The 57671-nt window shown below is 62.3% G+C and carries 46 protein-coding genes, 2 pseudogenes and 1 riboswitch (1 of these 49 running past the window's edge); of the genes and pseudogenes, 27 read left to right on the forward strand and 21 right to left on the reverse strand.

Annotated elements, in window-relative coordinates:
* Positions 1-254: 254 nt before the first annotated feature.
* From RNA01_RS17740 to RNA01_RS17750, 3 genes are read left to right on the forward strand one after another with little or no spacing between them, the layout of a single operon-like run.
* Positions 255-1667, forward strand: coding sequence for an NAD(P)/FAD-dependent oxidoreductase (locus RNA01_RS17740; protein ID WP_147181551.1), 1413 nt, complete (start codon positions 255-257; stop codon positions 1665-1667).
* Positions 1664-2893, forward strand: a complete 1230-nt coding sequence (locus tag RNA01_RS17745) for an NAD(P)/FAD-dependent oxidoreductase (protein ID WP_147181552.1) — start codon at positions 1664-1666, stop codon at positions 2891-2893. The genes RNA01_RS17740 and RNA01_RS17745 overlap by 4 nt, the downstream gene beginning before the upstream one ends.
* Positions 2893-4293, forward strand: coding sequence for an FGGY family carbohydrate kinase (locus tag RNA01_RS17750; RefSeq protein ID WP_147181553.1), 1401 nt, complete (start codon positions 2893-2895; stop codon positions 4291-4293). Before RNA01_RS17745 ends, RNA01_RS17750 begins: the two co-directional genes overlap by 1 nt.
* Before the next feature lie 194 nt (positions 4294-4487).
* On the opposite strand, the pseudogene RNA01_RS17760 reads toward RNA01_RS17750, so the two are convergent.
* From RNA01_RS17760 to RNA01_RS17820, 14 genes and pseudogenes are all read right to left on the reverse strand, one after another.
* Positions 4488-4744, reverse strand: a pseudogene (locus tag RNA01_RS17760) (IS110 family transposase); the annotation flags it as partial.
* Positions 4741-4953 (reverse strand): annotated as a pseudogene (locus RNA01_RS24130) (IS630 family transposase); the annotation flags it as partial. The pseudogenes RNA01_RS17760 and RNA01_RS24130, both read right to left, overlap by 4 nt.
* 94 nt (positions 4954-5047) lie before the next feature.
* Entirely contained in the window at positions 5048-5959 is a 912-nt protein-coding gene (gene arcC, locus RNA01_RS17765) for a carbamate kinase (RefSeq protein ID WP_147181554.1), read from the reverse strand.
* A 1-nt stretch (position 5960) separates the two neighbouring features.
* Positions 5961-6962: an ornithine carbamoyltransferase gene (locus tag RNA01_RS17770; RefSeq protein ID WP_147181555.1), complete on the reverse strand. Its 1002-nt coding sequence runs from the start codon at positions 6960-6962 to the stop codon at positions 5961-5963.
* A gap of 18 nt (positions 6963-6980) precedes the next feature.
* Positions 6981-8213 (reverse strand): arginine deiminase, encoded by a 1233-nt coding sequence (locus RNA01_RS17775; RefSeq protein ID WP_147181556.1) that lies wholly within the window; start codon positions 8211-8213, stop codon positions 6981-6983.
* Positions 8214-8237: 24 nt separating this feature from the next.
* A complete protein-coding gene (arcD, locus tag RNA01_RS17780) occupies positions 8238-9707 on the reverse strand; it encodes an arginine-ornithine antiporter (protein WP_147181557.1) in 1470 nt (489 codons plus the stop codon).
* A 518-nt stretch (positions 9708-10225) separates the two neighbouring features.
* A complete protein-coding gene (gene ocd / locus RNA01_RS17785; RefSeq protein ID WP_147181558.1) occupies positions 10226-11275 on the reverse strand; it encodes an ornithine cyclodeaminase in 1050 nt (349 codons plus the stop codon).
* Between the two features lie 345 nt (positions 11276-11620).
* The gene (gene atzF / locus RNA01_RS17790; RefSeq protein WP_147181612.1) at positions 11621-13432 is read right to left on the reverse strand and encodes an allophanate hydrolase; all 1812 of its coding nucleotides are present in this window, start codon (positions 13430-13432) and stop codon (positions 11621-11623) included.
* Entirely contained in the window at positions 13432-16968 is a 3537-nt protein-coding gene (gene uca, locus RNA01_RS17795; RefSeq protein WP_147181559.1) for an urea carboxylase, read from the reverse strand. Before uca ends, atzF begins: the two co-directional genes overlap by 1 nt.
* Position 16969: 1 nt before the next feature.
* Positions 16970-17620 (reverse strand): urea amidolyase associated protein UAAP2, encoded by a 651-nt coding sequence (locus RNA01_RS17800; protein ID WP_147181560.1) that lies wholly within the window; start codon positions 17618-17620, stop codon positions 16970-16972.
* A gap of 16 nt (positions 17621-17636) precedes the next feature.
* Positions 17637-18455 (reverse strand): urea amidolyase associated protein UAAP1, encoded by an 819-nt coding sequence (locus tag RNA01_RS17805; RefSeq protein ID WP_147181561.1) that lies wholly within the window; start codon positions 18453-18455, stop codon positions 17637-17639.
* 9 nt (positions 18456-18464) lie between these two features.
* Positions 18465-19280, reverse strand: coding sequence for an ABC transporter ATP-binding protein (locus RNA01_RS17810; RefSeq protein ID WP_147181562.1), 816 nt, complete (start codon positions 19278-19280; stop codon positions 18465-18467).
* Positions 19277-20095 (reverse strand): ABC transporter permease, encoded by an 819-nt coding sequence (locus RNA01_RS17815; protein ID WP_147181563.1) that lies wholly within the window; start codon positions 20093-20095, stop codon positions 19277-19279. Before RNA01_RS17815 ends, RNA01_RS17810 begins: the two co-directional genes overlap by 4 nt.
* A gap of 67 nt (positions 20096-20162) precedes the next feature.
* A complete protein-coding gene (locus tag RNA01_RS17820) occupies positions 20163-21236 on the reverse strand; it encodes a putative urea ABC transporter substrate-binding protein (protein WP_147181564.1) in 1074 nt (357 codons plus the stop codon).
* Positions 21237-21312: 76 nt separating this feature from the next.
* A riboswitch (guanidine-I (ykkC/yxkD leader) is annotated at positions 21313-21422 on the reverse strand.
* 468 nt (positions 21423-21890) lie between these two features.
* On the opposite strand from RNA01_RS17820, the gene RNA01_RS17825 reads away from it, so the two are divergent.
* The 5 genes from RNA01_RS17825 (at position 21891) to RNA01_RS17845 (ending at position 30543) form a co-directional block, all read left to right on the forward strand.
* The gene (locus RNA01_RS17825; protein ID WP_147181565.1) at positions 21891-23189 is read left to right on the forward strand and encodes a c-type cytochrome; all 1299 of its coding nucleotides are present in this window, start codon (positions 21891-21893) and stop codon (positions 23187-23189) included.
* A 13-nt stretch (positions 23190-23202) separates the two neighbouring features.
* A complete protein-coding gene (locus tag RNA01_RS17830; RefSeq protein WP_147181566.1) occupies positions 23203-23676 on the forward strand; it encodes a (2Fe-2S)-binding protein in 474 nt (157 codons plus the stop codon).
* Positions 23669-25987, forward strand: coding sequence for a xanthine dehydrogenase family protein molybdopterin-binding subunit (locus tag RNA01_RS17835; protein WP_147181567.1), 2319 nt, complete (start codon positions 23669-23671; stop codon positions 25985-25987). Before RNA01_RS17830 ends, RNA01_RS17835 begins: the two co-directional genes overlap by 8 nt.
* 498 nt (positions 25988-26485) lie before the next feature.
* Complete coding sequence (locus RNA01_RS17840) at positions 26486-26983, forward strand: (2Fe-2S)-binding protein (RefSeq protein ID WP_147181568.1); 498 nt, start codon at positions 26486-26488, stop codon at positions 26981-26983.
* The gene (locus RNA01_RS17845; RefSeq protein ID WP_147181569.1) at positions 26980-30543 is read left to right on the forward strand and encodes a molybdopterin cofactor-binding domain-containing protein; all 3564 of its coding nucleotides are present in this window, start codon (positions 26980-26982) and stop codon (positions 30541-30543) included. Before RNA01_RS17840 ends, RNA01_RS17845 begins: the two co-directional genes overlap by 4 nt.
* Before the next feature lie 9 nt (positions 30544-30552).
* On the opposite strand, the gene RNA01_RS17850 is transcribed toward RNA01_RS17845, so the two are convergent.
* Positions 30553-31401 (reverse strand): ferredoxin--NADP reductase, encoded by an 849-nt coding sequence (locus tag RNA01_RS17850; RefSeq protein WP_147181570.1) that lies wholly within the window; start codon positions 31399-31401, stop codon positions 30553-30555.
* Between the two features lie 70 nt (positions 31402-31471).
* Positions 31472-32938: a hypothetical protein gene (locus tag RNA01_RS17855; RefSeq protein ID WP_147181571.1), complete on the reverse strand. Its 1467-nt coding sequence runs from the start codon at positions 32936-32938 to the stop codon at positions 31472-31474.
* Between the two features lie 308 nt (positions 32939-33246).
* On the opposite strand from RNA01_RS17855, the gene RNA01_RS17860 reads away from it, so the two are divergent.
* The 5 genes from RNA01_RS17860 (at position 33247) to RNA01_RS17880 (ending at position 37958) form a co-directional block, all read left to right on the forward strand.
* On the forward strand, positions 33247-34554 hold the full coding sequence (locus RNA01_RS17860; protein ID WP_147181572.1) for an ABC transporter substrate-binding protein: 1308 nt from the start codon (positions 33247-33249) through the stop codon (positions 34552-34554).
* A gap of 129 nt (positions 34555-34683) precedes the next feature.
* Positions 34684-35565, forward strand: coding sequence for a branched-chain amino acid ABC transporter permease (locus RNA01_RS17865; protein ID WP_147181573.1), 882 nt, complete (start codon positions 34684-34686; stop codon positions 35563-35565).
* Complete coding sequence (locus RNA01_RS17870; protein ID WP_147181574.1) at positions 35562-36524, forward strand: branched-chain amino acid ABC transporter permease; 963 nt, start codon at positions 35562-35564, stop codon at positions 36522-36524. Before RNA01_RS17865 ends, RNA01_RS17870 begins: the two co-directional genes overlap by 4 nt.
* Positions 36512-37258, forward strand: coding sequence for an ABC transporter ATP-binding protein (locus RNA01_RS17875; RefSeq protein ID WP_147181575.1), 747 nt, complete (start codon positions 36512-36514; stop codon positions 37256-37258). The genes RNA01_RS17870 and RNA01_RS17875 overlap by 13 nt, the downstream gene beginning before the upstream one ends.
* A 1-nt stretch (position 37259) precedes the next feature.
* Positions 37260-37958: an ABC transporter ATP-binding protein gene (locus RNA01_RS17880; RefSeq protein ID WP_147181576.1), complete on the forward strand. Its 699-nt coding sequence runs from the start codon at positions 37260-37262 to the stop codon at positions 37956-37958.
* Between the two features lie 12 nt (positions 37959-37970).
* On the opposite strand, the gene RNA01_RS17885 is transcribed toward RNA01_RS17880, so the two are convergent.
* Positions 37971-38435: a MarR family winged helix-turn-helix transcriptional regulator gene (locus tag RNA01_RS17885; protein WP_147181577.1), complete on the reverse strand. Its 465-nt coding sequence runs from the start codon at positions 38433-38435 to the stop codon at positions 37971-37973.
* Positions 38436-38737: 302 nt separating this feature from the next.
* Between RNA01_RS17885 and RNA01_RS17890 the strand changes: the two genes are divergently transcribed.
* The 14 genes from RNA01_RS17890 to paaZ all read left to right on the forward strand — a co-directional run bounded on the left by RNA01_RS17890 (position 38738) and on the right by paaZ (position 54559).
* Positions 38738-40231: a 6-hydroxynicotinate reductase gene (locus RNA01_RS17890; protein ID WP_147181578.1), complete on the forward strand. Its 1494-nt coding sequence runs from the start codon at positions 38738-38740 to the stop codon at positions 40229-40231.
* A gap of 23 nt (positions 40232-40254) precedes the next feature.
* The gene (locus RNA01_RS17895) at positions 40255-41184 is read left to right on the forward strand and encodes a UPF0280 family protein (RefSeq protein ID WP_147181579.1); all 930 of its coding nucleotides are present in this window, start codon (positions 40255-40257) and stop codon (positions 41182-41184) included.
* Entirely contained in the window at positions 41177-41758 is a 582-nt protein-coding gene (locus RNA01_RS17900; RefSeq protein ID WP_147181580.1) for an amino acid synthesis family protein, read from the forward strand. Before RNA01_RS17895 ends, RNA01_RS17900 begins: the two co-directional genes overlap by 8 nt.
* Positions 41755-42339, forward strand: a complete 585-nt coding sequence (locus RNA01_RS17905; RefSeq protein WP_147181581.1) for an amino acid synthesis family protein — start codon at positions 41755-41757, stop codon at positions 42337-42339. The genes RNA01_RS17900 and RNA01_RS17905 overlap by 4 nt, the downstream gene beginning before the upstream one ends.
* A 61-nt stretch (positions 42340-42400) precedes the next feature.
* Positions 42401-44494, forward strand: a complete 2094-nt coding sequence (locus RNA01_RS17910) for a hydantoinase/oxoprolinase family protein (RefSeq protein ID WP_371864076.1) — start codon at positions 42401-42403, stop codon at positions 44492-44494.
* Complete coding sequence (locus RNA01_RS17915) at positions 44491-46203, forward strand: hydantoinase B/oxoprolinase family protein (protein WP_147181583.1); 1713 nt, start codon at positions 44491-44493, stop codon at positions 46201-46203. Before RNA01_RS17910 ends, RNA01_RS17915 begins: the two co-directional genes overlap by 4 nt.
* Before the next feature lie 201 nt (positions 46204-46404).
* Positions 46405-47280, forward strand: a complete 876-nt coding sequence (locus tag RNA01_RS17920; RefSeq protein ID WP_147181584.1) for a PaaX family transcriptional regulator C-terminal domain-containing protein — start codon at positions 46405-46407, stop codon at positions 47278-47280.
* Positions 47281-47452: 172 nt separating this feature from the next.
* Entirely contained in the window at positions 47453-48658 is a 1206-nt protein-coding gene (pcaF, locus tag RNA01_RS17925; protein WP_147181585.1) for a 3-oxoadipyl-CoA thiolase, read from the forward strand.
* Between the two features lie 17 nt (positions 48659-48675).
* Positions 48676-49674, forward strand: a complete 999-nt coding sequence (paaA, locus tag RNA01_RS17930; protein WP_147181586.1) for a 1,2-phenylacetyl-CoA epoxidase subunit PaaA — start codon at positions 48676-48678, stop codon at positions 49672-49674.
* A 63-nt stretch (positions 49675-49737) separates the two neighbouring features.
* A complete protein-coding gene (paaB, locus tag RNA01_RS17935) occupies positions 49738-50022 on the forward strand; it encodes a 1,2-phenylacetyl-CoA epoxidase subunit PaaB (protein ID WP_028737551.1) in 285 nt (94 codons plus the stop codon).
* Complete coding sequence (gene paaC, locus RNA01_RS17940) at positions 50022-50798, forward strand: 1,2-phenylacetyl-CoA epoxidase subunit PaaC (RefSeq protein WP_147181587.1); 777 nt, start codon at positions 50022-50024, stop codon at positions 50796-50798. The genes paaB and paaC overlap by 1 nt, the downstream gene beginning before the upstream one ends.
* Before the next feature lie 10 nt (positions 50799-50808).
* The gene (gene paaD, locus RNA01_RS17945) at positions 50809-51330 is read left to right on the forward strand and encodes a 1,2-phenylacetyl-CoA epoxidase subunit PaaD (RefSeq protein WP_147181588.1); all 522 of its coding nucleotides are present in this window, start codon (positions 50809-50811) and stop codon (positions 51328-51330) included.
* Between the two features lie 20 nt (positions 51331-51350).
* Entirely contained in the window at positions 51351-52427 is a 1077-nt protein-coding gene (gene paaE, locus RNA01_RS17950; RefSeq protein WP_147181589.1) for a 1,2-phenylacetyl-CoA epoxidase subunit PaaE, read from the forward strand.
* Between the two features lie 71 nt (positions 52428-52498).
* The gene (gene paaZ / locus RNA01_RS17955) at positions 52499-54559 is read left to right on the forward strand and encodes a phenylacetic acid degradation bifunctional protein PaaZ (RefSeq protein ID WP_147181590.1); all 2061 of its coding nucleotides are present in this window, start codon (positions 52499-52501) and stop codon (positions 54557-54559) included.
* A 97-nt stretch (positions 54560-54656) separates the two neighbouring features.
* Here the strand turns inward: paaZ and RNA01_RS17960 are convergent, their stop codons facing one another.
* The 4 genes from RNA01_RS17960 to paaG form a co-directional block, all read right to left on the reverse strand.
* Positions 54657-55256: a TetR/AcrR family transcriptional regulator gene (locus RNA01_RS17960; protein ID WP_147181591.1), complete on the reverse strand. Its 600-nt coding sequence runs from the start codon at positions 55254-55256 to the stop codon at positions 54657-54659.
* Between the two features lie 97 nt (positions 55257-55353).
* The gene (gene paaK / locus RNA01_RS17965; RefSeq protein ID WP_147181592.1) at positions 55354-56664 is read right to left on the reverse strand and encodes a phenylacetate--CoA ligase PaaK; all 1311 of its coding nucleotides are present in this window, start codon (positions 56662-56664) and stop codon (positions 55354-55356) included.
* A 26-nt stretch (positions 56665-56690) separates the two neighbouring features.
* Positions 56691-57122 carry a hydroxyphenylacetyl-CoA thioesterase PaaI gene (paaI, locus tag RNA01_RS17970; RefSeq protein WP_147181613.1) on the reverse strand — a complete coding sequence of 144 codons (432 nt, stop codon included), beginning with the start codon at positions 57120-57122 and terminating at the stop codon, positions 56691-56693.
* A 2-nt stretch (positions 57123-57124) separates the two neighbouring features.
* Positions 57125-57671: the 3' portion of a 2-(1,2-epoxy-1,2-dihydrophenyl)acetyl-CoA isomerase PaaG gene (gene paaG, locus RNA01_RS17975; RefSeq protein ID WP_147181593.1), read on the reverse strand. It continues 248 nt past the right edge of the window; 547 of the gene's 795 nt are visible here — the last part of the coding sequence; the start codon falls outside the window, past its right edge; its stop codon occupies positions 57125-57127.

Genomic DNA, 57671 nt, shown 5'->3' on the forward strand with positions numbered 1-57671 from the left:
GTTAAGGATGCCGAAGGCTTCTGGGATGAGATCGGCTCTTCCAGCCCGCGCGCCGGCAAGGTGGTCGAAGCCTTCAAGAAATACGCCGTAACGATGGAAAAGGCCGGCTATCCCTACCGCTGAGCGGTCGGTACGCCTCTCGCCACGACTTTCCGTGGCAAGACGAAAACTGGCGGCGCGGATCTTTCGCGCCGCCGCCTGATACGAATTTCCCGGCATCCAGGCCGGAAGACACCGCATGAAAGGGAGCGGGCATGCTCCACGCCAACGCGCCACCGAAACCGCAGGAAATTTTCGACGTCGCCATCATCGGCGCGGGCGTGGTGGGCTGCGCGACGGCACGCCGCTTTGCGCTTGCAGGCGCCCGCGTCGTCCTGATCGAGAAGGGGGCCGACATCCTGTCGGGCGCCTCAAAGGCCAACAGCGCCATTCTGCATACCGGCTTCGACGCGCCGCCGGACAGCCTCGAGCTGGAACTGGTCAAGGCCGGACGGCAGGAATATCTGGAGATCCGCGAAAGCCTGAGCCTCAGGATCGTCGAGACCGGTGCGCTGGTCTGCGCCTGGAACGCATTGGAGGCCGACAAGCTTGAAGCCATCGAGGAAACCGGTCGCGCCAACGGCATTTCCGAGCTGAAGCTTTTGACGGGAAGTGCTGCCCGCGCCACCATGCCCGGCCTTTCGGAAAACCTCGTCTCGGCCATCGAGGTGTCGGGCGAGCATGTGATCGATCCGTGGACCGCGCCGCTTGCCTATCTCACGCAGGCGGCCGCGCTGGGCGCAAAATTCCTCCGGAGTACCGAACTGCTGAAGGGCACGTTCGATGGCGAATGGACGCTTGAAACATCTTCAGGCGAGGTACGCGCCCGCGCCGTCGTCAACACCGCAGGTCTCTACGGCGATGTGGTGGACGAAAAGCTGGGCTTCGCGCCGGAATTCACCATTCATCCACGCAAGGGCCAGTTCGTCGTGCTGGACAAGGCCGCCTTCCGACATGTGCCGCGTATCGTGCTGCCGGTGCCGACCGAAATCACCAAGGGCATCGTCGTCTGCCCCACCGCCTTCGGCAATGTCATCATCGGCCCGACGGCGGAAGAGCAGGACGACCGGGTCCGCGCCACCGTCGAGGCCGACACGCTGAAGGCACTACTGGCCCGCGGCGCGGAAATCGTGCCGGCACTGGCAGGCATTCCCGTGACCGCGCTTTATGCAGGACTGAGACCCGCGACCGAGAAGAAAGCCTACCGGGTTGCCTGCCGTCCTGAAGCCCGGGCGATTACGCTCGGCGGTATCCGTTCCACCGGCCTTTCCGCCGCGCTCGGCCTCGCCCGCCATGCGGTCGAGCTTCACGCCACCTTCGGCGAACCGCTGATGCCGCCCGCATCACTGCCTTCCATCGTCATGCCGAACCTCACCGAAACCGAGGAGCGTGACTGGCAGCGACCGGATCACGGCGAAATCCTCTGCCATTGTGAACTGGTGACGCGGCGGGAAGTGGAGGCTACCTTCACAAGCCCCGTTCCGCCGGGAGATTTCGGGGGCTTGAGACGGCGCACCCGCGCCGGGATGGGCCGCTGCCAGGGCTTCTACTGCAATGCGCATCTTGCCGCCCTGACCGCCGGAAAGCTGGCGGCGCCGCTTGCCGTCGATGAAGGAGAGGCGAAATGAGCGCATTCGACGCGGATGTCATCATCGTCGGCGGCGGCCCTTCCGGCGTTGCCGCGGCACTGGAACTGAAAAAACGCGGCGTCGGCCAAGTCATGCTGCTCGATCGGGAAGACAGGCTCGGCGGCGCGACCCGCCATTGCAGCCATTCGCCCTTCGGCATGCGCGAGTTCGGCCGGGTCTATTTCGGCGCCGCCTACGGCAGACGTCTGCAAGGCGAGGCAGAGGCGGCCGGCGTCGATATCCGCCCGCAGCACTCCGCCGTTTCGCTCGGCGAGGATGCAAGCCTTACCGTCACCTCGCCGCTCGGGGTCGAAGTGCTGAAGGCGAGGCGGGTGATGCTGGCGACCGGCGCGCGCGAAATGCCGCGCTCCGCCCGGCTCGTCTCCGGCGACAGGCCCGCCACCGGCATCGTCACCACCGGCGCGCTGCAGGCCTATGTCACCTTTCACCATCTGATGCCGTTCAGGCGGCCGCTGATCGTAGGCTCGGAACTCGTCTCCTTCTCTGCCGTGCTGACCTGTCTGACCCATGGCGCGCGGCCGGTGGCGATGATCGAATCGGAAGGCCGGGCTCTGGCGCGCAAGCCTTTCACTCTGTTTCCCGCGCTCGCCGGCATTCCCTTTCACGCCGGCGCCGAGATCGTCGACATCAAGGGAAGCGGGCGCGTCGAGGCCGCGACCGTCCGGCTGACGGATGGCACCACCCGCTCCTTTTCCTGTGATGGCATTCTCTTCACCGGACGCTTCACGCCTGAAGCAGCGCTTCTCCTGCAATCCCCGCTGGGTGTTGCGTCGGGAAGCAGTGGCGCCGCCATCGACCAGACGGGGCGCATGGCGAACCCGCTCTATTTCGCCAGCGGCAATGTGCTGCGCGCCATAGAGACCGGCGGATGGGCCTTCCGGGAAGGGCGGGCGGTCGGTGCGGCACTCGCCTCCGACCTCGCCCACGATCCCGCCAAGGTCGAGCCCGTGCCCGTCACCTTCGATGCACCGCTGAAACTCGTGGTTCCGAGCCTCGTGAGACGGGGGGGAAATACTCCCGCCTTCCACGATTTCCAGCTTCGTTTCCTTCACTCTGCCAGCGGCCGGCTTTCGCTGGAACTCGACGGCCACGAGGTCTGGAGCAGAACAGGCCATTGGCTGCCGGAACGCCGCATTCTGGTTCCTGTTTCCACCGGCGCGACAGAGGCCGGGAGCGTCCATTTCCGTTTCAGAGAGCAAGGCTGATGCGTGTCGCTGCCATCGATCAGGGTACGACGTCCACCCGCTGCCTCGTTATCGAAGACGGTGGACGCTTCCATGTCGCGGCAAGCCGCCGGCATGGACAGCATCATCCGGCCTCGGGCTGGGTGGAACATGACCCGGAGGAACTGCTCGCCAATATTTCAGCCGTCCTTGCCGCCGCAGGCCCAGTCGATGCAATAGCCATCGCCAATCAGGGCGAGAGCTGTCTTGCCTGGGATGCCGAAACGGGTAAGGCTCTTTCTCCCGTAATCGTCTGGCAGGATGCGCGCACCGCCGATGCGCTTGCCGCCCTCGGCCCGGAAGCCGAGGCAAGGTCGAGGGCCGTCTCAGGCCTGCCGCTCGATCCCTATTTTTCCGCGAGCAAGCTCGCCTGGCTGTTGCAGAACATACCCGCCGTTGCCTCGGCTCATGCCGCAGGACGGCTGAGGCTCGGGACCACCGATGCCTTCTTTCTCGACAGGCTCGCCGGCAGCTTTCGCACGGATCTCGCCACCGCCTCGCGTACCGGCTTGCTCGACCTTTCCGCAGGAAGCTGGAGCGCGGAGATGTGCGCGTTGCATGGCGTGCCGATCGAGTGCCTGCCGGAAATCGCCGCCGTCGATGCGGGCTTCGGCGCGATCGCCGGCGTGCCCGTGCGTGTCTCGATCGTCGACCAGCAGGCGGCGCTTTACGGTCATGGCTGCCGCAAGCCCGGCGATTGCAAGGTCACCTTCGGCACCGGCGCCTTTCTGCTCGCCGTCACCGGCGAGTTGCTCCCCGGCACCGGTGGTCTGCTGCCTACCGTCGGCTGGCAGAAAAAAGGCGAAGCTCCCGTCTATGCTATCGAGGGCGGGGTCTATGACGCAGGATCGGCGCTGGAATGGGCGAAACGCATCGGCCTTTATGACGATGTGGTCGAACTCGACGGTTTCGAGGGACCCACAGCACTTTCCCGCGGCATCGTCTTCGTGCCGGCCCTTTCGGGACTTGCGGCCCCGTGGTGGGACCGTCAGGCCGCGCCGGTTTTTATCGGCATGGATCACGCGACGAACCGCCGTGATCTCGTCCGCGCCATTCTGGAAGGCATTGCCATGCTGACCGTCGGCCTGATCGGGGCGGCGGGTGACGCGGTTGCGGCAACGGCTCCGATCTCCATCGATGGCGGCCTGTCGCAGAGCGCATCCTTCGCGCAATTTCTTGCCTCTGCCAGCGGGCGCACCATCATCGTGCCGGCTATGCACGAGCTGACCGCGCTCGGCCTTGCCGAACTCGCCGGCATCAACGGCTCGACCACCCGCGTGGACGCCCGCCGCTTCCAGCCCGACGGCTCCGTGTCCGAAGCCGACCGGCAGCGTTTCGCCGAGGCCGTGCAGAGGGCAAGGCAGTGGCGAGGCACTGAATAGAGCTGGTTCGTGAAATTTGAACAGCGTGGATAAGTGGAATTTCTGCCTGACTTTGGCATAGATGCCGGAAGCACGAGAGACCATGACGAGACGGACCGCGCCGGAACCACGGTCCGGCTTTCAAGGCGAACGTGGCGCTTGCCGACCAGGGGGTGCGTGGAGAAGGGGGGCATCTCGAGAAACGCCAGAAATCAGTCCGTGCGCGAGCAGCGATGGAATCGGTCGGCTTCCGGGAAGTAAAGTGGCAGGTAGCGGGTCAGGATGCGATGCCATAGCTCGGTCTTTGCCCGCGTATGGCATCGTGGGTCCTGGGCAATTCCTGTATGTCGTTTGTGCCGGCGACCATCGGGTCCTGGAAGATCTGAACCGCGCCGATCTGCAGCAAAATAGCCTAGGCATCCTTCGGGGCGTTCTTGTCCCAACTGTTGTGAAGTGCCTCACGTGCTAGAGCAGCCGGGCGATGTATCGGTAGTGGACATCAAGGCGTGAACCGCCGCGCCGACCCTGTTTCGCCGGCGTCACCGACCTCCCGCGCACTGGCAGTCCAGGCGATGGTTGTCGAAATGCCAATCCCAAATCAGGGCGCCGTTGATCGCGCCTACCATCACATGACGCTGCCAGGACACGGCTACGGAGACCATCGCCAAACGCCCGGGTCATATTGCTTCCGACCAAATCGCCAGTCGGAGCGATGGAATCAGAATTCGTTCAGAAAAGGAATCCTCAGCCCGATTCCGATTTCAACGGACTCGCTCTAGGTCGACGTGGCTATTCGCGTGCCTGCCTGACCTTCGAGAATGGCCAACGCATCCTCGAGCCGGCCTATGCCTGTGAAGCCACCGTTCATGGCGAAGTCAATTCCGGCGCTGACTTTCGGGCCCATGGAGCCGGCCGGAGCATCCAGCGCCTTGGCTTCAGCGGGGGTCAGATGGGTGATCCGCGCTGCCTTTTCCGTGCCGAAGTCGTGATAGACCGCATCGACATCGGTCAGCAGCAAGAGCGCATCGGCATTCAACTGCCGGGCGAGCAGGGCGCTTGCCGCATCCTTGTCGATGACCGCCTCGATCCCGACAAGACTACCATCGTCGCGCTGCACGACCGGAATACCGCCGCCGCCGGTGCAGATAACGATCACCCCCTGATCCAGCAGCAGCTTCAGCACGCGCAGATCCGGAATCTCGACGGGCTTGGGAGAGGCGACGACGCGGCGCCATTTGGCGCCATCGGCGGCAATCGCCCAACCTGCGGCTCTGGCCCGTGTTTCCGCCTCTTCCTTTTCATAGACGGGGCCGACGAATTTCGTCGGCTTGCCGAAGGCCGGATCGCGGTGATCGACGATGACCTGCGTCAACAGCGTTGCCACCGACCGGTTGTGGTCGAGGGCATTCTCCAACTCCTGTTCGATCATGTAGCCGATCATGCCCTCGGTTTCGGCGCCGAGCACATCGAGCGGATAGGCCTCGTCCGGTTTGTAGGACGCGCCTTGCAAAGCCAGAAGCCCGACCTGCGGCCCGTTGCCGTGGGTAACCACCAGCCGGTGTCCGGCCCGGACGATGGCCGCCAAGGCCTCGGCCGCCCGTTTCACATTGGCGCGCTGCGCCTCCGCCGTCAGCGGTTCACCGCGTTTCAACAGGGCATTGCCACCCAGAGCGGCGACCACCAGCATGTCAGGCTCCCAGCGTGGCGACAAGCACCGCCTTGATCGTGTGCAGCCGGTTCTCGGCCTGATCGAAGACGATCGAGGCGGGGCTCTCGAACACTTCTTCGGTGACTTCCATGGCACTGATGCCGAATTGCGCCTCGATGTCGGCACCGACGGAGGTTTCGGTATTGTGGAAAGCCGGCAGGCAATGCATGAACCGCGTACGCGGATTGCCGGTCTTGGCCATCAGCGCCGCATTGACCTGATAGGGCATCAGCAGCTTGATCCGCTCGGCCCATTTCTCCTTCGGTTCGCCCATGGAGACCCAGACATCGGTATAGACGAAATCCACGCCTTTCACCGCGGCATCGATGTCCTCGGTAATCATGATCCGCGCGCCTGTTTCCGTGGCAATGGCCCGGGCCTCATCCTGGATTTCCGTTGATGGCCAACAAGCCTTGGGCGCGCAAAGCCGCACATCCATGCCCATCTTGACGCCGCCGATCAGCAGGCTGTCGCCCATGTTATTGGCTGCGTCACCAATGAAGACGTAGGACACCAGGTGCAGCGGCTTTTCGACATGCTCCTGCATGGTCAGGAAGTCCGCCAAGATCTGGGTTGGGTGGAATTCCTTGGTCAATCCATTATAGACCGGGACACCGGAATATTTGGCCAGTTCCTCGACGATCTCCTGACCAAATCCGCGATATTCGATCGCATCATAAATTCGCCCCAGAACCCGGGCGGTGTCCTTGACCGATTCCTTGTGGCCGATGTGGCTGCCGGTTGGCCCCAGATAGGTGACACGAGCGCCCTGGTCGTAGGCGGCGACCTCGAAACCGACGCGGGTCCGGGTCGAATCCTTCTCGAAAATCAGGGCGATATCCTTGCCCTGAAGCGTGGGGACTTCGGTGCCGGCATATTTCGCGGTCTTGAGGTCGCCCGCGAGCTTCACGAGGAAACTGATCTCTCGCGGAGTATAATCGCGCAGCGTTAGAAGGCTGCGGTTTTTCAGATTGAAAGCCATTGTCTCGATCCCTTGAAATCAGATTGCATCGCGGATGGTCGGGCAGCTCATGCAGTGTCCACCACCGCGGCCACGGCCAAGTTCTGCGCCGGGAATCGCGAGAACCTCAATGCCGACGGCTTTGAGGGCCGCATTGGTATCGTCGTTGCGGTCATAGCCGACCACTACGCCGGGACGCAAAGCCAGCACATTGTTGCCGTCGTTCCACTGTTCGCGGGCTCGCTCCTCTTCGGTATTGCCGCCGGTTGGCACGATTTGCAGTTTCTTATAGCCAAGTACTTCGGCAACGATCTCGAAGATCGGGCGCGGGTCATGGCGGAAAGATAGCGGTGCCTTACCGTCGCCAGGGCGAATATCGTAGCAGACCAACTCGTCGGCAACTTCCTTGAAGGTCGTCACCACATCGCCGCCGCACAGCGTGAACACCGTGTCGAGATGCATGGCGGCACGTGATTTCGGGATACGGAAGGCGAGAACGCGATCAACCACACCCTTGGCAAACAGGGCTTCCGCCAATTGTCCGACGCCTTGCGGTGACGACCGCTCGCCCATGCCGACCAGAACCGTGCGATTGCCGACCGGCATGATGTCGCCGCCCTCCAGCGTCGCCAGCCCATGTTCCTTCGTCGGGTCGCCCCAATGGATGTCAACCTTTCCGGCAAACTTGGGGTGAAACTTGTAGATCGCCGTGTTGAGCAGTGTTTCCGGACGGCGCGCAGGCCAGTACATCGGGTTCACCGTCACCCCGCCATAGATCCAGGCGGAGTTGTCACGGGTGAACAGTGCATTCGGCAGTGGCGGCAATATGAAGCCGTGATGACCGAGATAGCTGCCGAACAGGCCGGTCGGCGTGAACGGAAGATCGTCTTCCGCCAATCCGCCCAACAGGTATTCCGCGAGCTTTGTGCCTGGCAGTTCTTCCATCCAGGCACGCAATTCGTCCATCATGCCAACGCCGACCTGATCGGCGTTGACTCTATGATCAAGCACGAAGGCGCGGCCTTCTTTAGTGTCCAGCGTTTCCGCCAGAAGCACATTGACGTCGAGCACCTCGACGCCTTCGCCGCGCATGGTGGCGGAAAACACATCATGATCCTTCTGGGCCTGCTTGACCCAGAAAACGTCGTCAAACAGCAGTTCCTGGCAGTTGGCAGGCGTGAGGCGTCTGTGGGCAAGACCGGGGCGGCAGACAATGACCTGCCGCAGTTTTCCGGTTTCGGAGTGGACGCCAAGTTTCGCATTCGCGTTCATTTGATCGCTCCAATGTTTGAGGGCTCAAAGGGCGCTGATAGCACCGGTCCACATCAGGTACCCGGCAATAACCGCCGCGATTACGATGCCGACGCCGATCAGGGATTCAATGCCCGAGAAGGCTTTCTCGCCGCGTGCTGACCGGGCAAACCAGTAGACTGGAACGCCGACTGCATAGAGAATCGCGCACATCAGCAGGTAGTTGGGGCCAGCCGCATAGATGAGCCATGCGCCATAGACGGTCGCCAGTGCACCGGTGAACATGTCGCGGCCACGACGCTCACCTTCCCTGTAGCCTTCTCCGCTGAGGGCCAGCTTGAAGGCATAGGCGCCGGAGAGCACATAGGGAACCAGAATGGCGGTCGATGCGATGTAGAACAAAGCGAGATAGGTCGAGTTGGCATAAAGTGTGACGATCAGGAAAATCTGTACGAAGATATTGGTGATCCACAGCGAGCCGGCTGGCGACCCATTCTTGTTCTCGGTTGCAAACACAGCCGGCAACATGCCTTCTTTCGCTGCGCGATAAGGGATTTCGGCCGCAAACACGGTCCAGCTCAGAAATGCACCGGCAACCGAGATGACAAGCCCGATACGCACGACGACCGAGCCCCAAGGGCCGACGGCCTGCTCAAGCACATTGGCCATGGAGGCCGCAGCCGGCAGGGCAGCCAGTTCCGGCTGGCTCATGATGCCGAAGGAAAGAAGCGACACACACAGGTAGGCGGCGAGGGCAATGATAAAGCCGATGATCGTGGCACGGCCGATATCCGCGCGTTTTGCGGCGCGGCCCGAGACGACACTTGCGCCTTCAATACCGATAAAGACCCAAAGCGTTACCAGCATGGTGCTTTTGACCTGCGCCATGACGCTGCCCAGATCCGGCGTTTGCGCGCCCCAGAAGTCGAAGCTGAATTTCGGTAGATTGAACGCGACCGTCACCAGCAGGATGAAGAGCAGGATCGGCAGCAGCTTGGCGGTCGTGGTGACGACGTTAATGATCGCGGCCTCCCTGACGCCCATCAGGACAAGCGCATGGGTAGCCCAAAGAACAATTGATGCCCCGATGATCGCCTGGGTCGTATTTCCCTCGGCACCGAAGGCAGGATAGAAATAGCTGAGGGCACCGAAGATCAGCACGACATAAGAGACGTTGCCGATCCAGGCGCTGAGCCAATAGCCCCAGGCACTGTTGAAGCCGACGAAATCGCCAAAGCCAGCGCGAGCATAAGCATACGGACCGGCATCGAGTTTCGGCTTGCGAGTCGAAAGGCCTTGATAGACGAAGGCCAGCGCCAGCATGCCAATGCCGGTGATCAGCCAGCCGATGAGGACGGCCCCCGGAGATGCGCCCTTGGCCATATTCTGCGGCAGGCTGAAAACGCCGCCGCCGATCATCGAACCAACGACCAGAGCGACAAGTGGCACCACACCTAGCTTGCTGGATAGTTTTGCCTCGGATGCGGGTTTCGCATCAATATCCGTAGCACTCATGTTTTCACTCCCTGGGTTGAAAATAAATTTTACAGCACCCGTCCGGGCAACCCGTTTTGCGTGCCTCTTCTAGAGTCATGTTACCTTTACGCGTACAATGCTACTCGACGTGTCGCCGGGATGTTTTGACACATGTCAAACTCGCCAAAAAGTCCTTGGGTGAAACGTAGGCTCTCACCAGATGCCGATTTCCAGAGATACAGCCCGGCGGTCTGGAGCGGCGAGAAGAAGTCTTCGCCATCAACCTGCTGGTCATGACCAGGCCGCGCCTCTATGTTCGGGACGATCATCTGGCGGCGTGGAAATGGGACACTGCGGCGGTTCCGTCTATTGGCCCAATCCCGACTATGCCAAGCGGGCGCAATACATCGCCCAGTCGATCGACGAAAAGCGATCCTGAAAACAAAGGGCGGTACTTATCTTCTACCGGGGGAATTCGGCTTTCCAGGGTGGGATCCATCATGACCACGGCCAGAGAGCCTGAGTGGAATATCCAGACCAGACCGCCTTGCCCCGCTTTACTTCGCCCGCTGAAGCATGCCGAACAGGTCGCGCGGATCGTCGGGGTCCGCGATGATGTCCAGTTCCTGATAGAGCCCGGTCGCGTCGAGCTTGCTGCGGACATATCGAAGCGCGGAAAAGTCCTCAATGGCGAAGCCAACGCTGTCGAACAGGGTGATCTGGCTGTTGTCGCGGCGGCCTTCGGCCTGCCCGGTCAGGACCTGCCAGAACTCCGTTACGGGGTAGTCGGGATCCATCTGCTGGATCTCGCCTTCGATACGGGTCTGCGGCGGATATTCGACGAAGGTGTCGGCGCGCTTGAGAATATCCCGGTGCAGTTCGGTCTTACCTGGGCAGTCGCCGCCGATGGCGTTGATATGGACGCCGGCGCCGATCATGTTGTCGGTCAGGATCGTGGCAAGCTGCTTGTCTGCGGTGCAGGTGGTGATGATCTGGGCGCCTTCGGTCGCGGCTTGGGACGAGGTGCAACTGGTGACCGTCAGTCCTTTTCCGGCAAGGTTCCGCGCGGCTTTGGCGGTCGCCAGCGGATCGATGTCAAAGAGCCGGACATGGTCGATGCCGCAGACGGCCTTCATGGCGAGCGCCTGGAACTCGGCTTGGGCGCCGTTGCCGATCATCGCCATGGTTCGGGCGCCCTTCGGCGCCAGCCTGCGGGCAACCATGGCCGAAGTGGCGGCGGTTCGAAGCGCCGTCAAAAGCGTCATTTCCGTCAGCAGCACTGGATAACCGGTCGAGACTTCCGCCAGAAGGCCGAGGGCGGTGACGGTCTGCAAACCTTGCGCCATGTTCTTTGGATGGCCGTTCACATATTTGAAGCTGTAGATTTCGCCGTCCGAAGTCGGCATCAGTTCGATCACCCCTTCGCGTGAATGGGAGGCGACCCGCGGTGTCTTGTCGAACCGCTCCCAGCGGAGGAAGTCGGCCTCGATGAAGTCGGCCAGTTCCGCCAACATGGTTTCGATGCCGATGTGATGAACTAGGCGCATCATGTTTTCGACGCTGACGAAAGGGACGAGCGCTTTTTCTGACGGCAAGCTTGATGACATCGTGAACTTCTCCTGCGCGAACTGCATTCCAAGAGGCTATCGATCGATGTTGTTGGCCGAAAGCGCAATTATGTGCTATTTTTGCTATGGTATTGATCAATTTGGTCAAGTGTAATGTGCACATTTTATATCGGCACGATCGGCAGTGATCGTTGTAGAATACGCAACAGACGAACGGGGCCGACGGATGGGTATCAATGGTTCGGCTTCACCGTTCGGATCAGGCTGCGGTTGGTGGTATTATCTCCTTCCAAATCCTGTATGAAACGGCCTGCTGTCGCCCGTCGCGTTCGAGCGACAGCAGAAACCGTAAGCCGAAGGCCTTTATGAATACCGCGGCCGTTGTCAGGCGTTTGCCGTCTTCTCCTTCATATAAGCCCGCCAGCCGCCGAGTTCGGTGATCTCGCGGGCGCCGGTAATCGCGTGGCCCTCGCAGAGAAAGCCCGAGACCTGGCTGCCATCGTCAAGCGTGACCTTGCCGATGCCAAGGGGGGCCGGAATGTTCTGCACGAAGCGCCCGAATGCTGCCGGTGTCACCTTCCAGACTTCAACTTCAAGGCCCTTGCCGGCGAAACCTGGTTCGCGGATGAGGCCCGGCTTGGGCGGCGTGGTGTCGGGCAGGACGTAGAGGCGGTAATCCGGCGCGGTTCGGCAGGTCTTGACGAGCTTGCCGCCCGGCCCGGTGAGTTCATGATTGAGCGGCATGCCGGTCAAGTGCGCGCCGACAACCACGATCGGCACAAAACCGTCGTCCAAGGCCTGCACACGGCTTGCTCCAGGAATGGCCGCCGTCTTGTCCTTGCCCATGCCTGCGGCGAGCGTGCGGTGCATGGCATCGGCGAAGGGAGCAAGCGCATCGTCGGAAAAGGCGGGACCGAACAGCGTGATGCCGGCGGGCAGATGCCCCTTGCCGTCGAAGCCGGCGGGTACGGCGATCGCCGCATAGCCGAACAGATTGGCGAAATTGGTATAGCGGCCGAAGTGACCGTTCCTGGCGATGGGATCGGCCAGCATCTCTTCTACGGTATAGGTGGTCGGCGAGGTCGGCAGCATCAGCACGTCGACCGTTTCCCAGGTGGCCAATGTGATCTGCCGCAGGGCTTCCAGCTTGTAGCGACCTTCAAAGGCGTCGACGGCGTTGTAGGTGCGGGCGCCTTCGATAATGGTCCTGACTGTCGGATCGAAGTCCTCCGCATTGGTGGCGATAAAATCCTTCACCGCCGCCAGCCGCTCGGCCACCCAGGGGCCGTTATAGAGCAGTTCGGCGGCCTGGCGGAATGGCGCGTAGTCGAACGGCACGATGGTCGCGCCGAGCGACTTCGCCCGCTCGATCGCGGCATCGTAGAGGACTTCCACGTCCTTGTTGCCATGGAATTCGCGCTCTGCGTCGTCCAGCACGCCGATCCTGAGCCCGGAGGCTGGGAGGGCGACCGGTTCTGCCTTGCGCGAAAAGGGGTCGGCCGCGTCATATCCGTCCATTACCTTGCGGATCGACAATCCGTCACCAACAGTTGCGGCAAAAACCGTGACCACATCGACGCTACGGCAGGCCGGCACGACGCCGGTATTCGGCACCAGCCCCGGCGTCGGCTTGATGCCGACCAGATTGTTGAAGGCCGCAGGCACCCGGCCCGAGCCGGCCGTATCGGTGCCAAGCGCGAAGCTTGCCAGACCGGAGGCAACGGCCACGGCCGAGCCGGAACTCGAGCCGCCGGAGACATAAGCCGGATCGAAGACCGAGCGCGACGCGCCATAGGGAGAGCGGGTGCCGTTGAGGCCGGTGGCGAACTGATCGAGGTTGGTCTTGCCGATGACGATGGCGCCTGCCGCCTTCAGCCGGGCAATGACCGTTGCGTCCTCCTTCGGTTCATAGGCATAGGCCGGACAGCCGGCGGTGGTCGGTAACCCGGCGACATCGATATTGTCTTTCGCCGCGAAGGGCACACCCCAGAGCGGCAGGCTGTTGGGCTCGGATGCGCGCTGCATCAGGGCGATCGCGGCGGCGCGCAGGTCGTCGTCCGGGGTGGGTGTGATGAAAATCGCCGGATCGCTGGACGCCTTGCGCCGGGCGATGATCTCCTCGACGAGTGCGAGCGGTGTCAATCCGTCGGCATAGGCCACCTTCAGCGAGGCGAGATCGAGCATGAGGGGAAGCATCATAGGTCCTCCAGTATGGCGATGACATCGCCTGCTTTGACTGTGCGCCCAGGGCCTGCGCGCAAATCTCGCACACGCCCGGCGGCATGGGTGGTCACGGTGATTTCCATTTTCATGGATTCGATGATGGCGAGTGTTTCGCCTGCGGCAAGCGTCTGGCCGGGTTCGACCAGCAGTTTCCAGATATTGCCGGGAACAGCGCTTTCGATGCCGAAGCAGCCGGCCGGAACATCCCCAGCAAGATCGGCGACACCGGCATCCGTTCCGACGAAGCTGTCCAGTCCCTCGTCCTTCCAGCGTTGCCGCTCCGCCTCGAAGGCGGATTGCTGATTGGCCTTGAAGGCGCCGATCAGAGCCGCATTGGCGGTGATCTCTGCTTCATAGTCGGCGTAGGAGAATTCTGTTTCCTCGATGGTGACCGGATAGCCGCCATGCGGGAAAGCGGCGCGGGCCTCGGTAAGCTCGTCATGGCTGACGGGGAAGAAGCGCACCTGGTCGAAGAAATTGAGCAGCCACGGCTTTCCTTCGGCAAACGCATCGGTCTTGCGCCAGGTGTTCCACACCTGGATCGTTCGACCGAACAGCTGATAGCCGCCGGGGCCTTCCATTCCGTAGATGCACATATAGGCGCCGCCGATACCGACGGCGTTTTCCGGTGTCCAGGTGCGGGCCGGGTTGTACTTGGTGGTCACCAGCCGGTGGCGCGGGTCGAGCGGGGTTGCGACCGGTGCTCCCAGATAGACGTCGCCCAGCCCCATCACCAGATAGGACGCGTTGAAGATTGTGTCCTTCACCGCCTGCTCGTCCGGCAATCCGTTGATTCGGCGAATGAACTCAATATTGGACGGGCACCAGGGGGCATTAGGCCGCACCAGTTCCTGATACTTGCGCATCGCCAGTTCCGCCTCCGGGTCATTCCAGGAGAGCGGTAGATGGACGGTGCGGCTCGGCACCTTAACGGCCTGGGCCGGCGGCAAGCTGCGCTCTATCTCCGCCAGAAGACCGAGAAGCCGCATGCGGGTGAGGGCCGCACCGTCATAGTGGATCTGTAAGGAGCGTATACCGGGGGTGAGGTCGATCAGTCCTGGAACGCGGGCTTCCTGCACTGCCTGCATCAGCAGATGGACACGCAGGCGCAGCCCGATGTCGAGCGCCATCGGCCCATATTCGACGAGCAGGTTATCATCGCCCTGGCGGCGATAGACCACCGGCACCGGCCCCGTATCGCTGCTGCCGATGATCGCCGATCCGGCGATCTCCGCGATATGTTTCACCACTGGTCCGGCGACGGGGTCGCCGGCGCGCTTGAGCGGATGGAAGCGGATCGTGTCTCCCGGCTTGAACTGGCCCATCTTCCACTGCTCGTCACGGGCGATCACGGCCGGGCAGACGAAGCCGCCGAGGCTTGGGCCATCGGGACCGAGAATGATCGGCATGTCGCCGGTAAAGTCGATCGCGCCGATGGCATAGGCGTTGTCGTGCAGGTTGGAGGGATGAAGGCCCGCCTCGCCGCCGTCGGTTCGGGCCCATTTCGGCGCCGGGCCGATCAGCCGCACGCCGGTTCGGGCGCTGTTGAAATGCACCTCATAGCGCGTGGAGAACAGCGTCTCGATGTCGTCCTCAAGGAAGAAGTCGGGGGCGCCGTGTGGGCCGTAGACGACGCCGACCTCCCAGATCCGGGTGAGCGGCGCCGGTTCCGTTGCCGGCTTGGCGACCGGTTGGGCCGTGCGGGCAAGACGGAGCACGTGGCCGGCGCGTAGCGTGCCGGTGGCATTGCCGCCGAACTGGCCAAGGCCGAATGTGGCACGCGAACCGAGCACCACGGGCGCGGCAAGGCCGCCGGCGACGGCGAGGTAGGCGCGTTGTCCCGGCCCGGAAATGGCACCGATCGTCAGCGTCTGGCCGGCGCTGATCGCTATTGCCGTGTCGTGGGGCACCGGCTCGTCGTCAAGCCGCATCGGCATGACGGCGCCAGCCAGCGCCACGCGGCTGTCGGCGAAGAATTTCAGCACCGGGCCGGACACGGTCAGTTCCAGCGCCGCCGTTTCGTCGGCATTGCCGACCAGCCGGTTGGCGTGGCGGAAGGAACGCTCGTCCATCGGCCCGCTCGGCGGCACCCCGACATGCCAGAGCCCGATGCGACCGGGCAGTTCCTGCAAACTGGACTGGGCGCCGGGCGCGATCACCTCGATGACGTCTGGAATGAAGGAAAATTCGCGCAGAGCGGTCGTCGCTACGCCGCCGCTGGCCAGAAGCTCGGACGCGGCAATCGCTTTCAGATATTCTAGATTGGTCTCGATGCCGGAAAGCGATGTGGCCGAGAGGGCCGATTGCAGCGCCGCGATCGCTGCCGGCCGATCCTTGCCCGTCACGATCACCTTGGCCAGCATGGGATCATAATAGGGCGTGACTTCGGTGCCGGTTTCGATCCAGCCGTCGATCCTTGCACCGGCGGGAAAAACGACTTCCGTCAGCAGGCCGGCGCTCGGGCGGAAATCGGCATGTGGCATTTCCGCATAGACGCGCGCCTCGATCGCCGCGCCCTTCGGCTTGAGATCGGCGGCTCTCGTAAGCACATCCTCGCCGGCCGCCTGGCGTATCATCCATTCGACGAGATCGATGCCGAAGACAGCTTCCGTCACGGGGTGCTCTACCTGGAGCCGGGTATTGACCTCAAGGAAATAGAATTCCTCGCGAGCCGGATCGTAGATGAACTCGACGGTGCCGGCGGAGGCATAGCCGACCGATTGCCCGAGCGAGACGGCGGCCGCATGCAGGCGGGCGCGGACCGCATCAGACAGGCCGGGAGCCGGGGTTTCCTCGATGACTTTCTGGTTGCGCCGTTGCAGTGAGCAGTCCCGCTCGCCAAGCGCGATCACGCGACCCTCGCCATCGCCGAAGATCTGCACCTCGACATGGCGGGCCTTGGCGACGAAACGTTCGAGATAGACGCGGGCGTCGCCGAAGCTCGCGCGCGCCGTCCGTTGCACGCTTTCGAAGGCGGCCTTCAGGCTTTCTGCATCCTGGCAAAGCTGCATGCCGATGCCACCGCCGCCAGCAGTGCTCTTCAGCATCACCGGATAGCCGATGATCTGCGCTGCCGTGAGCGCTTCGTCGGCATTCCCCAACAGATCGCTGCCGGGCAAGAGCGGTACGCCGCTTGCTTTGGCGAGTTCGCGGGCACGATGCTTTAACCCGAAGGCCGACAGGTGTTCCGGGCGCGGGCCGATGAAGGTGATGCCTTCGGCGGCCAGTTGTTCGGCAAAAGCAATGTTTTCCGACAGGAAGCCGTAACCCGGATGGACCGCCTCGGCGCCGGTCTCCTTGCAGGCGGCGATGACGGCCTCGACATTCAGATAGCTTTCGGCCGCCGGCGCCGGGCCGACGCGCACGGCTTCATCGGCCATCAGGACGGCCTTCGAGAAGCGGTCGGCATCAGAATAGACGGCGACCGAGGCGATCCCCATCCGGTTCAACGTCTTTATGACCCGGACGGCGATCTCGCCCCGGTTTGCGATGAGAACTTTCTTGAACATGTCAGTTCTCGCTGTCCCAGACGAGAACCCGGATGGGGGTCGGGTCGAAGCCATTGCAGGGATTGTTGACCTGCGGGCAGTTGGAGATGACGCAGAGCACATCCATTTCGGCCACCAGCTCGACATAGTCGCCGGGGGCGGAAATACCGTCGACGATGGTCATCTCGCCGTTCGGTTTGATTGGCACATTCATGAAGAAATTGATGTTGGGGACGATGTCGCGCTTGCCCATGCCGTATTTCGACACTTCCAGCGCGAAGTTGTCGCGGCAGGCATGCAGGTACTTCGTGCCGTGACCGAACCGCACGGTATTGCTCTCGCAGGAGCAGGCGCCGGCGGACGTATCGTGCCGGCCGCAGCTGTCGGCGGTCATGGTCAGTATGACCCGACCTTCGTTGGAGATGATCTTTGTGCCGGTGCCGATATAGGCGGCACCCTGCGAGCGCATCGTATCCTGGCTGGAATAGCGCTCGGCGTAGTCGTCGGCGCGGTAGAACAGCGTGTCGATGGCCTGCTGGCCGTAGCTGTCCTCGATCCGCACGGTCTGGCCCTTGCGGATGATGCCGGACCAGGGCTTTTCTGCCGGAATGCGGTGGTCCTGCACGGCGTTTTCCGGGTTTCGGCTGGTCGAGGTCTGGATAAAGGTGTTCATGGTTCCGTTCCCCCTGTCAGGCCGTTGCAAAAGCGTTGTTTTCAAAACCGCGAACGGCTTCCGCCGTCGCCGTGCGGCAAAGGTCGCCGGCTTCCGGCACGACGGCCGCGAGCCGCGTCACGGTCACTGGCTTCGGGGCGCAGACGGGGTTCGGATCAAGTGGGTGCGGGCAGTTTGAAAAACCGACGGTCATCTCCATCTCGGCCCGCAGGTCGATATAGTCGCCGTCGTTCATGAGCTCTGGGCGCCACTCGAAGCGGCCCTCGCTATCAACGCGAACTGGGGCAAAGAGGCTGAGCGCTGCAGGAATATCGCGTCGGTCGAGCCCCAGCTTGGTCGCGAGCAGAATGAGGTTGTCGCGGGTGTTGCGGGTGATCGCATCGGGATATTTCGCCGCGTTCGACTGGGTGTTCGAGCCGCCCATCAGGCAGTCATGGGCGGCTGAACTGTCTTCCGTGATCGAGAACATCACGCGCCCCATGTCCGAGAAGATGACGCGGCCCTTTCCGAGGCCGGTCGTCCATTGGAGCTTGACCGTATCCGGCAGGTTCAGCCGTTCGCTCGGCTCGGAGGCCTTCCAGGCAACCATCGCCAGGCTGGAAAAGCCGGCATCCAGGCTGATGCGCAGTGTCTCAAAGGGCTTGACACGGGTCGACCAGTACCAGCCGCCCGGAATGATCTCGCGGTGGATGATGCTGGCGGCATCGGCAACAGGCGCCGGTAGCGGGCTCTTGCCCGGCAGGGCCGTCGGGGCGAATTCCAGGCCCTTTTTCTGGTGTTCCTCATAACGCGCCCGGTTGGCGGCGATCTCCTCGGCGGAGCGGCGGATATGCATGGCAGTCTCCTATGGACAATTGACCGGGTCGTCCCGGTGTTTACCCGAAGAAGCGACCGGGCCGTCCCGGTCTGGGCGAATGAGCGAGGCCTCGCCGGCACGGCGTGGCGGCCAGATGGTGATGTCCTTGCTGATGATGGCGCCGTAGCGCTCCTTTTCCTCCGGTCGGTCGCGTGGCCGCTCGAAGGCGATGACGCGGGTGGCAAGCGTGAAGGCTTCGCGCATGTCATGGGTCACCATGACCACGGTCATCGGGGCCTCGTGCCACAGGCGTTTCATCAACACATGGATTTCAGCACGGATGCCGGGATCGAGTGCGCCGAAGGGTTCGTCGAGCAGCAGCACCTTGGGCCGCATGATCAGCGCCTGGGCAAGCGCCAGCCGCTGCTGCATGCCACCCGACAGCTGGGCGGGATATTTGTCCTCGCTGCCGGCAAGCCCGACTTCGGCGATCAGCGTCCTGGCTTCATCGACCGCCTGACGGCGAGCGGCACCGAAGAGCTTTGCAGTCAGGCGGGAGCCCTGCATCTCCTTGCCGAGCAGGACATTGCCAAGCACGGTCAGATGCGGGAATACCGAATAGCGCTGGAAGACGACACCGCGATCCGGACCCGGTTCGTGAGGCAGCGGCTCGCCATCGAGCAGGATGCTTCCGCGTGTTGGCCGCTCCTGGCCCAGCAGCATGCGTAGAAAAGTGGTCTTGCCGCAGCCGGAAGGGCCGACAAGGGCGACAAAGGCGCGCGGTTCTATATCGAGCGATATGTTCTCCAGGACGATCTGGTCGCCATATTCCTTCCAGACGTTGTCGATCTTGATCGCGCTCATGCCTGTTTCTCCAGTTCTGACCAGGGAAACAGCGATATTCTCAGGCGATCGAGCAGCAGGTCGGTGACGACGGCCAGCAGGGTGATCCAGAGGACGTAGGGAAAGATGACATCCATCGCGAGGTATCGGCGCACCAGGAAGATGCGGTAGCCGAGACCGGAATCGGAGGAAATCGCTTCCGCGGCGATCAGAAACAGCCATGCGGGGCCGAGCTGCAATCTGATGCTGGTGATGAGGCGCGGCAGGATTTGCGGCAGGACAACCCGCAGAGCAATCTGCCAGGAATTGCCGGATAGCGTTTCGGCCTTGATGATCTGCTCTCGCGGCAGCTCCAACACCTTCAGCGCCAGGTCACGCACCATGATCGGCGCCACGCCGATGACGATCAGCGTGATCTTCGAGGTTTCGCCGAGGCCCATGACGATGAAGAGGATAGGCAGGAGCGCAAGCGGCGGCACCATGGAGACGGCGGCGACGAAGGGTGAGAGCAGGGCGCGCAGATAGGGCAGCATGCCGATCGTCATGCCGATGAACAGGGCAATCAATGTCGATATGCCAAGCCCTGAAAACAGCCTCACCAAGCTTACAGCCGTATCGGACCACAGGATGTAGTCGCCTGTGCGGGCGTCGGGAATGAAGGCCACACGGTTGATGGCATCGGCAAAGCCGGCAAGGCTTGGCAGAAGCTTGTCATTGGCGTTTTCCGCCAGTCGGGTGGCCGATCCTGCGGCATAGGCGATGACCACCGCCCCGAAGGGGGCAAGGGTCAGTGCCAGGCGCGCGCCACTGCTTGGCCGCGAATTGATCCAGCGCATAGCAAAGTCTCCGCTCTGAAGAGGTGTGGGGCGGCCGGAACCATTGACGGCTCCGGCCGGCTTGCTCTCAGAGCGTGCCCTTGGCGGCTGCATCCATGAAGGTGTTGGTGAAGCGGAACTTCACATTGCCCTTGTCGCCGAGCACCGAACCATCGGGCATTTCGATGCCGATCACGTCGGCCGAGGCGGCGCCATTGCCGAGCAGGCCCTTGTCGAACAGGAAGGTCCTGACCAGATCCATGGTCTTCGGCAGATCTGCCGATGCGGTAAAGGCCACGGCATCAGCCGCCTTGTCGAACAGTTTGGTGGCGGCCATCTGGCTTTCGAAGCCGGCAAGATCGGTGCCGGAGGCAGCGCCCATGGCTTCCCGTGCGGCCTTGCCTTCAGCTGTGTCGGCAGTCATCAGTGCGGCGGTCTCGTACCAGATGCCGGCGAGCGCCTTGCCGAAATCCGGATTGTCCTTCAGCACATCGGAATTGGCGGCCATCAGGTCGATGATCTCACCGGGGACCTGCGCGCTGTCGAAGACCTTCCTGGCCGAGGGATCCTCCATGATGCTGGCGACCAACGGGTTCCAGGTGACCACGGCCGTGACGTCGGCCGACGTATACGCGCCGACCAGATCGGCGTCTGACGTGTTGACCACGGTGACGTCGCGCTCGGTCATGCCGACGCTTTCCAGCGCACGGGCGAGCAGGTAGTGCGAAACCGAGTATTCGACCAGATTGACCTTCTGGCCTTTGATGTCGGCAAGCTTATCCCTGTCCTTCAGGATAACGGCATCATTGCCGTTGGAAAAATCGCCGACGATGACGGCTGTCGTGTCGACCCCGCCGGCCGCCGGAATCGAAAGCCCGTCCATATTGGTCAGCGTCACCGCGTCGAAGGCACCCGCGGTATATTGATTCATGGATTCGACGTAATCGTTGAACTGGGTGACTTCGATGGTGAGGCCGTATTTGTCGGCCCATTTCTTGACGATGCCGTGATCGGCGGCATAGCCCCAAGGCATCCAGCCGACATAGATCGACCAAGCCACCTTGAAATCGGTCTTCGGCGCGGCGGAGGCTGGTGCGGCAATGCCAAAGGCTAGCGATGCTGTCAAAGCGGTGATCGAAAGAAGTCTCGAAAAAGTCTGCATTGAAATTCCCCTTTTTGCGTAGTTTGAAAAAGGGATCAGCACAGACCAAAACGTTGCCAATCCCTTGGCTAACGAGGTCTCCCGGGTTTTTATCCCGCCGTGCACCCGGTGGGATGTCTCCCGCACCGGTGGCAGCTCTCGGACCAGACATGCCTATCAGGCATCGGAACCCTAGCCGCCAACTCGGAACATGAGACGCAATCAGCATGCCAATTTTCAAGTGTTTGATTTCGTTGTGATATGTATCTTTAGCTGTTGCTGAATAATTGGGCAGTGCAGACCCGTGGAGTGATTTTCGCTTAAAATTTATGCGGCCGTATTCTTCCCCCTTGTGTCTGCGGGGCGCTGCGAACGCGATAGCGACACGCCGTTTTTCAATGTCAGTACGAAAATGGATTCTCTCGCCGGGCAGCCTCTCTCCGAGATTGTGGACGTCTCTCTCAGAGGGTGGCTTGTTGCTTTCAGACATTTCGGGACGGTCGTTGCAGAGCCAGCTTCCCGGCAATGCCGTTGCTGTTTGTATTTGTTCACCATACGGCGACGCAGTGGCGCCATATGGGTAGCTTGACCTGGCGGTTTGGCGCTCTATTTAGCAACGTTCGATATTGGCGAAAAGCTGTAGTCGATTCTCAAATTCCAAGGATTGCTAGCCTAATGCTCAAATCCGTCTTCATCGCAATCATTACGATTGCCGTTGTCGCTCTGGCCGGGTTTGGTATCTATGCCTACCATTCTCCGCTGCCCGCAATGACCGCCGAAGAACGACCGACATTCGACGCCGCGACGATCGAGAAGGGCCGTGTGCTGGCTTCGGCGGGATACTGTTCCACCTGTCATACCGCAGAGGGCGGCCAGCCCTATGCGGGCAATTACAAGATCGAGACCGCGTTCGGCGCGATCTACGCGTCCAACATCACGCCAGACCCCGATACCGGTATCGGCACCTGGTCTCCGGAGGCCTTCCGCCGTGCTATGCATGAGGGTGTCGACCGCGAGGGTGCGCATCTCTTCCCGGCCTTCCCCTTTGACCACTTTGCCAAGATGACGGACGAGGACGTTGATGCGATTTACGCCTATGTGATGAGCAGTGTTCCGCCGGTGAAGGAGGAGACGAAGGAAAACACCATTCCATTCCCGCTCAACCTGCGGATCCTGCAGGCCGGGTGGAAGCTGCTCTTCGTTGATTTCGGTCGCTACGAGCCGGATCCGGCAAAATCGGCGGAATGGAATCGCGGTGCCTACCTTGTCGAGGGCATTTCGCATTGCGGTGCCTGCCACACCCCGCGCAACGCCGTGGGTGCCGAGATGACGAACGCGAAATTCGCCGGCGCCGAGATCGACCGTTGGATCGCCCCGGCGCTCACTGCCGCCAACCCCTCTGCCTTGCCGTGGACCGCATCCGAATTCACGCAGTATCTCGAGACCGGTTCAGGCACTTATCACGGCGTTGCCGCCGGTCCGATGGGTCCGGTCGTTCATGCCGGCTTGCGGGAACTTCCGAAGAGTGATCTGGAAGCAATCGGCGCCTATCTCGGTGACGTGGTTGGAGCGCCCGCCGCTGATCCGGCCAAGAACCCGATCGTTCAGGCAAGCCTTGAAGCCGGACGTCCCGACCAGACCTATCGCAAGGATCTTGGCGAGCGGCTCTACGCAACCGCCTGCGCCTCCTGTCACTATAACGCAACGAGCGTTGTCGCGGGGCGTCCTGACCTGGCGATCAATTCGGCGACGCGACTGGACCAGCCGACAAACCTCATCCACGTGATCCTGGACGGCGTGAATGCCGCCAGTGGTACAAAGGGTGTGGTTATGCCGGCTTTTCGCACGGCGCTCTCAGACGAAGAAGTCGCTGCCATCGCCGGCTATCTGCGCGACAAGCGCACTGACCTTGCCCCGTGGTCCGACCTTGTCGGCAAGGTTGCTGAAATCCGTGCCGAGGCTGCCACGAAATGACAAGGACATGACCATGATCGAGTTCACCATCAACGGACGCGCCGTCAAAGTCGACGTGGAGCCTGATACCCCGCTGCTCTGGGTCGTTCGTGACGAGGCCGGCCTAACCGGCACCAAATTCGGCTGCGGTATCGGCATGTGCGGCGCCTGTACCGTCCATGTCGGCGGGCGCGCCACTCGTTCCTGCATCACCCCGGTTCAGGATGTGGCGGGTGCCGAAATCACCACAATCGAGGGGCTTGATGCAGAAGGGAACCATCCCGTCCAGCAGGCCTGGCGCCATCTGCGGGTGCCGCAATGCGGGTACTGCCAGTCCGGGCAGATCATGCAGGCAGCGGCCTTCCTGCAGGACATACCCAATCCGACGGACGACGACATCGATGCCGTGATGACGGGCAACCTCTGTCGCTGCATGACCTATAACCGCATCCGCGAAGCCGTGCGCGAAGCCGCCGCCGCGATGAGAGGGGAGGCCACCAATGGCTGATACCGTGCGTTTTTCATCCCGCAAGAGCGATGGCCCCGACCTCAGCCGTCGCGGCTTCCTGATCTCCATGTGTGCCGCCGGTGCGGTGTTCGGCTTCCCGCAGAAGGGCTTTTCCGCAATGAACCCGGCCGTGGCCGGTGGTTCGCCGATCGAGGCGGTGGGCGCACGCTACGAGCCCGCGATCTGGTACTGGATCGACACGCAAGGCAAGGTCAACGTCAACATCATCCGCGCCGAAATGGGGCAACATGTCGGTACGGCGATCGCGCGCATCCTGGCCGATGAACTCGGCGCGAACTGGGACGATGTGCATATCGAGCATGTCGATACTGCCGCCAAGTGGGGCCTCATGGTCACCGGTGGTAGCTGGTCGGTCTGGCAAAGCTGGCCGGTCTATCGCCAGGCCGGAGCCGCGGGACGCATCGCGCTTGCCGAGAAGGCCGCTGAACTCTGGGGCATTGACGTCTCCGAAATCACAGTCACCAGCGGCACGGTTTCGGCAGGCGACCGTACTGCGACCTTTGGTGAACTGGTCGCCGCGGGCATCACCCGCAGCTTTACCGAGGATGAACTGAAGGCACTTCCGCTCAAGCCCCATTCCGAACTGACGTTGGTCGGCAAGGACGTGACTGCCCTCGACATCGCCGGCAAGACCACTGGTCAGGCGATTTTCGGCATCGACGCCAAGGCGGATGGTATGGTTTTCGCTGTGCCTGTTCTGCCGCCGACCCGCTACGGTTCGGAGATCACCAGTATCGACGACAGCGCGGCGCGAACCGTCAAGGGTTACCAAAAGACGCTGAAGCTCGACGATCCATCCGGAACGGTGCCAGGCTGGGCGATGGTGATCGCCGACAGCCACTGGGCTGCGTCCAAGGCCGCCGAGCGGGTCAAAGTCGAATGGAAGGCCGGTGACGCGACCAAGGTGAGTGAAGCCGACATTCAGGATCACGCCCGCAAGCTGATCGCTGACGAAAGCAAGGGTGCCGTGCTTGACACGGGCGATACCGATGTCGATCCGGTCTTCGCCAAGGCGGCGGATACGGTCGAGGCTGAATATACGACGGCGACCGTCCTGCATTTCCAGCTTGAGCCGCTGAACGCGCTTGCCTTCCTCAATGCGGACGGTGTCTGGGAGATCCACACTGGTAACCAGTGGCAGTCGCTTGCCCTTCCATGGTTGCAGAAGGCTCTGGGCGTTGATGAAAATGGCGTCATCATGCGCAGCTATCTCCTCGGTGGCGGTTTCGGTCGCAGATTGAATGGCGATTATGCCGTGCCGGTTGCGCTCGCCTCCAAGGCGTTGGGTGGCAAGCCCGTCAAGATGGTGATGTCGCGTCCCCAGGACGCGTTGTTCGACAGCCCGCGTTCGCCCTCGGTGCAGAAACTGCGCATGGCGTTTGACGAGAACAAGAGCGTCATCGCCATGGATTCGGCGATTGCCGCCGGCTGGCCGACCAAGGTGATGATCCCGGTGTTCATGCCAAAGGGCGTGAACGGCGAGGCCTACGATCCTTTCGCGGCCGATGGTATTGATCACTGGTATTCGGTTGGGGCCCAGCGGGTGCGGGCGATTTCCAATGATCTCGCCGAAAGCACCTTCCGCCCCGGTTGGTTGCGCTCGGTCTCTCCAGGCTGGACCAACTGGGCGGTTGAGAGTTTCATGCATGAGGCGGCCGCCAGGACTGGCAAGGACCCGCTGCAGTTTCGTCTTGACCTCCTGACGGCCGAGGGCCGCAACGCCGGCTCCGCGCCGAATTCCGTCGGCGGAGCCTCGCGTCAGGCCCATGTGCTTGCGCGTGTCGCCGAACTTTCTGGCTATGGCAAGGCGGCGCTGCCCGCAGACACGGCCATTGGCCTAGCGACTACCTTCGGCCAATCGCGCTCCATGCCAACCTGGGTGGGCGGCGCGGCGCAGGTCCACGTGGACCGCAAGACCGGGCATGTCGATGTGCAGAAGATCTGGCTGGTCGTCGATTGCGGTATCGCGGTCGATCCCGATGGCGCTCGGGCGCAGTGTGAGGGTTCGGCACTCTGGGGCCTTTCGATGGCGCTCTACGAAGGGACCGAGTTTCAGAACGGTCTGGTGCGCGACCGCAATCTCGACAGCTATACGCCGCTCAGGATGATCGATGCGCCGGAACTGGTGGTGGAGATTGTTGAAAGTACCGAGGTTCCGGTGGGGCTCGGCGAACCGGGAACCACTGTCGTGGCGCCTGCGGTCGGCAATGCCATATTCGAGGCTGTCGGTGTTCGCCTGCGACACCTGCCCATCACCCCCGAGGCGGTGCTTGCCGCTTTGAAGGCCTGACATGATCCGCCGCCGGATTGACGATCCGGCGGCGTTACTGCCCCAAGTGGGGGCTCCTGTGGGAGATTCAGGCGCCGTCGGCGGGCCGGTTACCTTGTTGTCATTGCCGAGCGCGGTGTTGGACGCTCCTCTACGTGACGGGCTATCTGTGTTCAGCATAAATGCTGCATCTCCCTTGCGAGACGTCTTCTTCTCTCCGCTTCCGTATTGATCGGCGTGCGGCGGTTCATTCTGCCCTGACGGCTGGTCCGCATTCGGCTTTTCCCGACCCCAAGAAAGCGCTTCAGAGAGCATTGACAGATGCTCCACGTCACGCAATCATTTGTGTACGAACAATGGGCACAAAGACCCGGGGAACGTCATGTCTATTCTGGCTGAAGAGAGCCGGCAGCCAATGTCAGGATTGGCTTGTGCGGAGCCGTGTCTTGCCCCGATGAGGGGTTTCGGAGCGCTAGGGCATGCGAATGGCCAAGTGCCTCCGTCAGCCTGGAAAAACGCATGATTGCCCGGCCGGTCACACTTCAGGTCAATGGGGAAATCCACCGCTTCGATCTTGCTCCGGATACGCCGCTCCTGTTTGTCCTGCGCAATGACCTTCAGCTCAACGGGCCCAAGTACGGGTGCGGACTTGGCGAATGCGGTGCATGTGCGGTGCTCGTCAATGGCCGGGCCACGCGGTCCTGTTCGATCTCGGTTGCCGCCGCCGAGGGGCGCGAGATCGTGACGCTGGAAGGCTTGGCTCAAGGGGACGCGCTCCACCCGGTGCAGCGGGCCTTTGTCGAACATCAGGCGGCACAATGCGGCTACTGTCTGAACGGCATGATCATCGCCACCGCCGGACTGCTCAACCGCATTGCCGAGCCGCAGGAAGCCGACATTCGAGCGGCACTGAAAAATCACCTCTGTCGCTGCGGAACCCATATGGAAATCCTCGCTGCCGCGCGACGCGCCGTCGGACTTGTGCATGAAGAACGAAAGGCGGAGGTGTCGTCATGACGGGACCGCGCGAGGCGTCGCTCGACGTTTATCTGAATGCGCCTGAAGCGTTGCTGGTTGTCCGCTCGGGCGCCGACAACACAAGGACCCTTTATCTGGCTTTCGATCGCGATGGCCGGATCACGGCGTTCAATGGTCATGTCGATCTTGGAACGGGTATTCGAACCGCCTTGGCGCAGATTGTCGCCGAAGAGCTGGATGTGCCTTTCGAGCGGGTCACCATGGTGCTTGGTACGACCACGGTCGCGCCGGACCAGGGGCCGACGATCGCCAGCGAGACCATTCAGGTGGCGGCAATTCCCCTGAGGCAGGCGGCTGCGACCGCGCGGCGGCATTTTTTGGAAAAGGCTGCGGCGCTGCACGGACTGGACCCCGCCGATCTCATGATCGAAGAGGGAGTGATCCGGCCGAAGGCTGATACGAACTGGATTTTGAGCTTTGACGAACTGGTCGCCGGCCAGCATGACCGGATCGAGATAGACCCGGCAGCACCGCTGAAACCGGTCGCTGACTACCGGCTGGTCGGAAAGGCCCAACCGCGCAACGATATTGCCGCCAAGGCAACCGGGCAGTGGACCTATGTGCATGATGTCCGCGTTCCCGGCATGCTGCACGGCCGGGTCGTACGGCCGCCCTATTCGGGCTTCGACAGTGGCGATTTTGTCGGCAACAGCCTGATCGATGTCGACCGGGAGTCCATCGGCCATCTTCCAGGCATCGTGGCCGTGGTTGTGGATGGCGATTTCATCGGGATCGTTGCCACGCGCGAGGAATTTGCCGCACAAGCAGCCCGCGAGCTCAAGGCGACTTGGTGTGCCTTGCCGGAGATCGGCGACCTCAACGAGCCGGAAGAACCGCTCAGGCTCAACCGTTCGACGCCGCGCGTACTGCGGGATGAGGGGGATGTCGAAAGGGCGCTGGGAGCCGCGTCGCCATTGATGGAGCGGACCTATGTCTGGCCTTACCAGATGCACGCCTCCATCGGTCCGTCCTGCGCGGTGGCCGACTGGCGGCCCGATCGCCTTGTCGTCTGGTCAGGTACACAGAACCCCTTTCCCATGCGGCGTGATCTGGCGCTGTTGCTCGGCATGCCGGAAAGCGCCGTTATCGTCGAGCGCATGGAGGCGGCAGGCTGCTACGGCCGCAATTGCGCCGACGACGTCACGGCCGACGCGGCGCTTCTTTCCCGTGCCGTCGGCAAGCCTGTCAGGGTGCAGTTGACCCGCGAGCAGGAACATGCCTGGGAGCCCAAGGGGGCGGCCCAGGTCATCGATGTGCGCGGCGGGCTGGACCTCGATGGCGGGCCGGTGGGCTATGACTTTGATACGCGCTATCCGTCCAATCTGGCGCCGACGCTGGCGCTTATCCTGACCGGTCGCGTGCCCAATAGCCCGAACGTGGCCGAAATGGGCGATCGGACGGCGATCCCGCCCTATGCCTTCGGCAATATGCGGGTGACTGTACACGACATGCCGCCGATCGCGCGGGCGTCATGGTTTCGCGGCGTATCGGCGATGCCGAACTCGTTCGCTCACGAGAGCTTCATCGACGAACTGGCTGCGGCTGCCGGCGTCGACCCGGTCGAGTACCGGTTGCGCTATCTGACCGACCCACGGGCTGCCGATCTCGTGCGGGCTGTCACCGAGAAGGCGGGCTGGACGCCGCGGACGCGACCGGGAACGGCGGGCGGCGAGGGCGATCTGCTCTATGGACGCGGCTTTGCCTACGCCGTCTATGTGCATGGCAAGTTTCCCGGCGTTGCGGCCGCGTGGTCGGCCTGGGTCGCTGATGTGGCAGTCAACCGCAAGACCGGCGAGATTGCCGTCACCAAGATCACGGTGGGGCAGGATTCCGGGCTGATGATCAATCCGGATGGCGTGAAACACCAGATCCACGGCAATGTCATCCAGTCCCTAAGCCGGGTTCTGAAGGAGAAGGTGAGCTTTGACGGCGCGAGTGTCGAGAGCGTCGAATGGGGCGGTTATCCGATCATGACCTTCCCGGAGGTGCCGGATATCGACGTACTGATGCTGCCCAGACCAGACGACGAACCGCTCGGCGTCGGCGAGTCGGCTTCTGTTCCCAGTGCGGCGGCCATCGTCAACGCGGTTTATGACGCAACAGGCATTCGCTTTCGGGAACTGCCGCTCACGCCGGACAAGATCCTCGCGGCCTTGCGCGAGCAGCGCGGGGAGTTCCTGGAGAAACCCGCGAGCGCCAGGTCCGCAAAGCGCGGTGGATGGTGGAGGGTGCCCCTTGCTCTTGCGGGCATTGCCGGCGCTGTGGCGGGCGGCATCACGCTTGCCTCGCCGATACGCAGCGCATTTGCCCCGATAGCCAGACCTGATCCGGGGGTCTTCAGTGCCGCGACGATCGAGAAGGGACGTCTCATCGCCGCTGCCGGCGCCTGCAATGTCTGCCATGTCGGCGTTGATGGCACCGCCTTTGCCGGTGGACGGCCGTTCCAGACACCGTTCGGCACGGTCCATGCAACCAATATCACTCCCGATCCGGCCAAGGGGATTGGCGCTTGGTCCTATCCGGCCTTCGAGAGGGCCATGCGCCAGGGTGTTTCGCGCGACGGGCATCATCTCTATCCGGTGCACCCCTATGCGGCGTTTGCCGGTGTCGAGGAGTCCGATCTGCAGGCACTTTACGCCTATCTGATGACTCAGGCGCCGGTGGCGATGGTTGCGCCCGAGACGCGGCTCAAGGCGCCTTTCAACATGCGCGGGCTGATGGCCGGCTGGAACAGTCTCTATCTCGATCCGAAACCATTTGCAGTCGACCCGGTCAAATCGGCGTCCTGGAACCGTGGCGCTTATCTGGTGGAAACGCTTGGCCACTGTTCCGCCTGCCATACCGAACGCAATGTGGTGGGCGCGGAAAAACGCGGGACGGCGCATTTGGCGGGTGGGTTCGTTGATGGTTGGGCGGCGCCGTCGATCAATGGTGCGGGCAGCGGGCCTGTCGGCTGGACGCAAACCGCGCTGTTTGACTATCTGCGCAGTGGCCATTCGGCCGATCATGGCAGCGCCGGTGGGCCGATGGCCGATGTCGTCAAGTCGCTGTCCGCCTTGCCGGACGAGGATATCGCGGCGATGGCCGACTATCTGACCAGCCGGGGCGAGGCGGTGACGGTCGAGGAGGCGGCTCACCAGAAGGAGGCCCGGATGGCGGCGGCGGATGCTGCCCGGTCAAGGGCGCTCGACCTTTCTCCCAATGGTGCGCGGATTTTCGAGGGGGCCTGCGCCTCCTGTCACGAAAGCGGCTCACCGCTGGCAAACCTCGCCTTCAACACCAGTCTGGCCTCCAGCCGGCCAGACAATCTGATCAACGCGATCCTGCATGGCACGGAGGCTCCAGCCGTCCTGACCGCGCATGCCAGTGCGAAGGATCTGGAGATCATGTCGATGCCGGGATTTTCCGGCAGTCTGAGTGATCGCCAGATCGGGGATCTGCTTGCCTATCTGAGGGCCCGGTTTGCGCCGGAGGCGGCCGGTTGGACTGACTTGGCGGCGACCGTTTCGCGCATCCGTGCGGTTGGTGCCGGCGGTTAGTTAGAGCACTTAGCCGACGAAGGCGCGCTCGATGACGAAAGTGGCTGGTGCATTGTTGGCGCCTTCGATGAGCCCAAAGCCCTCCAGCATGGCCTTGGTGTCCTTCAGCATCGCCATGGAGCCGCAGATCATGGCGCGGTCTTTTGCCGGCGAGATGTGGGGAAGGCCTGTCTGCTCGAAGAAGGTGCCGCCGATCATGAGGTCGGTGATGCGTCCCATCCGCTCAAACGGCTCGCGTGTCGTCGTGGTGAAGAGCTTCAGGCGACCCTCGACCATCTCCCCGACCAGTGGATCGTTGACCAGATCCGTGACGAGATGGGTGATATAGGTAAGTTCGCCGACCTCGCGGCAGGTCTGGACAAGGATGACTTCCTCGAATTTCTCATAGGTCTCGGGATCGCGGATCAGGCTGGCGAAGGGGGCGACGCCGGTGCCGGTGGAGAGAAGATAGAGGCGCTTGCCGGGGACGAGCGCATCATGCACCAGCGTGCCGGTCGGCTTCTTGCGCATCAGGACGGTGTCGCCGGGCTTGATCTTCTGCAGGTGTTCGGTCAGCGGACCGTCCGGCACTTTGATGGAATAGAACTCGATCTCTTCGTCCCACGCCGGGCTGGCAACCGAGTAGGCGCGGAAGACTGGCCGCTCGGCATTGGGCAGGCCGATCAGCACGAACTCGCCGGAGCGGAAACGGAAGCTGGCCGGACGGGTGATGCGGAAGCGAAATAGCCGGTCGGTGAAATGTTCGACCAGCACCACCTTTTCGGCGAAGACATTGTCCGGGATCGGGAAAGCCGGCGGGCCACTGGGGGCGGCATCCGGCTCCGTCAGCCGGTGATCGATGATGCCTGAATCCGTCATGCTTAACCCCGCGAATATCATTTGTATACGAATGAATATTTGCGCGGTTGCGGGCAAAGGTCAAGCCGTCTCAGCCGACGGTTGGCGTGGACAGGAGCCAGAGGCCGAAAACGGTGTAGAAAACCATCACCAGCGCCAGGAATATCTGGCTTACGGTCGCGCGGTGCGGAGGGGTGAAATATTGCAGGGCGATCATGTGGGCGAGAAGAATACCGATGCAATGGCCGACAACGATGATGATGGTCTGCGCCGCCCACAGTCGCTTGACGCCTTCGATGTCGATCAGGAACGAGGCCGTGACGTGCCATTCCGCGGTGCCGAACAGGTTCCAGCCCAGAGCGAAGGGGTCGGATATGACCGCATAGAGATACTGCCCGTTCATCAACATCAGGCTCAGATAATGGGCGCCATGGAAGGCGATCGAGATCGGTACGATGGAATAGACGAGGTGGCTGGCGAGCTTCAGCATGGCGCCGAAGGATCTTTCTCCTGCGATCCGGGCGCCGAGCAGAACCGCTGACAGATACAGAAGCGCCAGAACCATCGGTGCGGCGATCAGGCCGAAGGTGTTTGCCACCGTGACCGCGCTTCGGCCGGGAAATTCAAGGGGATTGATGCCGATCGCCGAGAGCCAGGTGAAAGTTTCCGAAAAACCGTCGAAGGAGGCTGTGCCGAGGGTGAGGAGCAGAAAAAGGGCGGCCGAGATCGGCGGAGGCGCCAGATCGACGCAGCGCTGGCCGGGCCATGACAGGCGGATGGTGCCTCTTGTTTCTTCATCGCTGGGTGGACTTGCGGACAATGGCGCCAGCAGGCCGATCATGCGGAAGTAGACGGAAAAGGGCTCGCCCCTTTTCGTCCATTCGGCTTCGCCAAACAGGATCATGGCTGCGAGCGTCAAGACCCAATAGGTCGTAACCGCAAGAGCCAGGCCCGACGGGTCTTCCGGGGCAAGGGAAATGAGTTCGTACCAGGCGAACAGGAAAAAGACCGCGATGGCGGATGTGTAGCCCAGCGCTGGCGGCAGGGTGAGGAAAGGCGTCTTTCCGAGTGGCCGATCACTCAGCTTGCGCAGCAGCGCCAGTGGACCGGTCCAGGGATTGAGCCAGGGCCAGAGATTGCCGAGGACCGCCTGCAGCAGCGTGAAGGCCACCCAGAAAAAGGTCCAGACGAACAGGGGCAGAGGGTTTTCCAGCGGATCGCCGGTGGAATAAAGACCGGTCGCCACGAGAAAGGCAAGGAAGAGGAAGCTTAGCAGGCTTGTTGCTGTGACGGGCGGCAAGAAAACGCCGGAAAAGATATGCGAGGCGCGCGCCGCTCGGGCGAACCAGCCCTCAGGGAGAAGAAGGAGTATGGTAAAGGAAGCGGCGACCGCGATTGCGCCGCCCGTCAAATAATATTCCGTCGGCAGCAGCATGACCAGACCGCGTTCGGTGCCGTGGGCGCCGGCATCCGTGGCCATCACTGTGGTGGAAAGGGAGGCTAGAGCGAAATATAGCGGCTTCAGATTGTGGACGCGGCGACTATTATCGAACAACATACAGTGTCCTTCTCCAATCAGAATGACGTGCCGCCAACGGAACGTGAAAGCGCCTTTGACAATCCCCCGGACTGGGTCATCATCCTTTTGCCGACCAAACCGCCAGGATGGGACGTGGGAGAACGTCAGGGAATGCTCAATTCATTCGCATACAAACAGGGTTGTGATTCCATGTCCATTCCCACGAACTTAAATTCGAGTGATACGGAGAGCCTTCTTGTCAATTCTCAAACATCGTGATTTGTTAGTAGACGAACGATCCGCGCATCAGAAAGACGGACGTCATTTCCACTAAGAGGGGAAATTTCATGACCGATAAGATCATCAAGCCTAAATCCAGTTTTACCCGCCGCTCGACGCTTCTTGGAATGGGGGCGGCCGCGGGTGCCGGCCTTGTGTCCTCTGTTGCGCCGGGGTTCGTTCGCTACGCGCAGGCCCAGACCTCCGCGCCGATCAAGCTCGGTTTTGAGTGTCACCGCACCGGCATCGGCGCGTCCTACGGCCGCTGGTACGAGCGTGTGGCGAATGCCGCCGCCAAGATCATCAATGAGGAGGGCGGCATCAATGGCCGTCCGGTCGAACTCGTCATCGAAGACGATGGTACCGACCCGAAGCGCGGTGCCGAAGTGGTGGAGAAGTTCGCCACGCAGCACAAGGTCGATGCCGTTTTCGGCACGCTGTTTTCCCACGTTGTCGTCGGTGCCGCACCGCGTGCCGGCGAGCTGAAGATGCCGTATCTGGTTGTCTCTGAAGGCACGCATGTCTCCTCCGGCAGCCTCAACCGCTACTGCTTCCAGCCCGGCATCTGCGATGTGAAGAGCCAGGTCATCTCCATGGCGCCCTGGATCACGCAGAATCTCGGCAAGAAGGTCACGATGATCTTCCCTGACTATGCCTTCGGCTATGACCACCGCGACAACCTCAGCGCCTCCATCAAGGCTCAGGGCGGCGAAATGCTCGAGCTGATCGCCGTGCCTCCGACCGAGACCTCGTTCACGCGTTATCTGCCGCGCATTCCGTCCGATACCGAAGTGCTCTACCATGTCATGGTCGGCCCGGCGGTTCTGACCTTCGTGACCGAGCTTGGCCAGTTCTATGGCTCCAAGCGTCCTGAGATTTTCGGCTTCATCGACAGTATCGAAGCCGTGGATCTTGCCACACCGCAGCTTTCCTTCCTGGAGGGAACCTATTTCTGGGAAGGCATGCCGCGCTATGCCCAGAAGGATCAGTCGCAGTGGGACAAGCTCTATCGTGCCGCCGTTGGCGTCGACGACAATGGGGCGAGCCTGGCCGATCCCAAGGATATTTCCACTTACGCCCATATGTTCGGCGTCTGGGAAACCTTGTTCACCATCAAGCAGGCCATGGAAATGGCTGGCTATGCCGGACCGGAGGACAAGGCCAAATTCATCGAGGCGCTCGAGTCGATCGAGAAGTTCGATGAGGGACGCGACCATCCGCAGGGTGACAAGATCTTCAACGGCAAGAACCATCAGTGCTATGGCCATCAGAACATCTCGAAGGTCGAAGAAAGCCGCCTGAATGTCGTACACCGCACCTCGATCGAGGATGGAATGTACGAAGTCACGGCCGATTATACGAAGATGGCGCTCTGACTTTGCGGACGCTCGGTGAGCCGTAAGATGTGGCTCGCCGATTTCTCCGCCTGATCGCTCTTTCCCTTCCATTTTCGACTGGTAACCTGCAGGCGCGGGCGACATGGCTCGTGCTTTAGGAGCAAGACTTTGGCATTTGGTCCATTTTTATTGCTGGCAACGCTGGAGGGGCTGCTTCAGGCGGCTGTCCTGACCCTCACGGCGCTCGGGCTTTCGCTGGTCTTCGGCGTCATGCGCGTTGTCAATGTCGCCCATGGCGAGTTCTATATGCTCGGCGCCGTCGTTGCCTGGTGGGTGACTTCGACGATCGGCCTGCCTCCTGCGATCGCCTTCTTCGTGGCGTTGATCATCAGTCCGATGGTGGTCGGAGCGGTGGCCCTTACCGGTGAGCGCCTCATCCTCAAGCGGCTCAACTACAATCCGGAATCGACCATCGTCGCGACGATCGGCATGCTCTACATCATCCAGCAGACGGTGCTGCTCACCTACGGTCCCGATGCGCGCCCGGTGACCGCGCCGTTCTACTACCGCATACAGCTGCCGTGGTTCGGCTATTCAGGCTACAATCTGTTCGTGATCGCGGCTGCGGGCGTTCTGCTTTTGCTGGTCTGGTTCGTGCTGAGCCGGACGCGGCTGGGGCTTGTTATGCGAGCGACCCAGTTCGACAGTGAAACGGCACAAGCCTTCGGCATTCCGATTGAGCGGGTCTACGCCTTCGTCTTCGCCGCCGGTGCCATGCTCGCGGCCGTGGCCGCAGTGCTGATCGTGCCGATCCGTCAGGCCCATTATCTGATGGGGCTCGATCCGCTGCTTCTGTCCTTCATCGTCGTCATCATCGGCGGACTGGGCAGCCTGCGCGGCACCGTTGTCGCGGCCCTTCTGATTGGTTTGAGCGACGGCATTATTTCGGTGTTCTTCTCGCCGACGCTGGCGAAGATGATCTCGACCCTGCTGGTAGCGCTGGTGCTGGTCTTCAAGCCGGAAGGGCTTTTCGGAGCGAAGGCACGATGACGAAATCTCACTTCGGTCGCGTTCTGGCGCTTCACCTTGGTCTCGTCGCCCTGCTGTTCGGTTTGCAGTTTGTGCTGCCAGACTATCACCACCTGGCAATGACCCGCGTCATGGTGCTTGCGGTCTACGCCATGGGCTACAACATGCTGTTCGGTTACACAGGGCTCCTCAGCCTCGGCCATGCGATGTTTTTCGCGGCCGGTCTCTATGGGGCCGGACTGACGGCCTATTACACGGACTGGGGCGTTCCTGTTGCCTTCCTGATCGGCATCGCCTCCGGTTTCGCCCTGTCGCTGGTGATCGGTCTGATTTCCCTGAGGACGACCGGTGTCGCCTTCATGATCGTCACTATGATGTTTGCGCAGGTGGCCTATCTCACGACCACCTACTTCACCGACTTCACCCGTGGGGAAGAAGGTCTGACCATGCCACAGGCGGCACGCAGCTTCGATCTGTTGGGCCTGCATGTCGATCTGACCAACGCCGCGCAGCGCTATAACCTTGCGCTCGGGCTGCTGGTTGTCGCGCTGGTGGTCATCTTTGCCGTCGTGAAGGGCCCGATCGGCAGGGTGCTGATCGCGATCCGGGAGAACGAGCCGCGCACCTTGATGCTTGGATATGACACCTTCCGGCTGAAGCTGGTGGCTGTGGTGCTCTCCGGCACGATCTCGGCAATGGCGGGTGCGGCCTACGCGCTGCTGTTTGGCTATATCGGGGCGACCTTTGCCACCATCCAGTATTCCATCGAGCCTTTGCTGTTCACCCTGCTCGGTGGCGCCGGTACCATTCTCGGGCCGCTGATCGGCACGGCCGCCATGTTCTACATGATCGACATCGCCAGTAATTACACGGCCGCCTATCTTCTGGTGACCGGTGTCGCGCTGGTGCTGCTGGTTCTCTACTTCCCCAAGGGCATCCTCGGGACGATCCGTGAAAGGTGGTGGCCATGGCTTCCGTGACCCTGCTCAAGACGAAGGGGCTGACGCGCCATTTCGGTGGGCTGAAGGCCGTGAATGAGGTCGATTTCGAGATTCGCGAGGGCGAGATCCGCGCATTGATCGGCCCGAACGGCGCCGGCAAGACGACATTCGTGTCGCTGCTGTCCGGTCGCATCGCGCCGAGCGCCGGATCCATCGAATTCCTCGGTCGCGACATCACGAAAGATCCCGCCCACAAGCGGGTGCGCGACGGCATTGCCTACACGTTCCAGATCACCAGCATCTACCCGGGACTGACGGCTTTCGAGAATGTGGCGTTGTCGGTGCAAAGCGCCCAGCGGCGGGCACCGAAACCGGCCGGACTGTCGGCGCGTGACCTCTTGCATAGGAAAACGCGCGATGCGCTGGAGCGGGTCGGTCTCGGCGAAAGGGCTGGGGATCTCGCCGGCACGATGTCCTATGGTCACCAGAGGCTTCTGGAGGTCGCCATGGGGCTGGCGCTCGAACCCAGGCTGCTCATCCTCGATGAGCCGACCCAGGGGCTTTCCGATGGCGAGATCGAGAATTTCTGCGCGCTGGTCAAAGAGATCGCCCGCTCGGCCACTGTGCTGCTGATCGAGCACAATATGCCGGTCGTCATGCAGCTTGCCGACAGCATTACGGTGCTCGACCATGGCGAACTGCTGGCCAACGGTACGCCGGAGGAAATCCGCGCCAATAAAACCGTGCAAGCGGTCTACCTCGGAGCTGACTGAGATGCTGGAAGTCAAGGACCTCGATGTCTATCACGGCAACAGCCAGACGCTTAAAGGTATGTCGCTTTCGCTCGCCAAGGGCGAGGTTCTGTGCCTGCTCGGGCGCAATGGCGCGGGCAAGACGACGACGCTCAAGGCGATCATGGGGCTGATGCCGGCGCGCGCCGGCAGCGTGAGGCTCGAGGGAGAGGAACTCACGAAGCTCTCGCCCCACGAAGTGCCAAAACGGGGGATCGGCTATGTCCCGCAGGGGCGACGGCTCTTTTCTGAGCTTACGGTGCGGGAAAATCTCGAAATCGGCCTGATGACACGCAAAAGCCCGCGCTCCGTGCTGGAGGAGGCGCTTGCACTATTTCCACGGCTGGAGGAACGGATGGGCCAGGTGTCAGGCACACTGTCCGGTGGCGAGCAACAGATGCTGGCAACCGCCCGGGCGCTTTGCATTGATCCCTCCGTCATCCTGCTGGACGAGCCGACCGAAGGCTTGATGCCGTCGATGATTGCGACCATTCGCGAGGTGGTAATGACGTTGCGCGATCGGGGCAAAGCAATCCTGTTGGTCGAACAGCGGGTCGAGGCCGTGCTGTCGGTTGCCGACCGGGTCTGCTTTGTCGAGAATGGCAGGGCGCAGGCTGTCATGCCGGTGCAGGCGCTGAAGGATGATCCGTCGCTGCTCGGTCGCTATGTCGGGGTCGGCTAAGATGGCCTCGACTCAGCCGATCTTGCGGATGAGTTCCAGCAGCATCATCCGTTCGCCGGCGGTCAGAGGCTCAAGCGTCTTTTCCGTGACCTCGATAGCGGCAGAAAGGTTCTTTTCGATCACTGCCTGGCCATCTTCGGTCAGAGACAGGACGAGGCGGCGGGCGTCAGTCAAATCGGGTTCGGTGCGGATGAGACCGCGCTTGACCAGGCGGTCGACCACACCCTTAATGGTGGCGACGTCCATGGCCGTTTCGCGGCCAAGCAGGTTTTGCGAGCAGGGTTGGATTTGGCCAAGCTTGGTGAGTGCCGCCCATTGGGTCGTTGTCAGCTTGTCGCCGATCAGTGACGTAAAGATCGAGACATGGCGTTGATTGGCCTGACGCAGGAAAAATCCAATCTGCTGATCGACCTGATAGTCACCCGGATCAGATTGTTTGTTCTCGATCGTTTTGTTTTTCTGCCGTTTGACGGCCATGGCGAGTTCCGTTTGGCAGCGACCTTTGCGAGTCCGGGTTTAAACGGGTGGGCGCGATTGTCAATGTCAGGGTGGGGAAAGCCGTGCGGGGCAAGGGTTCGGATGTGGAGGCGGGTGTTGTTGGCATGGTGGCTGACGGACTTGCGGGCGGGGGCTTCCCAAACGGGCGGCGTGCTTGACAGTGGTTTCGGTCGGGTTGATACTCATTCGTATACAAATGAAATACACAGCCGGGACAAGCTCCCGAATGCATCGTGAAGGCACACCGTCCGCAATGCCGGACGCTTTCGGAGGAGGTCTCCATGGTCAAGCAACAGGTCGAAAGCACGCTCAATGGCAAGATCCGCTGCGATGCCTGTCCGGTGATGTGCTACATTGCCGATGGCCGCGCCGGTGCCTGTGACCGCTACGCCAACGTGGCGGGGGAACTTATTCGCGTCGATCCCTTGACGGTCATCGAGGCGACCGAGGCGGAAGGCGGCAAGATCGTAGCCTTCTTGCCGTCCGGGGGGGCTGCCGATTGGGATGGGGACATCGTCCAGTCCCGCAATGCTTTCGTGACCGCCGTCGGTGCCGGGACGACCTATCCCGATTACAAACCGGCGCCCTTCATCGTCTCGCGCAAGGAAAACGGCGTCGACATGGTGACGGTCGTTACTGAGGGTATCTTCAGCTATTGCGGCGCCAAGGTGAAGATCGATACCGATCGTTTTCTCGGGCCGGAAGCGGCCGCAGTTCGGGTCGATGGAGAACCGATCGGGCACGTCATGACCAGCGAGTATGGTTCGCAGATGCTATCGCTCGGCGGTGTGCATCACCTGACCGGCGGATCCAAGAAGGAAGGCCGGGTTACCTGCGATGCGCTGTTGAGACTCTGCAACGGGCAAGCCGTCGAGATGGCGATTGACGGCGGCTCGACGCTTGTCGTGACGGCAGGCGAGGCGCCGATCATCAACGGTGAGCAGGAACAGCGGATGCGCGTCGGTTGCGGCTCGGCGACCATCGGCATGTTTGCCCGTCAATGGCTGGGCCATGTCGATGAGGTCGTCGTCGTCGACGACCATATCACCGGGGTTTTGTCGGAACACCAGGCCGGCAAGCTTCTTGATATTCCGGCCACCGGCATCAAGATCAAGGGACGGCGCTCAACCCCGGGCCGCTATTTCCAGGTGGCTGCACCGGGCACCGGCTGGGGCGGCACAGACATTACCGACCCGCTCGCCATCCTCGGCGATTTCGATCCGAAGACTGCCTATCCGGGGCTGCGGATGCTGATGGTGTCCACCACCGGCGAGCAATATGGCTATTACATTCTGGATGAAAATCTGAGGCCGGTGCTGCAATCTGCGCTACCGGCTCCGCTTCAGCAGTCGGTGGAAATCATCGAGGAGAATTGCGAGCCGGCGCTCGCCTCCGTGCTGTTCATGGGCGGGGCGGGCGGCAGCCTGCGGGCCGGGGTAACGAACAATCCCGTGCGGCTGACCCGTTCGGTAAAGGAAGCACTCACCCATGTGTCCTGTGGCGGGGCGCCGGCCTATGTCTGGCCGGGCGGCGGTATTACCGTCATGGCGGACGTGACCGAAATGCCGAGCAACTCCTTTGGCTATGTGCCGACGCCGGCACTCGTGGCGCCGATCGAGTTCACCATGCGGCTTTCCGACTATGAGGCGCTTGGCGGTCATATGGAGGCAGTCGTCCCGATCGAGGAGGCGCTCGCGCTGGCCGAACGCAAGATCGGCCCGGTGGCCTCCGGCGCCTGGCCAACCGACGAGCGCAACTTTCGCTGGGGTGCATGAACCTGACCGGGCAGGAGAGGTCCATGGGGCGGCCGACGGCATATTATCTCGACGGGCACAAAGAGGGGCGGCTGCATTTGCAGCATGGACCGATCGATCTCGTTATCGGCGTCGATGGCGAAGGCCCCGGCATCTCGGAGCAGCGCACGGCTGCTTTCAATGCCGCCTTTGCCCGCCTTTCTACCATTCTTGACGAGCTGGTCGCCGAACTGCCTTTACTGAAACAGGCCGTGCGGCCGGGCAGTATCCGGCCGGAAAATCCGGTCGCCCGCCGCATGATGGAGGCCGTGCGCCCCTTTGCGGCTTACCGTTTCATCACGCCGATGGCCGCTGTTGCGGGGGCTGTCGCCGACGAAGTCCTGGCGGCGATGCTGGCTGTCTTTCCTGCGGATCGGCGGCCCGCCCGCATCTATGTGAACAATGGCGGCGACATTGCCCTTCATCAGGAGCCCGGTGCCGAATTCCGTGTCCGCATGGCGCGCGAGGACGGAATTGCCTTCGGCGATCTCAGGATTGGCCATGATGACCCGAGCCGGGGGATTGCCACCAGCGGTCGGGGTGGGCGCAGCCTGTCCATGGGGATTGCCGATTCCGTGACGGTTGCCGCTGCCAGCGCGGCTATTGCCGATGCGGCTGCGACGCTTGTTGCCAATGCCGTCGATCTTCCCGGCCATCCGTCGATCGCTCGGGCCCGTGCGGTCGATCTCGTCGACGACAGCGATCTCGGCGAGCGACTGGTTGTTACCGGCTGCGCGGCTTTGACCTTTGCAGAGTTGGATGCGGCGCTTGCCGCCGGCGTCTCGGAAGCGGAACGCTTCATCGCGCAGGGCCTCGTTCATCGCGCCGGGCTGTTTCTGCGTAGCGAAGGCCGGCTAGTCGCCGTGCCGTCATGCAATCATTCTCATTTTATCCGATCATCACCCTTGCCAGCGGAGCATCGTCGCCATGCCTGAACCAAAAGTCCGGAAATTCGCCATCACCATCGAGGAAATCTACCACGATGGCGGCAAGCCCGTTGCAGAGCCGCTGAAGAAGGGGGCGATCCTTGCCGTGGTCGAAAACCCCTTTGCCGGCAGCTATCACGAGGAGATCGAAGGCTTCATGAAGGATCTGGAGCCGCTGGGCGTGGAGATGGCGCGGCGGCTTTCAGAAGCGCTCGGCGGCAAGGATGCGATCGAGGGATATGGCAAGGGTGCAATCGTCGGCCAGGCAGGCGAGCTTGAACACGGTGCGCTGTGGCATGTGCCCGGCGGATATGCCATGCGCGAAATCCTCGGCGATGCCAAGGCAATCGTGCCGTCAACCAAGAAGGTTGGCGGGCCGGGCACGCGGCTCGACGTGCCGGTCACGCATATCAATGCGTCCTACGTTCGTAGCCATTTCGACGCCATGGAAGTGGGTATCGGCGATGCGCCGCGCGCTAATGAAATCGTTCTTGCGCTGGTCATGACAACCGGCGCGCGGATTCATGCCCGCGTCGGCGGTCTGAAAGCCGCCGACATCAAAGGCGAGGATGGCCTGCGGTGAGGGCGGAAATCCGCAAGATCGTTGTTTTTCTTGAAGAGGTGTTGAGCGAGGCGGGGCGACCGGTCTCGCCACCGACGCGACGTGCCGCGGCGGTTGCGGTGATCAGCAATCCCTTTGCCGGACAATATGTGGAGGACCTGTCGCTCTTGATCGATATGGGTGCCGAACTCGGCGGCTTGCTGGCGGAAAAATGCGTCGCTGCCCTCGGGATCGCTCCGGCGCAGGCCGAAAGTTACGGCAAGGCGGCACTGGTTGGCGAGGACGGCGAACTGGAACACGCGGCAGCGCTCCTTCACCCGGCGATGGGCAAGCCGGTGCGTGCTGCCCTTGGCGGCGGCGCGGCGCTCATTCCCTCCTCCAAAGCGCGCGGTGGGCCCGGCGAGGTGCTCGACATTCCCCTCGGACACAAGGATGCGGCCTTCGTGCGTTCGCATTTCGACGGAATGCGGGTGCGTATCAACGACGCGCCCCGTCCGGGCGAGATCGTCGTGGCCGTTGCCGTGACCGATAGCGGACGCCCGTTGCCGCGCGTTGGAGGTCTCACGGCCGATGAGGTCGTCGGCAAGGATGGATTGCGCTGAATTCCGGCTCCCTGCTGCTTGACAGTCGGTGGAAGTCGCCTCAAAATTCGTTTGTATACAAATAAAATCGGGAACGGCCGTGCAACAGAATCCAGCGAAAACTGAAGGCCGCCAGTCGCAGGTGGCGGGTATCGACGTGGGCGGAACCTTCACCGATCTCGTCCTGTTCGATTCCGAGCACGGAACGGTGCGTCTCGCCAAGACGCCGACCACACTGGACAATCAGGCGACGGGTGTGTTGAACGCGCTTGATGCCGCCGAGGCGGATGTCGCCGCACTCGACCTGATCGTCCATGGAACGACCACGACCACCAATGCCGTGCTCGAGCGCAATCTCTGCAAGACCGGGCTGGTCACGACCATGGGCTTTCGCGATGTGCTGGAACTTGGCCGGCGCACCCGCCCGCAGGCCTATGGGATGAAGGGACATTTCGTGCCGATCATTCCGCGCGATCTGCGGCTTGAAATTCCCGAGCGCATGGGCGCGCGCGGCAACGTGATCGTGCCGCTCGACGAGGAGGCCCTGCGAACCGCTCTTGGCGGCCTGATCGAAAAGGGGTGCGAGGCGCTGGTCATCCACTTCTTACATTCCTACGCCAATCCGGCCCATGAATTGCGTGCCGGCGAGATTGCAAGGGAGGTCTGGCCGAACGAGAACATCACCATCGGCCACGTCCTGCTTTCGGAAAGCCGCGAGTATGAGCGGGGCGTGACGGCGGCGGTCAATGCCTCCGTCCAGCCTTTGCTGCGCCGTTATGTCGAGCGGCTGGCCGACCAGCTTGCGGCGCGCGGCTACAAGCATGACGTCCTCGTCATGAACGGCAATGGCGGCATGGTCTCGGCCCGTCATGTGGCGGCGGAGGCCGCAAAGACGGTGATGTCCGGCCCGGCCTCGGGCGTCATGGCTGCCGCCTATACCGGGCGCCGCGCCGGCATTCCGAACCTCATCACCTATGACATGGGTGGTACGTCGACCGATGTGGCACTGATCCGCAATGCGGAACCGGTGGTCTCCAACGAGATCGAGATCGAATATGCCATGCCCATTCATGTGCCAATGGTCGATGTGCGTACCGTCGGCGCCGGTGGCGGCTCGATTGCGCGGATCACGTCGGCGGGGCTTCTGCAGGTCGGGCCGGAAAGCGCCGGGGCCGTACCCGGACCCATCTGCTACGGGCGGGGCGGCGTGCTTCCGACCATTTCGGACGCGAACATGCTGCTTGGCCGTTTGAACCCGGCGCGGCTCAATTCCGTTCCTGGCGGACCGACGCTCGAGAGCATTTCGGCGATCTTCGAGGAGACGCTGGGCAAGCCCCTCGGGGTAGATGCGATCGGTGCCGCTGCTGCTGTGATCCGCATCGCCAATGCGCGTATGGCCGACGCCGTGCGCATGGTATCGGTTAGCCTCGGCGAAGATCCGCGCGACTTCGCGCTCTTTGCCTTCGGTGGCGCCGGTCCGCTGCATTCCACGGCGATTGCTCGTGAACTCGGGATTCCGAAAGTGCTCACGCCATCGCGACCCGGCATCACCAATGCGCTTGGTTGTGTGGTTGCCGATCTGCGCCACGACCTTGTCAACACGATCAACCGACCGCTTCATTCGATCGACATCGGCGCTGTGCACGCGCTCTTCGCGCGCCAGTCGGCGGAAGGCCGCCAGCTGATCGACAAGGAGGCTGTCGCGATCCGCGAGATCCGAGAAATATGGTCGGTGGACATGCAGTTTGTCGGCCAGACCCATCTGCTGCGTGTGCCGCTTTCGTCGCCGACGCCCTCGATCGAGGAGTTGCAACAGCGCTTCGAGGAGGTCTATTTTCAGCGTTTTCGCGTCGAGCTTTCCGACATACGGGCGAGCCTCGTCAACGTGAGTACGTCCGTCATAGGGCGCCGTGCCGAGATCGATCTGTCGCTGCTAATTGATGCGGACGGGCGCAAGGCGACCCTTGCGGAGGCGCGAACCGGCACGCGACGGGTCTGGTTCGACGGATGGATGGAGACTCCGATCTATTGGCGCGATCATCTGCCGGCCGACGCGCAGATCCTCGGACCGGCGATTATCGAGCAGATGGATACGACGATCATCATCGAACCCGGCGATGTCGGCGCTCAGGACCGGGACGGCAACATCATCATCACCCTTGGAGGCGTCAAATGAGTATTGATCCGATCACGCTCAGCGTCATCCAGTCCGGCCTGCAGCAGGTCTGCGATGAGATGGACCTGACTTTTTCGCGCGCTGCCTTTTCTCCGGTCATCGCCGAGGCGAACGACCGCTCCGACGGGATCTATTCGGCCGAAGACGGTTCGTTGATCGCCCAGGGGGTTGGCGGCCTACCGGTCTTTGTCGGCACCATGCAGTATTCCACCCGCACGCTGATCGAGATGATCAAGGCCGGCACGGTGGCGGCGCCCAAGCCGGGCGACATCTATATCGTCAACGATCCCTATCTCGGCGGCACGCATCTCATGGATGTGCGCTTTGCCATGCCGGTCTATCGGGGCGGTGAGATTTACTGCTGGCTCTCAAATACCGGTCATTGGCCGGACACGGGTGGCGCTGTGCCCGGCGGCTTCTCGGCGTCGGCGACTTCTGTTGAGCAGGAAGGCTTGCGCCTGCCGCCGGTGCGCTTGTTCAAACAGGGTGTTCTCGACACAGAAATCTACTCAATCATTTGCTCGAATATCCGTGTCTCCGAGCAGCGGATCGGCGACGTGAAGGCGCAGGCCGCCGCCCTTCTGGTGGGTGAGCAGAGGCTTACCCGTATTCTCGATCGTTATGGCGATGACACCGTGCGCGCGGCAATCGCCGAATTGCGTGTGCGTGCCGCCGACCAGATGCGGGCCTATGCGCGGCTGATTCCGAATGGTGTCTATCGTTCGGTCGCTTATGTCGACAGCGACGGCGTGGTCAATGAACCGCTGGAAATCCGTCTGGCGATCACGGCGCGCGATGGCGAGTTGGAATTTGATTTCACCGGCTCTTCTAAGCCTTGCATGGGGCCGATGAACTCGGTGCTGGCAACGACGCTATCCTCCGTCTACCTCGCGATGCGCCATATCTTCCCTGACGTGCCGATCTCGGCTGGAGCTTTCGAGCCGCTGACGGTCATCCGTCCGGAAGGCACATTCCTCGACGCGCAATACCCGCGCCCGGTCTCCGGATGCGCCGCAGAAGTGTCCCAGCGCATCGCCGAAGCCGTTTTCAGCGCGCTGGTCGAAGCCTTGCCGGACCGCGTGACGGCCGCACCGGCCGGCACATCTGGCAACTTCGCCCTCGGTGGCCACGATCCGGAACGCGACCGTGGCTTCGTGATGTATCAGATCTCTGGCGGAGGGTACGGCGGCAATGCCGACAATGACGGCCTTGCCAACGGCTGTTCGACCATCGGTATCTCAAAAGCACCGCCGGTCGAGATCATGGAGCAGCAGTTTCCGGTGCTCTATCACCGCTATGCGCTGCGCGAAGGCTCCGGCGGCGCGGGCAAGCAGCGTGGCGGCTTCGGTCTCGACTATGAGGTGGAATTGTTGCGTGGCCAGGCGACGGCGAGCTTCGTCATGGATCACGGCCGTTTCGGGCCGCCGGGTGCGCTTGGCGGCGAGGACGGCATGGCGAATGCCGTGTCAGTCTGGCGCGAGGGGGAATGGATGGTGCCCGAACATCTCTCAAAGGCGCAGGATATTCCGTTGAAGCCCGGCGATCGGGTTCGCGTCGGAACGCCAGGCGGCGGTGGATATGGCGATCCCCATGAGCGCGATCCGGCTCTGGTAGCCGAGGACGTGCGTCTCGGACGCTATACGATAGAGCAGGCACGCGAGCGGTTCGGGGTTGTCGTTTCCGAAACCGGCGCGGCCACACGTTTTTAGGAAGCGTGGGCATTTAGAAATGACATGAGTTCTCGCGCTTTGTCGCGCAGGATCACCCGCCAGTGAGCGGTTCGGCGGTCGCATGTGAAGCATGCGCCTGAGATTTGACATTCAGATGTCACGCCTCTACCTCCTGTGGCACAAAATTGTAATGTTCGACTGGTGACGAGCGTGTTCACCGGACGGATCTCGGGAGGTAGCATGACCCTTGCTGTGCGCGGATCCGAAGGGTTTTCCCGTATCCAGGAGCAGTTCACGGTCCGCGCGCCGGCGATGATCGTCACCATCTACGGTGATATTGTCGTGCCGCGCGGCGGTGTATTGTGGATGGGCACGCTGGTCGAGATCTGCGCGCGGCTGGGTATCAGCGAGACGCTGGTGCGTACCGCGGTCTCGCGTCTGGTGGCGGCGGAACAACTGGTCGGGGAGAGGGATGGCAGACGGTCCTATTATCGCCTGGCATCGGGCGCGCGAACCGAATTCGCGGCTGCTGCGGCGCTGCTATACCGCCCGCAGTCGCCGGCCGAGGGGTTCCTCATTCATCACGCACCGGACCTTTCCGACGAGGTCGCGCGCCGTGCCGGCCTCGGCCGCATGGGGCCTGACCTCTATCTACGTCCCAATCACGCAGCAAACGTTGCCATTCCTGGGCTCACCTTCCGCGCTGACGTGATGAAGGATGGCGGCCTGCTGGCCGACTATGCGTCGACGCTCTGGAATCTGCGGTCTTTTTCCGACGACTACCAATCCATGATCGCGCTTTTCTCGCCGCTGATGATGGCTTTCGAACAGGGCGAGACACTGCCTCCCGCCGATGCGGTGAGCGCGCGGCTTATGTTGGTTCAGGCTTACCGTTCTGTGCTGCTGCGTGACCCGCGTCTCCCCGCCGATGCGCTTCCCCAGGACTGGCCGGGTGCCGAGGCCCGCTTGCTTTTTTCCCGGCTTTACCGGTCACTCTCCCCCTTGGCCGATACCTATATCGGCGCCCAGTTCGAAGGGCGGGATGGTCAGCTACCGGCTGAGACAGCCGAGACCGTAGCGCGACTGGAGTCGCTCGCGTTTGAGGAATCCCGATAAGCATATGAAAGAAAAAGGACAATTGTCTTCTTCCGGCTTTTTGAGTCAGAACATCACAGGAAACATAAAAAAATCCTTTTATGTGTGATGTTTTGGTATTATAGATTGACCGATCGGTTGGCTAATTCGGAGTGGCGTCAACCGCACCTGATGCCCGAGGAGGAGTCGATCAATGCAGCAAGCCTTCATCTGTGATGCCGTGCGCACGCCCGTCGGCCGTTATGGCGGGGCCCTCGCATCCGTGCGGGCGGATGATCTGGCTGCCTTGCCGCTTGCCGCGCTGATGGCGCGCAACCCCGGTGTCGATTGGTCCAAGGTTGACGATCTCATCTACGGCTGCGCCAACCAGGCCGGCGAAGACAACCGCAATGTCGGCCGCATGGCCGTGCTTTTGTCCGGCATGCCGATCAACGTGCCGGCAACCACCGTCAACCGTCTGTGCGGTTCCGGCATGGACGCCGTCGGCATGGCGGCACGCGCCATCCGCGGCGGCGATTGCGACCTGGTGATCGCCGGCGGCGTCGAGAGCATGACGCGGGCGCCCTTCGTCATGCCGAAGGCGGATGCGGCCTTTTCCCGTTCGAACGCGGTCTACGACACGACGATCGGCTGGCGCTTTCCCAATCCCGAACTGAAGAAGAAGTTCGGCACCCATTCCATGCCGGAAACGGCCGACAATGTCGCCGAGCAGTACAATGTCAACCGCGCCGACCAGGACGCCTTTGCCGCCCGCAGTCAGGCCCGCTGGGCCGCCGCCCAGGCCGCCGGCGTCTTTGCCGACGAGATCGTGCCCGTCACGATCCCGCAGAAGAAGGGCGAGCCGCTGGTCGTCTCGGTCGACGAGCACCCGCGCCCCGGCACCACCGCCGAACAACTGGCGAGGCTGAAAGGCGTCAACGGTCCCGATCTCACGGTCACTGCCGGCAACGCTTCGGGCGTCAACGATGGCGCCGCCGCCCTTGTGATCGCTTCCGAGGCGACGGCCAGGGAGCAGGGGCTGGTGCCGCGGGCAAGGATCGTGGCAATGGCGGCGGCGGGTGTCGAGCCTCGGATCATGGGTGTCGGCCCGGTGCCGGCGGTCCGCAAGGTTCTCGCGCGCGCCGGCCTGTCGCTGTCGCAGATGGACGTGATCGAACTCAACGAGGCCTTCGCGGCCCAGGCGCTGGCGGTCCTTCGGGAGCTTGGGCTTCCAGACGACGCCGCGCATGTCAATCCGAATGGAGGCGCAATCGCGCTCGGGCATCCGCTCGGCATGTCCGGTGCCCGCCTCGTCACCACCGCCATGTACCAGCTGCACCGCACCGGCGGACGCTACGCGCTCTGCACCATGTGCATCGGGGTCGGCCAGGGCATCGCCATCATCATTGAACGGATCTGAGCAGGGAGGAAACCGCCATGTATGCGCAAATGGTCAAGACCGACAGTGATCGGGTGAAGTCGCTGAACGAGATGTCGCCGGAAGAGCGGGCCTTTCAGGAGCGCATCGACCGGGGCGAGAAGATCGAGCCCAAGGAGTGGATGCCCGAGAGCTACCGCAAGACGCTGATCCGCCAGGTCGGCCAGCACGCGCATTCCGAGATCGTCGGCCAGCTGCCGGAGGGTAACTGGATCACCCGCGCGCCGACTCTCGAGCGCAAGGCGATCCTGCTCGCCAAGGTGCAGGACGAGGCGGGCCACGGCCTCTACCTCTATTCCGCCGCCGAGACGCTCGGCGTCAGCCGCGACGAGCTTCTGGCACTGCTGCATTCCGGCAAGATGAAGTACTCGTCGATCTTCAACTACCCGACGCTCAACTGGGCCGATATCGGCGCGGTCGGCTGGCTGGTCGATGGTGCTGCGATCATGAACCAGGTGCAGCTGCAGAAGACCTCCTACGGTCCTTACAGCCGGGCGATGATCCGCATCTGCAAGGAAGAGAGCTTCCACCAGCGCCAGGGCTACGACATCATGATGAAGATGGCCGCCGGCTCGCCGGAACAGAAGGCCATGGCGCAGGATGCGCTCAACCGCTTCTGGTATCCGTCACTGATGATGTTCGGCCCGTCCGACAAGGATTCGGTGCATTCCGCGCAGTCGATGCAGTGGAAGATCAAGATCAATACCAATGACGAGCTGCGCCAGAAATTCGTCGACCAGACGGTGCCGCAGGCCAAGTATCTCGGCCTGACCATTCCCGACGAGAACCTGCGCTGGAACGAGGAGAAGGGCGGTCACGACTTCTCCGAGCCGGATTGGGAAGAATTCTTCAACGTCATCGCCGGCAACGGACCCTGCAATGCCGAGCGCCTTGGCGCCCGCGTCACCGCCTGGGAAGAAGGCGCGTGGTTCCGCGACGGCCTGATGGCCCATGCCGAAAAGCAGGAAGCGCGCCGCGCCGGTCGCAAGGCCGCCTGATCGATCCAATCCGGGAGCGGTGCACCCGCTCCCGTCCGTCACCTGAACTTGGGAGGAATAGCAATGTCCAGCGAATGGCCCCTTTGGGAAGTCTTTATCCGCGGTCAACATGGCCTCAACCATCGCCATGTCGGCAGCCTGCATGCCCCGGATGCCGAGATGGCGATCCGCAATGCCCGTGACGTCTACACCCGCCGCAACGAAGGCGTGTCGATCTGGGTGGTTAAGTCGGTCGACATCACGGCGTCGTCGCCGTCGGAAAAGGGCCCGCTGTTCGAACCGTCGAACTCCAAGGTCTATCGTCACCCGACCTTCTTCGACATCCCGGCTGAAGTGGGGCATATGTGATGGCGACCGCGATCCCGGCGGTCGATCAGGCCGCGTTCTTCGAATGGCTGCTCAGAATGGGCGACAACACGCTGATCCTCGGGCACCGCGTGTCCGAATGGTGCGGTCATTCGCCCGTCCTGGAAGAGGACATCGCGCTCGCCAATGTCGCGCTCGACCTGATCGGCCAGACCCAGTTCTGGCTCGGTCTGGCCGGCGAAGTCGAAGGCAAGGGGCGCACGGCGGACAATCTCGCCTATCTGCGCGATGCCGCGGCCTTCCGCAATGTGCTGCTCGTCGAGCGCCCGAACGGCGATTTCGGCAAGACGCTGATGCGGCAGTTCCTGTTCGATGCCTTCCACATCGAAATGCTCCGCGCGCTGGTCGCCTCCAGCGATCCGCGCGTCGTGGAAATCGCCCAGAAGGCGCTGAAGGAAGTGTCCTACCACTTCGAGCGCTCGGCCGACCTCGTCATCCGTCTCGGCGACGGAACCGAGGAAAGCCATCGCCGGATGCAGAAGGCGCTCGATGATCTGTGGCCCTATACGGCCGAGATGTTCCTGGCCGATTCCGCCGACGAGGCGGTTGCGGCAGCGGGGATTGCACCGCTTCCCTCGGCGCTCAAGGCGGCATGGGACAGTTCGGTTGGCGAAGTGCTCACGGAGGCGACGCTCGTTGTTCCCGAGGGGAGCTACCAGCACAAGGGCGGTAAGCGCGGGATCCATACGGAGCATCTGGGCTACATCCTCGCCGACATGCAGTTCCTGCAGCGGGCTTATCCGAACTCGGTCTGGTGAGGGTCATGTCATGGACGCCAGGACAAGGCCTGAACCGGAAGAGATTTGGCGCTGGCTGGGCGAGGTGCCGGATCCGGAAATTCCCGTCATCAGCCTGACCGATCTCGGTATCATCCGGGACGTCGCCTGGGACGGCGATACCCTCGTCGTCGCGGTCACCCCGACCTATTCGGGCTGTCCGGCAACGAGTGTGATCAACCTCGACATCGAGGCGGCGCTGAAGGCCCGTGGCATCGACAAGCTGCGGCTCGAACGACGGTTGTCGCCCGCCTGGACCTCGGACTGGATCAGCCCCGAGGGGCGCGACAAGCTTCGCGCCTATGGCATCGCGCCGCCGATCGACGGAACGGCCGCCGACGGGCGACTGATGGCTCGCGCCAACCGGCTTGCCGGCTCCAACCTTGCCGTCGCCTGTCCGCGATGCGGCTCGACCAAGACGGAGAAGGTCAGCCAGTTCGGCTCGACCCCGTGCAAGGCGAGCTACCGATGCTGCGACTGTCTGGAACCCTTCGACTATTTCAAGTGCATCTGAGGATGCGGAGGACATAACGCATGGCACGCTTTCATCCCCTGACCGTGACCGACATCCGCCACGAGACCCGTGATGCGGTGGTCGTCACGCTCAAGCCGCGCGAGGAGGATCGCGCAGCCTTCGACTTCACCCAAGGCCAGTACCTGACTTTCCGTCATGATTTCGACGGTGAGGAACTGCGCCGGTCCTACTCGATCTGTGCGGGCAAGGACGAGGGCGTCCTTAAGGTCGGCATCAAGCGCGTCGACGGCGGCGCCTTCAGCAACTGGGCCAACGGCAATCTGGCACCGGGCGACGTGATCGAGGCCATGCCGCCGATGGGCCGCTTCTACATGGACATCGATCCGGCTGCCGGGAAGCAGTATCTCGGTTTCGCCGGCGGTTCCGGCATCACGCCGCTGCTGTCGATTATCAAGACCGTCCTGGCACGCGAGCCGAAGTCCCAGTTCACGCTGGTCTATGCCAACCGGCAGATCAACTCGATCATGTTCCGCGAGGAGCTGGAGGATCTGAAGAACACCTATCTCGGCCGTTTCTCCGTCCTGCATGTGCTGGAAAGCGAAGTGCAGGAGATCGACCTGTTCACCGGCCGTCTCGACGAGAACAAGCTCTCTGCGCTGTTTTCCACCTGGATCGATCCGAAGTCGATCGACGCCGCCTTCATTTGCGGGCCGGAACCGATGATGCTGACCATCGTCGCGAGCCTCAAGGCGCACGGGCTGAAGGACGAGCAGATCAAGTTCGAACTGTTCGCTTCGGGTCAGCCGGGCCGCGCCAAGAACCGCGTCGCTTCGGTCAGTGCCGACGAGGCGGCGGCCGTGGTCGAGGCGACGATTACGCTCGACGGCACGACGCGGACCTTCAACATGCCCAAGCACGGCGTCAGCATTCTCGAGGCCGCAATCGCCCAGAGCATGGATGCTCCTTTCTCCTGCAAGGCCGGCGTCTGCTCCACCTGCCGGGCGAAGGTGCTCGAAGGCGAAGTCGAGATGGACACCAACCATGCGCTCGAGGACTACGAGGTCGAAGCCGGCTACGTACTGACCTGCCAATGTCACCCGCTGACCGAGAAGGTCGTGCTCTCCTACGACGAATAACCTCCCAGGCGGCGGGGCCATTTGTGCCCCGCCGACCGCACTGAATAAACCGATCCAGGAAGGATAACTTCATGAATGTTTCGGCTCGCGTTCCGCGCCGTCTCGAAAGCTATGTCTGTGGCCGCTGGACACCCGGCGAGAAGCAAGGCGTACCGCTGCTCGATGCCTCGACGGGTGCCGCAATTGCATTCATCGACTCGACCGGCATCGATTTCGCCGCAGCACTCGCCTATGGCCGCGAGGTCGGCGGACCGAACTTGCGCGCCCTGTCGTTCCACGAACGGGCGCAGATGCTGAAAGCCCTCGGCCAGGTCCTGATGGACATGAAGGAGGAATTCTACGCCGAGAGCGCCCTGACCGGCGCCACGCGTGCCGACGGCTGGGTCGACATCGAGGGCGGCATCGGCACGATGCTGTCCTATTCGTCCAAGGCCCGGCGCGAGTTGCCGAACACCCGCGTGCTGCTCGACGGCGACGTGGAACTTCTGTCGAAGGACAACAGCTTTTCCGCCCAGCATATCCTCACCCCGCTGCACGGCATCGCCGTCCACATCAACGCCTTCAACTTCCCCGTCTGGGGCATGCTCGAGAAGATCGCCCCGACGCTGATCGCCGGCGTGCCGTCGCTGGTCAAACCGGCAAGCCAGACCGCCTATCTCACGGAACTCGTGGTGCGGCGGATCATCGAGACCGGCATCCTGCCGGAGGGGGCGTTGCAGCTTGTGTCCGGTTCGGTCGGCGATCTGCTCGACCATGTCGGGGGACAGGATGCGGTGACTTTCACCGGTTCGGCCTGGACCGGGCGCAAGCTGAAGTCGCACCCGGCGGTCGTCGCCAATTCGGTGCGCTTCACCATGGAAGCCGACAGCCTCAACGCCTCGGTGCTCGGCCCCGATGCCGGCCCGGGCACCGAGGAATTCGACCTCTTCGTCAAGGAAGTGGCGCGCGAGATGACGTCGAAGGCCGGCCAGAAATGCACGGCGATCCGCCGTGTGATTGCGCCGAAGGCCCACGTTCAGGCGCTGGTCGCGGCGCTAGGCGATCGCCTTGGCAAGACGACGCTCGGCAACCCTTCTGACGAGGGGGTTCGCATGGGACCGCTGGCAAGCCTTGCCCAGCGCGACGAAGTGCGCGAGCGCATTCGTGACCTTTCGGCCGATGCCGAGATCGTTGCGGGTGATCCCGACAATGTGCGTGTGTTCTCTGGTGATGCCGAGAAGGGGGCCTTCCTCAATCCCGTCCTTCTCTATTGTGACAAGCCTTTTTCCGCTTCCGCGATCCACGATGTCGAGGCGTTTGGTCCGGTGTCCACCGTGATGCCCTATGAGGGGCTCGAGGAAGCGATCGCCCTTGCACAAATGGGTAAGGGTTCGTTGGCGGCTTCGGTCTTCACCAATGATCCGAAGGTCGCTGAGGAAATGGTGATCGGCATGGCGCCGTACCATGGTCGCATCCTGATCGGAAACCGCGCGTCGGCAAAGACCTCGACCGGCCATGGATCGCCGCTTGCGGGGCTGGTTCATGGTGGTCCTGGCCGCGCCGGTGGTGGCGAGGAAATGGGCGGCATGCGCGGCGTGAAGCATTACATGCAGCGCACCGCCGTCCAAGGGACCCCGCGTCTGCTCTCTGCCGTCACCGGCCGCTGGCTCGAAGGCGCCGGCGCCGGTGACACGAGTGTCCATCCGTTCCGCAAGTCGCTTGCCGAACTCAAGATCGGCGACCAGATCGTCACGGCAAAACGCACGGTTTCGCTCGATGACATCGAGCACTTCGCCCGCTTCACCGGCGACACCTTCTATGCCCACATGGATGAAGCGGCCGCCAAGGCCAATCCGTTCTTCGACGGGCGGGTGGCGCACGGCTATCTGATCGTGTCCTTTGCCGCCGGCCTGTTCGTCGATCCGGATCCGGGTCCGGTTCTCGCCAACTATGGCGTCGACAACCTGCGCTTCCTGACCCCGGTCAATCCGGGCGATACGCTGCAGGTTCGCTTGACCTGCAAGGAAATCAATCCGCGTGCCAATGCCGATCATGGCGAAGTGCGCTGGGATTGCCAGGTCACGAACCAGGACGGTGCGGTCGTCGCGCAATACGATGTGCTGACCATGGTCGCCAAGACCTGGAAGGCATAGGGACAAGCAGAAACCGACGGCGGGCGCAAAGGCCGGCCGTCGGTTTGAAAAATGTTCGTGAGCGAAAGGCCTTCGGCGGAATATCGCCTGATCTGTCTTAGCGGACCGCCTTGATGCCTTCGAGAATCAAGGTCGTCGCAACATCGGCGTAGTCGTCGCGGGTGATCCTGCCGCCATCGCGGAACCACATGTAGACCCAGTTCATCATGCCGAACAGCGACATGGTGACGGGCATCAGCAGGGGTCTCTCCTTACTGTCGAGCTCGGGATTGATCTCCCGCAAGAGGTTCGAGAAGCGCCGCACGATACGCCGTTCGATTTCGGTTATGCCGGCCTTCTGCTCATCGGACAGCGCCGATGTCGCATTGAGCTGCACCTTGTGCTGGTTGTCGGCGCCGCGATAGTCCTCGAGCACCGCCCCGACCAGTCGCCGAAGCCGCTTCTCCGGTGCTTCATCCGGGGCATCTGCCGCCTGGATCGCCTCATCAAGCTCTTCCAGATGAGTGATGATGATCGCATAGATCAGCGCATCCTTGCTGGGATAGTAGTGATACAGCAGCGCCTTGGAGACGCTTGAGTGGGTCGCGATCTGAGACATGGACGCCTTTTCCATGCCCTGTTCGGCAAATACCGCGGCAGCATTGTCGAGAATGCCGCGCCGTTTTTCCTCAAAGTCGGTTGCCCGGGTGCGAGCCATGATTTCACTTTCCTGCTTGCAGAACGCCTGCAAAAGGGGGGCATAACTGCCCCCTCTTCAATATAATGATTGCCTTTGACCTGTCACGGGTGGCCGTTCAGGTCTTCGGGCGGTTGTCCACTACGCGCTTGGCCTTGCCTTCCGAGCGGGCGATCGAGGTCGGGTCCTGCACCTCGATCTTGGTGCTGATGCCAACGACGCTCTTGATATGGTGAGCCAGTTCCTTGGCCGACTGGGCGCGCGCCGCCGCATCGGTGGAATCGGCCGCGCATTCGACGTGGACGATCATGTTGTCCATTCGGCCGGCGCGTGTCAGCTCGATCTGGAAGTGCGGGGCAAGGCCGCCACACTTGAGGATCTGCTCCTCGATCTGGGTCGGGAAGACGTTGACACCGCGCAGAATGATCATGTCGTCGCTACGGCCGGTGATCTTCTCGATACGCCGCATCGAGCGGGCTGTGCCTGGAAGAAGACGGGTCAGGTCGCGGGTGCGATAGCGCACCATCGGCAGGCCTTCCTTGGTCAGCGTGGTGAACACGAGCTCGCCAAGTTCGCCGTCCGGCAGCACGGCCCCCGTGACCGGGTCGATGATTTCCGGATAGAAATGGTCTTCCCAGACATGGAGCCCATCCTTGGTTTCCACACATTCGTTGGCGACACCCGGCCCCATGACCTCGGAGAGGCCATAGATGTCAACCGCGTGCATGTTGAACGCCTGTTCGATCTCGCTACGCATGGCATTGGTCCAGGGTTCGGCGCCGAAGATGCCGACCTCGATCGAGCTCTCGCGCGGATCGATGCCTTGACGGCGGAACTCGTCGAGGATCGAGAGCATGTAGGAGGGCGTCACCATGATGATGCGCGGCTTGAAATCGTTCATCAGTGTGACCTGGCGTTCGGTCATGCCACCGGAGATCGGCACGACGGTGCAACCAAGGCGCTCGGCGCCGTAATGCGCGCCGAGGCCACCGGTGAACAGGCCGTAGCCATAGGCGACATGCACGATGTCGCCTGGTCGGCCGCCGGAGGCTCGGATGGAGCGGGCGACGACGTCGGCCCAGACATCGATGTCATGCTTGGTGTAGCCGACGACCGTCGGCTTGCCGGTGGTGCCGGAAGAGCCGTGGATACGGACAAGCTGCTCCCTGGGAACGGCGAACATGCCGAAGGGATAGGTATCTCGCAGGTCGGTCTTGGTGGTGAAGGGGAACTTGGAGAGGTCCGAAAGGGTCTTGAGATCCTCCGGATGAACGCCGTGCTCGTCGAAACGCTGGCGATAGAATGGCGAGTTCTCGTAACAATGCTTCAGCGAGCGCTTCATCCGGTGAAATTGGAGCGCTGAGATTTCATCGCGCGAGGCGATTTCGATCGGGTCCAGATCTTGGGGACGGGTTACAAAGTCGAGCATGATTTCCTCCCTGGAATGCATGGTGTTCAGGCGGGATCGGGCAGGTGAGTGCCCTTCACCGTGCGCGATAGGCCGCGAAACTCGGCGACCAGGTCGCCGCTCTGATTTGAAATACGGATGTCGTAGATGCCGGAGCGGCCCTTGCGCGAAATCTCGCGGGCTTCCGCCGTCAGCCGATCACCGATCCTCCCGGGGTGAATATAAGTGATCGTGCAATTTTGGGCGACCGTCAGCTGATTGTAGCCGTTGCAGGCAAAGGCAAAGGCGCTGTCGGCGAGCGTGAAAATGTACCCGCCATGGCAATTACCGTGGCCATTGGACATCAATTTGGTGATCTCCATCGACAATGTCGCCTGTCCCGGCGCGATGTGCTCGATGCGCATGCCGAGATTTTGCGAGGCCGTGTCGAGGTCCCACATGGCCTTGGCGCAGGCCTCCGCCATTTCCTGTGCGGTCATCGTCATTTGCCTGAAAACTCCGGTTTGCGCTTTTCGAGAAAGGCGGTGACGCCTTCTGCATAGTCGCTCGTGCGGCCGGCTTCGCGCTGGCAATCGCGCTCCATGTCGAGCTGTTCGTCGAGGCTGTTGGTGGCCGCAGCCTGGATGAGGCGCTTGGTGAGGCCGAGGCCCCGTGTCGCGCCTTCGGCTAGCGAGCGGGCGAGCGTCTCGGCCTCGCCGATCAGCTGGTCGTCGTCGGCCGCCTTCCAGATCAGGCCCCATTCGGCGGCGCGCTCGGCCATCAGCGGTTCGGCGGTCATCGCCAGAGCCTTGGCGCGTGGCTCGCCGAGGATCCTGGCAAGGCTCCAACTGCCGCCAGCATCGGGAATCAGGCCGATCTTGGCGAAGGCTTGGATGAATTTGGCCGAGCGTGCGGCAATCACGATGTCGCAGGCCAAGGCGATGTTGGCACCAGCGCCGGCCGCCACGCCGTTCACCGCGCAGATCACCGGTTTTTCGAGCGAGCGAATCAGCCGCAGCGTCGGATTGTAGAAGGTCTCGAGTGTGTGG

This window comes from Paenirhizobium naphthalenivorans (assembly GCF_007992095.1).
Lineage (GTDB): Bacteria > Pseudomonadota > Alphaproteobacteria > Rhizobiales > Rhizobiaceae > Allorhizobium > Allorhizobium naphthalenivorans.

Bases quoted from the DNA above. Each gene is read 5' to 3' on its own strand.
- RNA01_RS17855 (WP_147181571.1), bottom strand. From the start codon at position 32,938: ATGTTGTTCGATAATAGTCGCCGCGTCCACAATCTGAAGCCGCTATAT.
- RNA01_RS17820 (WP_147181564.1), bottom strand. From the start codon at position 21,236: ATGCAGACTTTTTCGAGACTTCTTTCGATCACCGCTTTGACAGCATCG.
- paaC (WP_147181587.1), top strand. From the start codon at position 50,022: ATGGCGACCGCGATCCCGGCGGTCGATCAGGCCGCGTTCTTCGAATGG.
- arcC (WP_147181554.1), bottom strand. From the start codon at position 5,959: ATGCTGGTGGTCGCCGCTCTGGGTGGCAATGCCCTGTTGAAACGCGGT.
- ocd (WP_147181558.1), bottom strand. From the start codon at position 11,275: ATGTCATCAAGCTTGCCGTCAGAAAAAGCGCTCGTCCCTTTCGTCAGC.
- RNA01_RS17845 (WP_147181569.1), top strand. From the start codon at position 26,980: ATGACGGGACCGCGCGAGGCGTCGCTCGACGTTTATCTGAATGCGCCT.
- RNA01_RS17890 (WP_147181578.1), top strand. From the start codon at position 38,738: ATGGTCAAGCAACAGGTCGAAAGCACGCTCAATGGCAAGATCCGCTGC.
- RNA01_RS17960 (WP_147181591.1), bottom strand. From the start codon at position 55,256: ATGGCTCGCACCCGGGCAACCGACTTTGAGGAAAAACGGCGCGGCATT.
- RNA01_RS17880 (WP_147181576.1), top strand. From the start codon at position 37,260: ATGCTGGAAGTCAAGGACCTCGATGTCTATCACGGCAACAGCCAGACG.
- RNA01_RS17770 (WP_147181555.1), bottom strand. From the start codon at position 6,962: ATGGCTTTCAATCTGAAAAACCGCAGCCTTCTAACGCTGCGCGATTAT.
- RNA01_RS17805 (WP_147181561.1), bottom strand. From the start codon at position 18,455: ATGCATATCCGCCGCTCCGCCGAGGAGATCGCCGCCAACCGGGCGCGT.
- RNA01_RS17835 (WP_147181567.1), top strand. From the start codon at position 23,669: ATGGCTGATACCGTGCGTTTTTCATCCCGCAAGAGCGATGGCCCCGAC.
- RNA01_RS17920 (WP_147181584.1), top strand. From the start codon at position 46,405: ATGACCCTTGCTGTGCGCGGATCCGAAGGGTTTTCCCGTATCCAGGAG.
- RNA01_RS17745 (WP_147181552.1), top strand. From the start codon at position 1,664: ATGAGCGCATTCGACGCGGATGTCATCATCGTCGGCGGCGGCCCTTCC.
- RNA01_RS17915 (WP_147181583.1), top strand. From the start codon at position 44,491: ATGAGTATTGATCCGATCACGCTCAGCGTCATCCAGTCCGGCCTGCAG.
- paaE (WP_147181589.1), top strand. From the start codon at position 51,351: ATGGCACGCTTTCATCCCCTGACCGTGACCGACATCCGCCACGAGACC.
- paaD (WP_147181588.1), top strand. From the start codon at position 50,809: ATGGACGCCAGGACAAGGCCTGAACCGGAAGAGATTTGGCGCTGGCTG.
- RNA01_RS17815 (WP_147181563.1), bottom strand. From the start codon at position 20,095: ATGCGCTGGATCAATTCGCGGCCAAGCAGTGGCGCGCGCCTGGCACTG.
- RNA01_RS17840 (WP_147181568.1), top strand. From the start codon at position 26,486: ATGATTGCCCGGCCGGTCACACTTCAGGTCAATGGGGAAATCCACCGC.
- RNA01_RS17885 (WP_147181577.1), bottom strand. From the start codon at position 38,435: ATGGCCGTCAAACGGCAGAAAAACAAAACGATCGAGAACAAACAATCT.
- RNA01_RS17825 (WP_147181565.1), top strand. From the start codon at position 21,891: ATGCTCAAATCCGTCTTCATCGCAATCATTACGATTGCCGTTGTCGCT.
- arcD (WP_147181557.1), bottom strand. From the start codon at position 9,707: ATGAGTGCTACGGATATTGATGCGAAACCCGCATCCGAGGCAAAACTA.
- RNA01_RS17900 (WP_147181580.1), top strand. From the start codon at position 41,177: ATGCCTGAACCAAAAGTCCGGAAATTCGCCATCACCATCGAGGAAATC.
- RNA01_RS17775 (WP_147181556.1), bottom strand. From the start codon at position 8,213: ATGAACGCGAATGCGAAACTTGGCGTCCACTCCGAAACCGGAAAACTG.
- RNA01_RS17830 (WP_147181566.1), top strand. From the start codon at position 23,203: ATGATCGAGTTCACCATCAACGGACGCGCCGTCAAAGTCGACGTGGAG.
- RNA01_RS17740 (WP_147181551.1), top strand. From the start codon at position 255: ATGCTCCACGCCAACGCGCCACCGAAACCGCAGGAAATTTTCGACGTC.
- RNA01_RS17895 (WP_147181579.1), top strand. From the start codon at position 40,255: ATGGGGCGGCCGACGGCATATTATCTCGACGGGCACAAAGAGGGGCGG.
- atzF (WP_147181612.1), bottom strand. From the start codon at position 13,432: ATGCTTCCCCTCATGCTCGATCTCGCCTCGCTGAAGGTGGCCTATGCC.
- pcaF (WP_147181585.1), top strand. From the start codon at position 47,453: ATGCAGCAAGCCTTCATCTGTGATGCCGTGCGCACGCCCGTCGGCCGT.
- RNA01_RS17800 (WP_147181560.1), bottom strand. From the start codon at position 17,620: ATGAACACCTTTATCCAGACCTCGACCAGCCGAAACCCGGAAAACGCC.
- paaI (WP_147181613.1), bottom strand. From the start codon at position 57,122: ATGACCGCACAGGAAATGGCGGAGGCCTGCGCCAAGGCCATGTGGGAC.
- RNA01_RS17875 (WP_147181575.1), top strand. From the start codon at position 36,512: ATGGCTTCCGTGACCCTGCTCAAGACGAAGGGGCTGACGCGCCATTTC.
- uca (WP_147181559.1), bottom strand. From the start codon at position 16,968: ATGTTCAAGAAAGTTCTCATCGCAAACCGGGGCGAGATCGCCGTCCGG.
- paaB (WP_028737551.1), top strand. From the start codon at position 49,738: ATGTCCAGCGAATGGCCCCTTTGGGAAGTCTTTATCCGCGGTCAACAT.
- paaK (WP_147181592.1), bottom strand. From the start codon at position 56,664: ATGCTCGACTTTGTAACCCGTCCCCAAGATCTGGACCCGATCGAAATC.
- paaZ (WP_147181590.1), top strand. From the start codon at position 52,499: ATGAATGTTTCGGCTCGCGTTCCGCGCCGTCTCGAAAGCTATGTCTGT.
- RNA01_RS17870 (WP_147181574.1), top strand. From the start codon at position 35,562: ATGACGAAATCTCACTTCGGTCGCGTTCTGGCGCTTCACCTTGGTCTC.
- RNA01_RS17850 (WP_147181570.1), bottom strand. From the start codon at position 31,401: ATGACGGATTCAGGCATCATCGATCACCGGCTGACGGAGCCGGATGCC.
- RNA01_RS17810 (WP_147181562.1), bottom strand. From the start codon at position 19,280: ATGAGCGCGATCAAGATCGACAACGTCTGGAAGGAATATGGCGACCAG.
- paaA (WP_147181586.1), top strand. From the start codon at position 48,676: ATGTATGCGCAAATGGTCAAGACCGACAGTGATCGGGTGAAGTCGCTG.
- RNA01_RS17750 (WP_147181553.1), top strand. From the start codon at position 2,893: ATGCGTGTCGCTGCCATCGATCAGGGTACGACGTCCACCCGCTGCCTC.
- RNA01_RS17860 (WP_147181572.1), top strand. From the start codon at position 33,247: ATGACCGATAAGATCATCAAGCCTAAATCCAGTTTTACCCGCCGCTCG.